The sequence below is a fragment of the Bacillus paramycoides genome (genome assembly GCF_001884235.1).
Lineage (GTDB): Bacteria > Bacillota > Bacilli > Bacillales > Bacillaceae_G > Bacillus_A > Bacillus_A paramycoides.
Genome location: NZ_MAOI01000134.1, coordinates 56,832 through 114,502, shown reverse-complemented (window position 1 = coordinate 114,502; position 57,671 = coordinate 56,832). Strand labels below are relative to the sequence as shown.

Sequence of the window (57,671 nt, the reverse complement as noted above, 5' to 3'; positions counted from 1 at the left end):
GCAAAATATAGGCATTTAGTTGTAGTCTATGTGAAATGCCTATAAAGTGTGAAGTGGTAGTAAAAAAACTCGGTATGCACCGAGTTTTTTATAATCCAATATAAGGAGATGGATCAACTGCATTTGTTTTACCGACATTCCATTCTCCAAGGTGAAGTTCGAAGTGTAAATGCTGTCCGTATGATTGACCGGTATTCCCCATAAATCCAAGTTGATCGCCTTGTTTTACAGTTTGTCCATTCGATACGGAACGGCTACTCATATGCGCATATACTGTCGTATATGTTTTTCCGTTTATACGGTGAGATAAGTACACAACGTTTCCGTAACTAGATGATAATTCTGAACGGATAACGACACCATCTGCAGCGGCAATAATTGGAACCGTTCCCGAAGCAGCGATGTCAATTCCTTTATGGTTATCTAAAGAACGTGCGCCAAATCCAGAAGTTTTCGATCCAGCCGCTGGTTTAATAAATCCACTGACATTTGTATCGTGTGGTGTTGGGGCAGCTTGAGCAGATGTAGTAGCTTGTTTCTGAGCTTCTTCAGCCTTACGTGCCTCTTCAGCCTTACGAGCTTCTTCTGCACGTTTTTCTTCTTCAATTGCTTTTTGAACAGCTTGACGCTGGTTTTCTAAAATACCTTTTGACTCTTCTAATCCTTCAATCTCGGAATCTACTTTTGCTACTTTCGTATGTAGATCGTTAATAAGAATTTGTTGCTGTTGTTGGTTATTTTGTAACTCTTGTTGTTTATGCTCTAATTTTTGCTCAGATTCTTTCAGTTGTTGCTCTTTTTTCTCAACAGCCTCTTTTTCTGTTGTCACAGCATTTTGATCAGTTGTTTGTTTTTTCACAATATCTGTATCGTTGTTTAAAATTAAACTTACGGAGTACATATTATCAATTAAATCAGCAATATTTGCAGAACTTGTTAATACTTCTGTAATGATATTTGTGCGAGGTTTTTCTTGCATAGATTGTAGTCGTTGTTTAATAACTTCCTGACGTGTATCTATGTTCGTTTGTAATTGCTCTATATGTTTCTTTTTTTCAATAATAACTTGCTGTGTTTTGCTAATTTCTTTTTTTGTATCGTTTAATTCAGCTTCGTTTTTATTAATAGAAGTAGTTAATTCATCGATTTTCTTTTGTAATTCCTGGATTTCTTTTTCTATTTGTTCTTTCTCAGCTGATTTATTTTGTAAGTCATTTTGTTTGCCTTCTAATTCAGATTGAATATTAGATAATTTATTTTCATTCGTTTCAGCGTATACGGGTGAAAGTAACGGGGAAACGAAAATCGTTCCAGCTGCTAAAACACTAAATGCTGCAAATTTCTTTTTCATTGTTGTCTTGCTCCTTTCCCTATGAATGTATATATCATAAGAAGAAGAAAGGTGTCTATCGTTGTAATCATAATGTAAAGAAAACTTTATAAAATTGCTAAGTTTTGTCGGAATTTAGTATTGTTTGTCGTGGTGCTTTAATATTTTTATGAATGCAAAAGATGAGGTGCGCTCTATTTTTTAGTGGGAAATAAAGGATATAATATTGGTTTTTTACATAGTGAAATATTATTTTAAAAGTCCATAAAACACTGGTGAGGAATCGTTCTCATGTGAGGTTTTCTGACATGGGTTTTGTTTTTGTCAAGAAAATTATTTGTATTCGTGCAAACTTATTTTGTTGTCAGATTTTAATTTTTGATTTATGATTTTTAACAGGGACAAAATGTAGTGAATTGTCGAATAATATGTAATACTCTTAATTTCTTAGTTTCATAGAACAAGAGAAGGGTAGAGTGAATGCATCAAAGAGGGGGTTGCGGCAAGTATGAAAAGGATAGGACTTGCATGGCAAATTTTAATAGGACTTGCGCTTGGTATTGCAGTTGGGGCGATTTTCTTTGGCAATCCGGCAGTGGTAGATTATTTAAAACCAATTGGTGATATTTTCATCCGATTAATTAAGATGATTGTTGTACCGATTGTTGTAGCAAGTATTGTTGTTGGGGTTGCTGGTGTTGGCGATGTTAAGAAGTTAGGCCGACTAGGCGGAAAAACACTTATTTACTTTGAAGTTATTACAACAATTGCAATTGCTGTTGGTCTATTAATAGCGAACATTTTCCAACCTGGAAAAGGCGTTGATATGGATAAATTGACGAAAACAGATATTTCCAAATATACAGCTACAACAGAACAAGTACAAAGTCATTCGTTTGCGGATACGTTTGTAAATATTGTTCCAACAAATATTATGAAATCATTAGCTGAAGGTGATATGCTTGCTATTATCTTCTTCTCAGTATTATTTGGTTTAGGTGTAGCAGCAATTGGTGAACGTGGTAAACCAGTTCTACAATTTTTCCAAGGTGTAGCAGACGCAATGTTTTACGTAACGAACCAAGTTATGAAGTTTGCACCATTTGGTGTATTCGCATTAATTGGTGTTACAGTTTCTACATTCGGTTTAGCTTCATTAATTCCATTAGGAAAATTACTAATTGTAGTATACGGAGCAATGATCTTCTTCGTTGTAGTTGTATTAGGACTTACAGCGAAAATATTCGGTATTAATATTTTCCAATTCTTTAAAATTTTAAAAGACGAGCTTATTCTTGCGTATTCTACTGCGAGCTCAGAAACGGTTTTACCTAAAATTATGGAAAAAATGGAGAAATTCGGTTGTCCGAAAGCAATTACATCTTTCGTTATTCCGACAGGTTATTCATTTAACTTAGATGGATCAACTTTATATCAAGCAATTGCGGCAATTTTCTTAGCGCAAATGTACGGTATTGATTTATCCATTACACAACAAATTACATTATTACTTGTACTAATGGTTACATCAAAAGGTATCGCGGGTGTACCAGGCGTATCATTCGTTGTATTATTAGCGACACTTGGTACAGTAGGTATTCCAGCTGAAGGTTTAGCATTTATTGCAGGTATTGACCGTATTCTAGATATGGCTCGTACAGCAGTTAACGTTGTAGGTAACTCTTTAGCAGCTGTAGTTATGTCTAAATGGGAAGGCCAATATGACGCTGAAAAAGGACAAGCTTATTTAAAAGAGATTTCTGAAAAGGGTCAAGCGGCTTAATTATGATTTATAAAGCTCTCACATAATATGTGAGAGCTTTTCTGTATATAGACGAGGTGAGGGAGTTATGAAACGCAAGTACGGTGATGGTTCTACGTGGAAGCGATTAATAGAGAAGACATACACAGTAAAACAAGTTGAAGCAGGTATATTAGGTATACTAGACATAAAAAAGGTGAGAGAGCCTAGTTATAAAGAATACAATAGTAAAGAACTTTGCATTGCAGGTGATGAGTATACATGGATGCAATATTTTATAAACGGGAAAAACTTTGCAATTACAGCTATGTTAGACGATCAAAAAAAATTAGTGCAGTATTATATCGACGTGACGAAAGAATATAAAATAGACGAGCGTGGTTTACCTTATTTTGATGATTTATATTTAGATGTAGTATTGTTACCGAACGGTGAGATTTATGTATTGGATGAAGACGAGTTAGAGGATGCCTATAGTATGGGTGATATTACTAAGGAAGAATATGAATTAGCTTGGCATATAACAAAATGGATTGTAGCAACGATAAAAAAGGGAGAATTTTATTGGATTTCAATAATAGATAAAGAGATTGAAAAGTTAAAATGATTGATGTATTCACGTTTTTGTATAATTACCAAAAAAATCTATACAAAAAATAATTGACTTTTGTTTTGTAAGCGAGTAAAGTTAGGAAAGAAATTATTATTAAAAAATAAATATGAAACCTTCTTATAAAGAGAGGCGGAGGGACTGGCCCTACGATGCCTCGGCAGCGGACTCGATTTTAGAGTGCTGTGCCAAATCCAGCAAGCATGTGCTTGAAAGATGAGAAGAGTGTTTCTTATAGATGTATAAGACCTCTTCTCGTTGGAAGAGGTCTTTTGTTGTTCATTAGAAAAGGTTGAAAACTAGGGAGAGATGATACTTTGAAAGAAACGAGAGGAAATGGTTTAGCATTATTACCACTTGGAATATTTTTGGCGCTATTTATTGGTTCTGGAATTATTACAGGTGATTTCTATAAATTGCCGATACTTGTAGCGATTTCAATTGCTGTAGGAATTGCTTTAGCGATGAATCGTAAAGAAAGCTTTAATGTGAAAGTGGAACGATTTGCAAAAGGTGCAGGAAATCCGGATATTATGATTATGGTATTAATCTTTGTACTTGCAGGGGCGTTTTCTGAAACAGCAAAAGGAATGGGCGGAGTTGATTCTACAGTTAACTTAGCGTTATCTATTTTACCACAAGGGTTTATCGTTGCTGGAATTTTTGTTATAGGGGCATTTATTTCATTAGCGATGGGAACTTCAATGGGAACTATTGCCGCATTAGCGCCAATTGCTGTAGGTATTAGTGGGCAAACTGATATCTCAATTGCACTAACGATGGCGACTGTTGTTGGTGGTGCGATGTTTGGTGATAATTTATCATTTATTTCTGATACAACAATTGCAGCTGTAAGGTCGCAAGGAACAGAAATGAAAGATAAGTTTAAAACGAACTTTTTAATTGTATTGCCAGCTGCAATCATTACAATTGTACTATTAGTAATGATTACTTTAGGAAGTGATACAGAAATTAAAGCTCATACATTTGATTGGGTGAAGATTTTACCATATGCAGGTGTACTTGTTACAGCATTACTTGGTTGGAATGTACTTATCGTGTTAACAGGCGGAACTGTACTATCTGGTGTTATCGGTCTCATAGATGGAAGTTATACGTTAGAGAGTTTCTTTAAAAGTGTAACGACTGGAATGGGCAGTATGATGGAATTAGTATTACTTGCAATTTTAATCGGTGGTATGGTTGAACTTATCCAGTATAATGGTGGTATTCAATATTTAATGAATCTTTTAACGCGTAATATTCGTTCGAAAAAAGGAGCAGAGTTTGGAATTGCTGGTTTAGTGAGTATGACGAATATGTGTACAGCAAATAATACAATCTCTATCATTTTTACAGGTCCGCTTGCGAAGAATATTGCGGATCAATATGAAATTGATCCACGTAAATCAGCGAGTGTATTAGATCTTTTCTCCTGCTGTGTACAAGGATTAATTCCGTACGGTGCTCAAATGTTAACAGCGGCAGGATTTGCTGCATTATCTCCAATTGAATTGTTACCTTATGCATTTTATCCAATATTAGTTGGAGTATGTGGCATCATTTCGATTTTAATTGGTTTCCCGCGTTTTTCGAAGGGTACGGAGAAAAAAGAGTATCATAAAACAGCGTAATCAACTATGAATTTTATTAGTAGCAACTGAAGCCGTTCAGAGAGCATTCTCTGAACGGCTTTTTATGTGTAATAAAGTGAAGTTTTAATTGGTGGTGGGGATTCAGCACCTATACCTACTGATTATTAGTCCTCATCAATCGGGCATTAACGGGATAAAAGTGTTTATCAACTTGTCTTATGTTGTTGAGAGGAATATCTATTTTACGAAAGGCTGAATTCAACTCGGTCTTAAGTCTGAGTCGAAAACAGTTCTTAAGCTCGTTATGGAAAAATGAAAAAATAGTTAAGATAAGAGTATCAAATCGAAGGGAGGCAAGCACAAGATGAAACAATTTCTAGCGTTTATCGCGGCCGGCATTTTGGCTTTAATTGCTCTTGGTAGTCTTGCTGGTATTGTAGGATTCGCAATCGGAGCAGGAGTTGTGTACTGGAGCTATAAATCATTTGTGCGAGCACAATCATTTTTTGGAAAGTTAGCTTGGGGTATTGTTGGTTTAATCGGCTTGTCCATCGCCCTTTCTCATTCCCCAGCATTAATCGGTATCGTAGCATTAGTAGTTTTATACTATGGATACCGTGAGTGGAAAAAAGAAAAAAATGTAGTTGTTGATTCTGCTCCAGAAAGTTCTAAACCATATAGCAACTTTGAAGATGAGTGGAACAAGTTAATGAAAAACTAATACAAAATAAATCAAATTATAAAGTAGAAGAGAGGAAGATTATAATGAAACAATCTTTATTCGGACGTGTACGCGATGCAATTTTAGCTGATTTTCATAATGTGCTAGATGAGAAAGAAAGAAAAAATCCAATTGCTATGTTAAACCAATATTTACGCGATAGTGAGCGTGAAATAACGAAAATTGAGAAGTTAATTCAGCGTCATAAAACATTAAAATCTAACTTTGCTCGTGAGCTTGAGCAAGCACGTTATTTCGTTAATAAAAGATCAAAGCAAGCTATCATCGCACAAGAAGCAGGAGAATTACAATTACATGAACGTGCACTAGAAGAAGTTGCTTATTATGAAGGGCAAGTAACTCGCTTAGAAGAAATGTATGCAGGTGTTGTAGAACAAATTGATGAATTAGAACGCCGTCTTGCTGACATGAAAAATAAATTAAAAGAAATGAACGCAAAACGTATGGAACTCATGGCACGTGAAAATATGGCACATGCGAACCGCCGTATGAATACTGCTATGCATAAAATGGATGAAAATAATCCGTTCTTACGATTTGAAGAAATTGAAGATCACATTCGTGACTTAGAGATTCGTATAAATGAAGAGCATGAGCGCGACACATTTGATATGAAAATTGCAAAACTTGAGCGTGAAATGAAAGAAAAAAGTGAAGTATCGTTAACGAAAGAAGTAACAAAATAATTGTAGTATATAATAAAACAGGCTTATGATATAGTGATAGGAGAAAAGGTGTTGGAAAGCAATGCCTTTTCTTCTATGTATATGTGACAAGGAGGGGGGGAGCTGAAATGAAGAAGCAATTTTCAAAAACACAATTAATGGGGATGCTCCTCATCATATTTGGATTCGGTCTATTTCTTGATATGGTACTTGGACATTTTGAACCAGGTGGTCTAATTTTTGCATTTATTATGATTATGTTTGGAAGACATTATCGAAAGAAGAATCGTTATGTAAGAGGGAATGTATTTTTATTTGTCGGCGGTATTGTATTTTTATTCTTCTTATTTTCATCAGCAGCATTCGTACTTGTTGTATTTGCTTGTTTAGCTTTAATTGGTTATCAACTGATTCAACAAGGACATCGGCAAAAAGCAATGAAAGTTGAAATTAAAGAAAAGGGATATATAGATGAAGAAAAACAAATATATCGTACAGAACCGTATATAAAAAATATGTTCGTAGGTAATGTACGAATGATGGATCATATTTATGAACTTGAGGATATTAACGTCCAATATGGTGCTTGTGATGTCGAGATTGATTTAACAACCGCGATGGTTCCAGAGGGAGAAACGGTAATTGTTATTCGGGGAGTCATTGGTAACATTCGTTTATATGTTCCGTATGACATTGAATTGTCTTTAAATCATTCTGTTATTGTTGGGCGAGTGCTCCTGCCAGGGCACGAAGAAACAGGATTTAACCGTACTGTTACGTTTAGAACGGAACAGTATAAAGAAGCTCCTCGCCGTATCAAAATTATTTCTTCGCTTGTCGTAGGCGATACGGAAGTGAGGAAAGTATAATGAAAAAACAAAAGAATATTTCGTGGATGTATATTCGTTATTCTATGTTGTCCTCTGTGAGTATCGCACTCATCTGTACAATTGTATATGTATGGAAAAGCGAGCAACAAGTTTATGATTTACTATGGAAAGAATCCATTGCTTCTGTTCCAATTGGCTTGTTTATTATGAGTACTAGTCTTCTTATCGGAGGAATTATAGGCTATGCAATCGGTTATTATATAGAGCAGCGTATACAAGGATTAAATACTTTTCTATTTGAGGTAGAGCGAGGGAATTTTCCGAGTGATGTTTCGTTTACTGCGGATGATGAATTTCATGAAGTGGAACGAAAAGTAATCGGTCTTGCTCGTCGATTAGAGGAGCAAGCTGGGCTATTTCAAAAAGTAACGAATGAACGAGCTCATTGGAATGAAGAGATGAGACAAGAAGCGATTTCCCAAGAAAGGCATCGATTGGCGAGGGAGCTACATGATTCTGTAAGTCAGCAGCTTTTTGCAATGTCGATGATGATGTCAGCCATTAATGAACAAGTAGCTGAAATTCCAGACACGACGAAAAAGCAGTTGCAACTTGTTGAGAATATGGTTGTAAATGCACAATCAGAAATGAGAGCATTGCTCCTTCATTTACGCCCAGTGCAGTTAGAAGGTAAGAAACTAACAGAGGGTATAGAAGAATTATTAACAGAACTGTCTAGAAAGCAGCATATGAAAATTGAATGGTTAATTGAACCGATTCAATTAAAAAAAGGTGTAGAAGATCATTTATTCCGTATTGTACAAGAGGCTCTGTCTAATACTTTACGGCATGCAAAGGCAAAGAAAACCGAAGTACGCCTACGCAAAATTGATCAATATGCGATTTTGAAAATTATTGATGATGGTGTTGGTTTTAAAGTTGGGGTTAATAAGGCAGGTTCATACGGTTTAAGATCAATGCAAGAACGAGTTCATGAAATTGGTGGTACATTAAAGGTTCTTAGTTTTCCAAATAAAGGTACGCAAATAGAAGTGAAAGTACCGATTATGATTGAGAGAGGGGGAGAATCATGATAAAAGTATTACTAGTTGATGATCATGAAATGGTTCGAATGGGTGTATCGGCATATTTATCAACGCAGCCAGATATTGAAGTAGTTGGAGAAGCTGAAAATGGAAGAAAAGGCTCAGAGTTAGCTTTGCAATTAAGACCGGATATTATTTTAATGGACCTTGTCATGGATGAGATGGACGGGGTTGAAGCAACGCGTGCAATTATTCAAGAATGGCCAGAAGCGAAAATTGTAGTTGTAACGAGTTTTTTAGATGATGAAAAGTTGTACCCTGTTATTGAGGCGGGAGCGACAAGTTATTTATTAAAAACATCAAGAGCGAGTGATATTGCAGACGCTGTACGAGCTACTTATGATGGGGAAACGGTATTAGAGCCGAAAGTTACTGGCAAAATGATGTCTCGTATGCGTCAAAAGAAAGAACAACCTTTGCATGAAGAGTTAACAGAAAGAGAGTTTGAAATTTTGTTATTAATTGCAGAGGGGAAAAGTAACCAAGAGATTGCAGATGAGTTGTTTATTGCCCTCAAAACAGTAAAGACACATGTGAGTAATATATTAAATAAGCTAAATGTAAGTGACCGTACACAGGCGGTTATTTATGCATTTAGACATCAATTGACGAAATAAGAAGGAGGCTTTGACTATATATGGTCAAAGCTTTTTGTTGACGGTTAATTATGTAAGCGTTATCATTAAGGTGTTAACAGTACATACAAAGGGGAGAGAGTGTATGTTAGTTCAAACGATATTTGGAATGGATAAAACGAAAAAATTAGGTAACTATGTGAATGCGTTGCAAGCACTTTGTGAACAATATGATATTGAAACAGATCGTATTGCAATTATCGAGGCGACGGAAGAATATTATTTATTTCTAGTAAAGCAAGAAGATTGCTATGATGTTGTAAAAGTAGAAACAGTGGATACGAATATTGATTACTATACGAAAGCTTGCAAAGTAAGTAGCTTTAATCATATTTCTTATCAAATGTAAAAAACTCCCGAAACGGGAGTTTTTTTATGATGCTTTCGATTCAGATGAATGATCCGTTAATGGTACTGCTTTTGCACCACTTAGCTTTGCGATAGCAAAACCGATAATAGCCCCAACTAATGCTGGTATTAACCAGCCGATACCTTCATTATATAATGGAATAAACTCGAAATAAGATGTGATAAATGAAACAGGAATATTCCCTTGTTTTAATCCATCAAATACGCTCACAACTGCGGCTCCAATTAAAGCACCTACATAAACAAATCGATATCCACCGAAATATTTATGAAGTAACGATAGTAACACGAGTACAATTGCAATTGGATATACAACAAGTAAAATAGGAACGGAGATTGCGATAATTTTTGTTAAGCCTAAGTTGGCAACTAATAATCCTAACGCGCAAATGATACTTGCTAATGTTTTGTATGAAAATTTTGTTAATAATGTTGAGAAATATTGACTGCATGCAGATACAAGTCCAACACATGTTGTTAAGCAAGCGAGTGAAACGATAAGAGATAGTAGGATCAGACCGTATGGACCGAATAATTGCTGTACGATAACAGTAAGTAGCTGTCCGCCATTTTTTGCGTATCCGAGAGAGATGCTTGTAGCACCGAGCCAGCCAAGTGCACCGTATACAAGTACGAGACCAGTAGCGGCAATAAGTCCCGCTTTTGCTGTTGCAATGGCAATTGACTTACGGTCATTCACACCTTTTGAGCGAATAGCATTTACAACGATAATTCCAAATGCAAGTGCTGAAATGGTATCCATCGTTAAGTATCCTTCCATAAAACCTTTGAAAATTGGAGAAGTTTGATACTCTTGCATTGCTGGTCCTGATTGCCCAAGTGGTGAAAATACACTTTTGACAAATAACAAGAAAATAGAGAATAGTAAAATAGGTGTTAATATATTTCCGATACGATCGACGAGCTTAGAAGGATTTAAACTAAGCCAAAATACGATAGCAAAGAAGATGACCGTGTATAAAAATAGTGCTAGGCTGCTAGAGCGAATAGTTTCTGGTAAGAAAGAACTAACTCCCATTTCATAAGCGACGTTAGCGACACGTGGAATTCCCATAGATGGACCGATTGCAATGTATACAACTACAGTAAAGAAAATTCCGAATAATGGGTGAACATGACTTGCAAGTTGTTGCATTCCATTTCCTGATAAAGAAATAGCGATAACAGTTAGTAACGGCAAACCGACCCCTGTTAGTAAAAAGCCAATCATTGCTGGCCAAAAGTTTTCACCAGCATTTTGTCCAAGCATAGGAGGGAAAATTAAATTTCCTGCCCCAAAAAATAAAGAAAATAGCATAAGACCTGTGAAAAAAATATGTTTTTTTGATACAGTGTTCATTGTTTTTCCTCCTTTTTGTAAATTCATTGTAAGAACACAAAAAACTCGTCCCTGAAGAAAGGGACGAGTTATATTTACCCGCGATACCACCCTAATTTATACATGTAGAAATATATCTATATGTATACGGCTTTGCAACGTACAACATGATACGTGTTCCTTGTAACGGGGGACGGCCGGTAAGAACTTACTTCAGCATTCGGTTCTACTTCTCGGAGATGATTTTCGGTTACGAACTGAGCATTGGCTTTCAGCAAAATGCCAACTCTCTGGGGAACAGCCCTATAACGTACTCGTTCTCGTCAATGAATTTTTATTCAAGTATTCTGACAGTATTTTCACATGTTTTTTTTAGAAAGTCAACATATTTTTTGGGAAATATATTTTCATGTAGAAATATAGCGGATAATATAAGGTTTAATGTTATTTGTAAAAATGGTGTAAAACATTATAGAGAATTGTAAAGTTTATGGAGAAAATCGATATTTATAGGAGTAAAGAAGGAATCATTTGAATTTGCAGAGAATAATACAACAATCCACTTGCTGGAAAGAACAAACCAAAAGAGGTGACTGAAATGTTTGCGATGGGAGTATTATTTGGCATTATTGCTATATGTGGTTTTATATGGTTATATTATTCGCGTTCGTTTAAACAAGCAGAAGTTTTACTCTTTCAAAAAGGTAGTTTGTTGACAAATCAGTCTAGATATTTAGTATGTCCGAAGTGTGGAAGTGCACAGGCCAGAAGTGGAGGATATCAAGAGTGTTGCAAAATTAGATTATGAAAGAAGGAAGCCTCACATTATTTTTGTGAGGCTTCCTTCCTTACAATTTCAAAGCACTCCAAATTGTCCAACGATCTCTTTCGATAATAGGAGAGCGGTTTTGTAATGCTGTTTGAATATGATGTAGAAGTCGAGAAAGTTCATTATCCGTTAATTCGTGCAGTATGGATCGACCTGTTCGAGGGGATAAATCTTGTAGTAATGCTTCTACAGAATCGTGAATTTTTCGTACTTCCCATTGTGTTTGAATGGGGAACGCTTGAAGAGAATGCTTTTGTAATAAGTGCTGAATAGTAGTGGTTTTTGGTCTTCTTTTCGCTTCTGTTTCAATGAGTTTTGGGAAGACGGAGAAAAAATATCCACGAATGTGTTCAGGGCTTCCTGGAATTATGCAATCTTCAATGGTTCGATCTTGTAGAATAAGCATACCGTCTTTTTTTAATATGCGAGAAGCTGCGCTTAAAAATGTAGGAATGTCTTGTAAATGATGGATCACTGCACGTGAAATGACAATATCGAATGTTTCATCAGGGAACGGGATATTATGTGCATCACCGTGAATAAATGAAATGTTTGGGAAGCTGCTACAATTCTCCTTTGCGGCTTGTAATATTTCTTTTGAAAAATCAAGTCCAATTACGTTTGTAGCCCCCATAAGTGCAAGTTCTTTTGTATAAATACCACCGCCACACCCTATATCAATTATTCGTTTGTTTTGTACATCTACAATATTGTTTATCGCTTCCCGCCATGAAACATGTGCGTTACGATTTGCATATGTGTACTTATTATTTGCATCATGAAAATTAATGGACATTGTAAAATCCTCCCTTCAGTGTATAGTATAGCTCATTTTATATCATGTCACGTTTTTGTTTCTTATATGAAGGTTATAAGGGTTTCTTATTAGAAAAGAGGGATCGATTTGAAAGGGAATTATCTAATGGTTTTATGTGTAATTTTACTCGCATCGTGTGGTCAAGCCGAGCAAAAGAAAGAAACAAAACAAGTAGAGGAGACAGTGAATGAAGTGAAAGAACCATTACAGGTAACTGTTATACAAAAAGGTAAAGAAGAAAAAAATTTAAAGAAAATGGATGCGGAGTTAGTGGTAGACATTATAACCAAAGCAGAAAAACAAGAAATAACAGGTAGCTTTGGCGAACCGGAATATGAAATACAAATTAGTAGAAATGGGAAAATAGAAACATATTATGCATGGTTAAGAGGAGAAGATCGCCGGGGATGGATTCAATATAAGAAAGATATGTACATGCTTACCGAAAAAGAAACGCAACAGCTTTTATCTTTATTCCCAAATGTTTCAGATCAAAAAGAAGATGATACGAAGATAGATAATTTAACGGAAGTGACCAAAAAAGATATGCAGATTACCGCATTCCATATTAAAGCAGATGAGCAGAAAATGAATTATAAGGTCCGGTATACAATTTCGCAATCACTATACAATAAGCTGGAGAAGGAACAAGAATATTATTTGCAATTAATCTTCCCGGAAAAAGTTCAAAAATTAGTTGGAGCAAAAGAGAGTAAAATCATTTCAGCTGAAAAAGTAAAAGAAGGATATAAGCAGTATGAAGTGAATATTACTGTTCCAATAAAAGAAGCTTCATTATCACAATTAAAATCATTAGAAACATATTATGATAATTATGATTTGCAAATATTAAATAGTAAAAAAGAAAAACTAGGGGTGTTTCAAAATATCATCCAAATTGTAAAAGATTATGGTGAAAAAATGAATTTACAAAGATAAGGTGAAACTGTAATCAGTGGGAGTCTCACTGTCTGTTTATGCGGGGTAAATTAGAAATTTTATTAGTTTGTAAATAATACAAGCAATATGGACTTTCCTAGGAAATGATAATAGAGGGGGCAAAGGCCCCCTCTATTATTTTGCTTTTGCAGATGGCTCATTCATTGATTTTCGGGTAATAAGAAAAGAAATCATAAGAGCGGAAAGAATAATAAGAGCTATAAATAAGTGATTTGGCAACCAATCTAATAATAATAAGTAGCTAACTGTATAAAAAATAAGAGTTGAAGCTAAGAAAGAAAGGGCACCTATTATGAGAGATTGTAATTTCATTTGTTTCTACCTCCTTTCACTTATATTTTCGGCTAAAAATGGATGATATAAACATTATTTCTAAGAAAAGAGAAAAATATGTCATAATAGAGAAAAGGATAGACTTTGATGAGAGTGTATGACTCATTAAGGTGATGTAAAGGAGAGGAATATGAAAAATAATAAAAAAGGATTATGGGGAATTATCGTCGCAATAGGGTTATTTTTACTATCAAAGTTAAAATGGATATTTGCGATTTTTAAGCTAGCAAAATTTTCAACCGTATTTAGTATGTTCTTATCACTTGGTGCATACGCAGTTATATATGGTTGGAAGTTTGGAGTAGCGCTCGTTTATTTGTTGTTTGTTCATGAGATGGGGCATTTATGGGCAGCGAGAAGAAAAGGAATCCCTACATCACCAGCGATCTTCATTCCATTTATGGGAGCTCTTATTGGGATGAAAGAGATGCCGAAAAATGCAAAAGATGAAGCTTATATTGCATATATGGGACCTCTTTTCGGATTGCTTTCATTTTTACCGGCCATTCCACTTTATATGGTAACGAAAGAGCCGTTTTGGGCGCTAATTATTTTACTTGGAAGTATGATTAATTTCTTTAACTTAATTCCAGTTTCCCCACTAGATGGCGGACGAATTATTTCAGTTGTAAGTACGAAAATTTGGGGAGCAGGGCTTGTTTTACTACTCGGCTATTCTATTTACTTCAAAAGTATTTTGGGGGGATTTATTTTTATTATCGGCTGTATGGAACTATATAGAGTAATAAAGAGAGATGAGCCGATTAAGGAATTAGGATATAAAATAGATGGAATGAAGGAATATGTTGCTAGGCTTGAAGAGGAACTAAAGGAAACTGGTGCGGTACATCGAACGATTTATATGATTCACCATGAGATGAATGTATTAAGACAAAGAGAGAAAGAATTAAAAATGGGAGAATTTCAAAAAATCGAAGTGTTAGAGTACCTTTTACCAAAGTTTGAGCCGCTTGATTATGTCCCATATGAAGATGAAAAAGATGAGTATACAATTCGTATAAGAGAAGCATTTGAAGTGTCGGAAAGAAAATTAAATGAATGGGAAATAGAAAAGAGACAACAAGAAAATTATTATAAAGTCGATACGAAAACGAAATGGACAGTATTTGCTTGTTATATCGGATTAATGGCTATACTTGGTTATACAGCTTATGAAGGGTATGTTGTTTTACAAGAGCACTTGCCAAGGAGAAGTGTGTAGAAAATAGTGTCGAAATGATAGGAAGAATTTATAAAGGAATATGCATTGTTCATATATTTTTCACAAAAACACCATGTTAATAGTGATTAAAATCACAATATGTATTATACAATTCAGTTAAACTAAAAACAGTTAAGGAGATAGAGGAGTGGGATACAATGTTAAGTGCAAAAACAATTGAAATCGTAAAGTCAACAGTACCATTATTACAAGAAAAAGGCGTTGAAATTACAACGAGATTTTATCAAATTTTATTCTCGGAACATCCGGAGTTATTAAATATTTTCAACCATACAAATCAGAAAAAGGGAAGACAACAACAAGCGTTGGCAAATGCTGTTTATGCAGCTGCGATGTACATTGATAATTTAGAAGCTATTATTCCAGTTGTAAAACAAATCGGTCATAAACATAGAAGTTTAGGCATTAAAGCGGAGCATTATCCGATTGTAGGTACATGCTTACTACAAGCGATTAAAGAGGTTGCAGGCGCGCCAGACGAAGTTTTAAATGCATGGGGAGAAGCATATGGTGTCATCGCTGACGCATTCATTAGCATTGAAGCTGAGATGTATGAAGAAGCTGCACATAAAGAAGGTGGATGGAAAGATTTCCGCAACTTTGTGATTGTTAAAAAAGTGAAGGAAAGCGATGTTATTACGTCATTTTATTTAAAACCTGAAGATGGAGGGAAAGTTTCTTCATTCATCCCAGGACAATATGTAACGATTCAAATAAATATTAAAGGTGAAACATATACACATAATCGTCAATATAGCTTGTCTGACGCTCCTGGAAAAGAATATTATCGTATTAGTGTAAAGAAAGAAAAAGGTGTAGATACACCAGACGGTAAAGTATCTAATTACTTACATGATCATGTAGGAGAAGGGGATATTTTACCAGTAAGTGCACCAGCGGGAGATTTCGTATTAAATATGGATTCAACTGTACCTGTTGTACTAATTAGTGGTGGAGTAGGTATTACACCGATGATGAGTATGTTAAATACGTTAATTGAACAAGACTCAAAACGTAAAGTATGTTTTGTTCATGCAGCGATAAATAGTAACACACATGCAATGAAAGAACACGTTAAGGCAGTAGACAATGAATACGAACAAGTTAAAGCATATACTTGCTATTCTGCACCAACTGAAAAAGATTTGGAAATGAAGAACTTTGATAAAGAAGGCTTCATTGAAGGTGAATGGTTACAAACTATTATTCCAACAACAGAAGCAGAATTTTATTTCTGTGGTCCAGTGCCATTCATGAAACATATTAATGCTGTATTAATCGAGTTAGGCGTTAAACCAGAGAACATTCATTATGAATTTTTCGGTCCAGCAGCAAGCTTACAATAGGTGAAATTTGAACAAACAAAAAACGAGGCGTTACTTTGCCTCGTTTTTTGTTTGTTCTCTTAATAATCGATTTACTGTTTCACGGCGTATTCCTATTAGTTGACCAATTTCAGTTTGCGTTAATATTTCATATATAGGAATGTCACCTAAATATAGTGTGAACCACTCTTGTAAACGATGAAGACGTTCTTTCGGAGAGACGGTTGTCAATTGATCAATACGTTGTTGCATCATTCTTAATTTTGATTGCAATTGCATAGCGATGTCAGCATAGGATTCAGGATTCGCCTGAAGTTTATCGTACCATTCACCACTAATAATAGGTTCAACTTCTGTTTTTATTAAAGCGATAGCTGTACCGTGATATTCCTTCGGTGAAATTAAAGAATGGTGAGGTATCGTTTCACCCGGAACGATAATGTTGAACAAAAATGGTGTTCCGTCTTCTTGTAGCCTTACCACTTTTAATAAACCTGTTTTTATAAAATATAAAGGACCGTCCTCGCCTTGACGGAATAGTACATCTCCTTTGTGTAAAATCAATGTTAGCCCCCCATTTAAACGTTTCTATATCTTCTATTTTAGCGTATATGTATAAAGACAATATGCTTTTTAAACAGCAATTTCATTGACGAAATGTATGCTATTACAGTAGTATACTATTTAGTGTGTAATAGTACTAGCAATGAATACGCTGTAGGGGGTTTAGTATATTGTTAGATGCGATGAAGATGACGGATATGAAAATTCCGGCGAATGCCATCATTCATGTAGAAGAGATGAAAGGTGGAGTCGTTTTATCCGTTGAAATAGACGGCCAAATTATTTATACGATGGCTTATGATGAAGAAACAGATAGTTATGCTGAACTATATGATCGAAACGATAAGAGGGCGTGCCAAGTACATGAAGACTTTATGGGATGGTCACTTCTTCACTAAAAAGGTGTCAATATGACATCTTTTTTTATTGAATCGATAGAATATACAAAGAAATGAAATATAAGGATAAAATTTGTAATAAATGATTTTGCATTGTTAGCACTTTGTAACTGTAAGAAAGCTGTTTTTTCGCTATCATAAAGATAACAGTCGCAGCTATAGGAGTGATCAACTTGAAGAAAGTACATATTTCAAATTTTATGCTATTAAGTGTTTGTGTAGTTTTATTTGTTCTCCTAGGAGCCTTTTTATATTCATGTGTATAAGAAAAAACGCATTCTAGAAAGAACGCGTTATAAAAGTGAGGTAATGATTAATCTAGTTCCAAGAATTATTAATGTGATACGTAATAAATTAATTACGGCATTACCGCTTAATTTTGTATTAATATAAGCCCCGATTTTTCCGCCAATCCATGCGCCAGGAATAAGAATTAATGCATACATCCAGCTGACATTTCCAAGAGAAATATGAGTTAAAGAACTTACAATTGCTGATAGAAATACGATAAACATTGAAGTGGCTACAGCAATGTGTGCTGGGAATGCAAAAAGGAGCATCATTGCTGGAACAAGCAAGGCGCCACCACCAATTCCGAATAAACCAGATATAAATCCAACTATAAAGGCAATAAAGATAGCGAGAAACGGTGGGAATTGATAGTGTACAGTATTTCCTTCGTTATCTGTAAAAGAACGCTTAATTACAGTCATATTTGATAAGGAAAGAGGTTTTAATTTGTCTCGTAGCATAAGAAGAATGGAGACGAATATAAGGAAAATCCCAAAGTATAAAGAAAATGTATCTTGGTTTAAAAATTTGTTCGCCCATGATCCGATAATACCACCAGGGCCACTCCCGATAAATAAAATAAGTCCACTTTTATAATCTACCCGTTTATGTTTCATATAAGTAAGGGTAGAAGACAGCCCTGTAAAAACGACTGTTACCATAGAAGTTCCCACTGCGAGTTGTGGTGATAAACTGTGTAATCCAATTAATAACGGAACGATAATAATTCCGCCCCCAAGTCCGACTAGGCTCCCGACTGTCCCCGCGATTAATCCGATGAAAAGTAACATGATGTATTCCAAAATTGCCAACTCCTCTATATAACTTATCCAACAATCATTATACACGCTTTTTAATAAGAAATAGGCTTGTTCACAAAAAAGTCGCCTTCCTAGAAAAATAAGGAAGACGACTTTTGATTAAAAGATTAAGTGTAATAAGTAGTAAAATAACGCAGCTAAAGAAGCTGAAATAGGAAGTGTAATCACCCAAGTAATTAACATGCGTTTTGCAGTTCCCCATTTTACACCTTTCACACGATGAGAAGCACCAACCCCTAAAATAGAAGAAGAGATAACGTGCGTCGTACTAACCGGTAAGTGAATGAATGTTGCACCGAAAATAACAAGTGATGATGATAAATCAGCAGCTACACCATTTACAGGACGAATTTTCATAATTTGTCCACCGACAGTTTTAATAATTTTCCATCCACCGACAGAAGTACCGAGCCCCATTGCAATTGCACAACATAACTGTACCCAGAACGGGATGTCGCTAGAAGTATGATAGTTATTGGCCATAAGAGCCATCGTAATGATTCCCATTGCTTTTTGTGCATCATTCGTACCGTGTGTATAAGCTTGTAATGCTGCAGTGAAGATCTGGAATATACGGAAGTTTTTGTTCGTTTTCGTTAAGTTAAAGTTTTTAAAGACCACTTTAAAAATACTGTATACGATATAACCAATAACAAAAGCGATAATCGGTGAAATGATTAAAGCTTCAAGAATTTTTATGAACCCTTTAAAGTTTAATGAGCTAAAACCAGCAGCAGCAATTGCAGCACCAGCGATTGCTCCAATGATTGCATGCGAAGAACTACTTGGAATACCGTAGTACCAAGTAATCAAATTCCAAGCTATTGCTGCAAGCAAAGCAGCTAAAATTACAAGGGAACCATTTGGCAAGGCAAATGGGTCAACGATATCTTTTGTAATAGTTTTTGCTACACCTGTAAATGTCATTGCACCTAAAAAGTTCATAATAGCTGCCATAATAATTGCATGTCTAGGCTTTAGAGCTTTCGTTGAAACAGCCGTTGCAATAGCGTTTGCTGTATCGTGAAATCCATTGATAAAGTCAAAAGCTAAAGCGCAAATGACTACTAAAACGGTCAGTATCAAGAGTGTATCCATGATCAAACTCCTTACGCGTTCTTCATAATAATTGTTTCTAATACGTTTGCAACGCTTTGACAGCTATCAGCCACTTCTTCAAGCTCTTCGTAAATCTCTTTAAATTGAATAATCTTAATCGGATCTTTTTCACGAGAGAATAAGTGCTTAATCGCATGACGGCGAATATCATCACATTGTGACTCGTAATCCTTAATTTTAATCGCATTTGTACGAATGTCGACTAATTTTTTGTTAGACAGAAGTTCAACAGAGTTTGCAATCTCAATCGCACATTGATTAATTGCTTCAACGAATTTAATCATGTATTCATCAGCTTCTGTAATAGAATACATTTCGAATAGACCAGCACTGTGATCTAATCCGTCTAATACATCATCCATACTCATTGCAAGCTGTAGGATGTCCTCACGTTCAATAGGAGTAATAAACGCTTTGTTTAGCTCCATAATGATTTCGTGAATAAATGAGTCACCTTTTGACTCATACTCTTTCATGCGCATAGAAAATTCTTTTAAATCGCTAGCATTTTTAATTTTATACTCCACGAAAAACTGCGCGCCTTCTTTTAAATTTTCGGAAACATTCATTAGCATTTCAGAAAATTTATCTTTTTTTGATTTAAAGACCATTATTGTTACCCCCACAAAAGTAATATATGTAAAATATATTGGCTAGTCAATTCTAACAAAAAACTGTCGTTTTTTAAAACATTTTATCGAAAAGTTTACAAAAACTTAACATAACTCACATTGTTGTATTAATAATATTAATACTTAATAATGAATATCTTACTTGTAGAATGTCCTTTTCTTGCAAAAAGTATGAATGTTAAAGAAAAGCTTTACACTATAGGAACGACTACGTTATTATAATAAATTTAAAAGGAGGTATATTCTTCCTTTTAAAAAGAAGAGTGTAAACAAATGAAGGAAGTGAACGAATGAAATTGAAGAACACTCACTTTAAAAAAATGCTTGAATGGTTCAACCAGAGGAAGAAACTGCGCAATTCATTAATTGTATTGGGGAGTTTACTCGTTACTCTATTTGTTGCTGTGAATATAATAATTTCCATTCAAGACATATCTGAATTAAAACAAGCTGTTCCACAACCGACTTTAATTTACGATGCCAATAATGAAGTTGCAACCAAATTAGCTTCTTCTAAAACAGAAGGAGTTAAAAGGAAAGATATTCCTGACATCATGGTTCAGGCAATTGTTGCAGTAGAGGATAAGGAATTTTTTAGTCATCATGGTATTTATTATAGTGGAATTATTAGTGCGGTTTTCAAAAATATTACAGCGGGTGAGGTTGTAGCGGGGGGAAGTACAATTACGCAACAACTTGCGAAAAATGTATTTTTAACGCAAGACCGTACATTCTCACGTAAAATTAAAGAATATTTTTTAACTAAAAAAATTGAACGTACTTATACGAAAGATGAAATTATTGAAATGTACATGAATCAAATTTATTTTGGCGAAGGTGCTTGGGGTATAAAAAGAGCAGCTAAATCTTATTTTGATAAAGAGGTAAAAGACTTAACAATATCAGAGGCTGCAACGATTGCGGGATTAATTAAAGCGCCGTCTGCGTATTCACCTTATAAAAACTTTAATAAATCAATTGAAAGACGTAATGTCGTATTAAGTTTAATGAAAGAGCAAGGGTATATTTCTGAAGAACAGTATAGTAAGGAGAAAGAAGCAGGTCTAGTATTAAAGCGTGGTGTAGATGATAAATATAAGGGGAAATATTCTCAATATGTAGACTATATTGTTAGAGAAGCGATGGACAAGTACGAATTGACACAAAATGAAATTTTAGCAGGTGGTTATCGTATTTATACAGAGCTTGACCCGAAAAAACAACAAGCTGTAGAAGATGTTGTGAATAATGATAACTATTTTAAAGATAGTGGATCAGACCAGCTTATGCAAACTGGAGTCGTCCTTATGAATCCAAAAACAGGCGGTGTTCCAGCTTTAGTTGGGGGCAGAGGTCCTTATCAATTTTTACAGTTTAATCATGCGACGCAATTAAAAAGGCAACCAGGATCAACATTAAAGCCTCTTGCTGTGTATTTACCAGCCTTAGAGGAAGGATATGAAGTGTACGATGTCTTAAAAGATGAACCGTTTAATATTAAAGAATATAAACCACAAAATAGTGATCATACTTTTCACGGTAATGTGACCATGTATGAAGCGGTAGCAAAATCGTATAACGTTTCAGCTGTTTGGCTGTTAGAGCAAATCGGATTAGATAAAGGATTAAAATCTTTAGAACGCTTTGGTATTCCATTAGAGCCTGAAGACCGTACGTATCCGATCGCTTTAGGAGGTATGCATATGGGGACTTCTCCATTTGTCATGGCTCAAGCGTATAGTACATTTGCAAACGATGGTGTCCAAATAGAAGCCCATGCGATTAGAGAGATACAAAATGCTGAAGGTGAAACAATTGGGAAATGGTATAAGAAAGAAACACGTGTGACGAGCGAGAAAATTGCTCAAAAGATGACATACTTATTAAAAGGTGTTGTCGAAAAAGGAACAGGTGAAAAAGCGAAAGTTAATAATATTGATACAGCCGGAAAAACAGGAACTACTCAGCTTGTAAATGGACCAAGTGCTGGTGCAAAGGATTCATGGTTTGTTGGATATACACCGGATTTAGTAGGCGCGATTTGGGTAGGGTATGATAAAACTGATAGTGAGCATTATGTGCCAGGGGGCAGCCAAATTACAACGACAATGTTCCGGGATATTATGAAAAAAGCGAACGGAAACCCTGCTCAAAAAGCATTTCAGTTATCGTTAATATCTGAGGCGGACTATACAAAACAATTAAAAACGATTGAGGAAGAAAAGCGAAGAAAAGAAGAGGAACAACAAAGAAAAGAACAGAAACAAGAGTGGATTGATAAAGTGAAAGAGTGGATTCCATCATTTTGGTAAAAGAAAGAGGCGAATAACGAGATTCGCCTCTTTTTTGTGGTAAAAGCCCGGTTGGTTAATCATCAGTGAGGATGGGGAAAATCCCTACTGATTAAAATTCCACTTTATTTGTTGAGCGCAACATTGGTACTGCCGAAGGATTGAGAATCATACGTGACGGTTATTATTCCTTTACTAATGGGTTCATATGGTAATTCTTCTTCGTAACTTCCAGTATTTTTATTATGGATAGAAAGTGTTATTTCATCAACGTCTTTATTTTTATATTGATCTTTAATCGTTTCGGCAATTTGAAGTAGGTGTTCATAACTAGAAGCCTCTGTAATAAGCATTCCTTTTATAACCTTTTTTTCATTCTGTGTGGAAGAGGAATAAGGAACGTTGTTTTGCTTTGTATACAGTAGTTCGTATGGAACTGTTTTGCTATCTGCTTTTGATATAGCTGAATATTTTAGAGTTGAAAAAAATCCTATGCATAAAATTATGCATATCATAAGAGCAATCCAAAAACGTGTCAGTGATATAACTCTCATTTTTATCCCTCTTTCATATCTTTGTCTTCATTATTTATCATACAAAATGAGGATTAAGCTAGAGTAAATTTGAGGTAAAGAAACGTAAAGAAAGAGCACTTATCCTCCCAAATAAGTGCTCCTTTTTATCAAAAGAGAGATTTAACTTACAATCAAAATAATACAGATTACTATAAATCAACTATGCTTGGTTTTTCAAAAATAAGGTTAAAAACTAAAAGTTAGTAAATTCGGAAGACAGAAAGTATAGCTGTTGTTTCCCCTGTGTTAGGAATAGAAATAGTATTTACTGTAGGCAGTAAGACTTCGATTGGTGAGGGCTAATAATCAATGGGGGATGAACACCCCCCATTGATTAAAGGTTCACTTTATCGAAACTTCAATTATCTCTTTTTGGCAATAATGGAATGGATATAGTAAAAGTTGTCCCACTTTGATCACTAGAAACTTTTAATGTGCCATTATGGTTTTGAATAATTTTCTTTGTTACTGATAATCCGAGTCCGGTTCCTGAATCCTTTGTAGAGAAGAATGGATCGAATATATATTCTTGAATAGCTGGAGGAATACCCGTTCCGTTATCTTTGAAAGTAATACGAACAAAATTATCTAAGCGATAACTAGTGATTTGAATAGAAAGAGGTTTTTCACCTTGAGCATCGACAGCATTTTGAAATAAGTTTAAAAAAACTTGTACGAGTTCATGACGATCAATATTGACGAGTACATCATCTAATTCGGCAGAAAAATTATAATCAATAGAAATGTTATGTAAAAAAACTTCACTAGCGAGTAGTTGTTGAATATAATCGCGTAAAAATGTATTGATGGGAAACGGCTCTCTAGTAAATTCACGCGTTTTTGAAATAGCTAAAAATTTTGTAATAATGCTATTTGCACGATCTAATTCAGGGATGAGTAGACTTTTAAACAAATCTTTATTGGATGGAGAAACGCTCTCTTGTAAAAATTGCAAGTATCCACGTACCGTTGTAAGGGGATTTCGTACTTCATGTGCAATCCCAGCTGCTATTCGTCCAGCTAAGGAAAACTTTTCGGCATCCCGTTCTGTATTCAAATAATGGAATACACTAATAACTCTGAAAATATCTCCATTATAATCGCGAATAATGCGGTTATTTACGATACCATAATTTTTGTCTAAAACTTCTTCATTATATATTTCAGTTCCCGTTTTTAACGTTTCAATAGCTTTAATTTTTTCTTCAGGCAAGTTTAATAATTGTTGAATTGGTTTTCCAATTATAGAATTTCGTACTACACCCAAATCATCTGCTGCAGCTTGGTTACATAATGTAATGTTACCTTTACTATCAATAAAAGTGACGTGATGCGAAAAAGCATCGAAAATATGAACAAAATGTTTTTCGAGTTGTTCAAATAAGAACAATGAATCGCAAGTAAGATGAAATTTAGGCTCTTTATCTTCTTTTTGTATGTGCTGAATAGAATGAGACGTTCTCGTTTTTTTTATTTGCAAACCAATATGTGGATTTTTATATGTGAAATGATGTGGTAATTGATTCACAAGCTCTTCATAAAACCGTACTTTATTTTCTAATTCTTTTATTCGATTTTCATGAAATAAAATAGTGTCGTCTTGAAGCATAAATAAATAACTCCTCAATTTAAAAATTCTTCCATCTAGTATATCATATTTTTATACGGATACTCTTAAAGAAAAAGCTACTTTATGAAATTGGTCGGATAGGGTTTTGGTGAAGTAAATAGAATGAGTTTAAGATGAAGTTGGGAAGGGAGGAATTCGTTTGCTTTATATTGGAGTGACGGGATGGGGAGATCACGATTCTTTATATATTAATCCTTATGAAAATAGAAATAAATTGCGAACTTATAGTGGGAATTTTCCAATCGTGGAAGTGGATAGCTCATTTTATGCGATACAACCTGCACGAAATTATACAAAATGGGCGATGGAAACGCCAAAAGATTTTTCTTTTATAGTAAAAGCTTATCAAGGGATGACAGGACATATGAAAGGTGAAATTCCTTTTTCTACGTTTGAAGAGATGTTTGATGTTTATAAACAATCGATTTTGCCGTTAAAAGATGCAAATAAATTAAAAATGATTTTATTCCAATATCCGCCATGGTTTGATTGTAAAAAGAAAAATGTAGATTTACTTCGATATACGAAAGAAAAAATGGAAGGCTTCCCGTGTGCAATAGAGTTTCGAAATCAAACATGGTTTTATCCGGAAATGAGAGATAAGACGTTACGGTTTTTAGAACGGGAAAAATGGATTCATACAATTTGTGACGAACCACAGGCGGGAATAGGATCAGTGCCACTCATATTAGAAGCAACGAACTCAGATATGGTATTAATACGTTTTCATGGCCGGAATGTTCATGGGTGGCTGGACAAAGGAGAAAATTGGAGAGCAGTTCGTTGTTTGTATCGCTACAATAATAATGAGTTGGAAGAATGGGTAGAACGATTAGAGCAATTGAAAAAAAAGGCTAAGGACATATACGTATTGTTTAACAATAATTCGGGTGGGGATGCGGCGGACAATGCGAAACAGTTGATGGAAATGATGAGTATTACATATGGTGAGCCAAAACCAGAGCAATTAAATTTATTTGAATAAATTCAAACAAGAAAAGCACTGTACAAACAGGGGGAATGTACAGTGCTTTTCTATATGAAAAAGAGGGGTAACAATGTTACTGAGCGTTTGGTTGATTCATCAATTGTTGGCTTCGTAATAAATGATAATGGTTATCATTATCATAGTCAATAGTTTTTCGAAAAATAAATAAAAAACTTTTAATATTTATTTTTTGAAAATAAAAAAGAACAGCGATTAATGCTGTTCTTTTCCATTGACGAATTGTTGTAAATCAAAAGGAGTTATCGCTTGGATAAATTCCTTTGAGATAAGTGTTTGAACAAGAGTGCTTTCAGAAATTGTAGCACCTGTTTTCTTTTGATAAGCTTTCTTTAATAAATCAAGTTTTTCAGCCGTTTCTTTCGGTAATTCAATTGTTAATGTGTTCATAATTTCTCCCCCTTACTATTAGAGTACCACTACAGTATAGGAGAGACAAGAAAAGAGAGTATGAAACATAAAAAAGGTTACCAAATCTATAAATGGTAACCTTTTTTATGTATAAGAGTTATTAAGCAATACCGATATACTTTAAAGTTTTTGATGGAGTACTGTGATCAAAGAAGTGTTGTAAAAATGCAATATCAACACCTGATTTGTATGCACAATAGCCCCAAGTTTTTCGAAGTGTATGTGAGCTAATCCCTTCTAATCCAACTTCTTTTGCAGCTTTGTTTAAAATGTACCATGCATGTTGTCTCGTAATAGACTTTGTTCCTTTTTGAGACTTTAATAATGGTTCATTGCGTTTCCAAGTTTTACGTTCTTTCATGTAGTCTTCGATTGCGTGCTGTAAGTCTTCATTTACAGCAAACCATTTATGTTTTTTTACTTTTTCATTGTAAAATAAAATGGAATGGCGAACATTTTCATTTTCATCGATTACATCACTGACTTTTAATTGTAAGATTTCACTTACTTTTAAGCCAGAATTTACAGCTAATACGAATAATAAGCCATCACGTTTCGAAGATTGTAAAAGTATATTTTTGATAGTTTCTAATTGTTTTTCGTTTTGAATAGGTTGTCCTGCTTGTTTCATTTCACGCACTCTCCTCTTTTATGTGTGTAAAGGAAAGGATTAACTTGTTTCTTACTATAAAGGGAGAGTGTGAATTTCATGTGAACTCCTAGTGAAATTAAGACAAATTATTTGACTTCTTTTACTTTTTGTAAATTAAAATAAAATACAACGCTATTAGTAGTATTATACACACCGTATTCGGCGTGATGGAGATCTAAAATGTTTTTTACAATAGATAACCCAAGGCCGGTACCTCCAGTATGACGGCTACGAGAAGCGTCTAAACGGTAGAAGCGATCCCAAATCTTTTCAAGGCTTTCTTCTGGAATAGGATTACCTGTGTTTTCGATTTCAATTTTCACTTTATCTTCCGTTTCTACAACAGAGACGTGTATTTTTTCTCCATCTGGAGTATATCGAATTGCATTACTAAGTAAGTTCACAACTACCTGCTCAATACGACTACGATTCGCTTTAACAAATAGAGAAGCGTCGGCATGGACGTCCACTTGCAAATGTTTCTCCTCCATGCTAAATGATAATTTTGCATAGACTTGTTGAATTAATTCGCCGATCGAGAACGTCGACATGTCTAGTTTGTACGTACCTGATTCTAGTTTTGCTAATTCTAACATTTCTACAATAAGCCTATTCATATTTTCTGTTTCTTCCAAAATAACATCTGTGTAATATGTCGTATCTTTACTTACGCCATCTTTAATACCTTCAGCGAAGCTACGAATAACACTGAGTGGTGTTTTTAATTCATGAGACACACCAGAAATGAATTCTTTTCTCGTTTTTTCCAATTGGCGTTCGCGTTCAATATCTTGTTGTAATTTTGTATTTGCAACATTTAATCGATCAATTCGGTCTTTTAAGTTTACAGAAAGTGTATTAATACTACTTGATAATCCACCAATTTCGTCGTCTGCTGCAACAGGTAATTTCTCGCTAAAATCAAAGTTAGCCATTTTTTTTGTGACACGATTTATCTTAATTAATGGTTTAACAATGATTTTTGAGTAGTAAAAGGATAACAAAATAATAACGAGAAATACGATAATTAAGGCATAGACGTAATAATCTTTTAAAACAAGCATTGCTTCATTAACGGGTTGTAAAGAGGCGATTGCAAAAGCGTACTCTTTAATTTCTTTATCTTCTATAATTGGTTTTACGAAGACACTATTTTGTATATTCTCCCCACTATCTAATATATACGTGTTTAATTGATTTGAATTAGTAGTGCCTTGTCTAATAGTCCATGCAAAATATTGAACAGCTTGTAATGTTTCAAAATCATTTGCAAGACGAACCTCAGCTTTGGAAGGAAGATGTAATTTAGAAATCACGCCAGTAAACTGGACATTATACGTAGGTTTAGACCTGTTTGTAAGTTTATTTTGAGATGGATTACCACTAATTGATTGGAAATCTGCATTAAAGTTTGAGTTTTGCCATTTATTGTAATTAACTACCAGCTGTAGTGGTGTGATTGTATTACCTCGTAGGATACCACTTACTTCAATCAGTTGATTTTCTCTTAAGCCCAAATTTTCGAATTTGTTATATTCTTCAGGTGTTAAAATATTATTGAGCGGGATGGAATAGGTTCTATTATCTTGCGTATTAATAAAATCAATGTAGTAATTTTTTTCACTTTTTATAATTCCATCAGAATCTAAAAATTGGATGTCAGCATTTGTTTTATCATGGAATTCTTGTTTTAGCTTTCTAATTTCTTCAAAAGTTTTGCCGCTTTTTTCATAATTATCTACGAACTTTTCAAAAGCGGTTTGAACCGTTTTTACTTTTTTATTGATATAAAACTTCTCTAAAAATAGAGATTGTCCAAGGAAAAAAAGGAGAAATATGATTGTAAATAATGTTGATGTTAATAAAAATAGTTTAAAAACGATGCTTCTGTTTTTCACTGTTTCACCTCGTATGAAAATACTGTAATATAAATGATTTCTTAATTATAACAAACGTTACAAAAAAGTAGAGGGGGAAATCTGTCTCTTTCTAAAGTAGTTTTTTATAGAAAGTCACATAAAGTAGGAGGTATAGTGACTATCGAAGTTTTCCTAACATAAAAAAGAACTCGCCAGACGTATGACAAGTTCTTTAATATACTATTGCTGAATTGCTGCATCTAAAGCGATTTCAATCATTTCGTTAAATGTAGTTTGACGCTCTTCAGATGTTGTTTCTTCACCAGTGAAGATATGGTCGCTTACTGTTAATACAGATAATGCATTTACACCATATTTAGCTGCTAATGTGTAAAGAGCAGTCGTTTCCATCTCTACTGCTAATACACCGTATTCTCCCAACTTTTTAACCATCTCCATGCTTTCACGGTAAAATACGTCTGCTGTTAAAACGTTACCAACACGAACGTGTAAGCCTTTTTCTGTTCCAGCATCATAAGCTTTTTTTAAAAGATCGAAGTTTGCAGCTGGTGCAAAATCAAATCCTGGGAATGTTAAGCGGTTCATATTAGAATCTGTACAAGCTGTCATTGCGATAATAACGTCACGTACTTTCACATCTTTTTGAATTGCACCACAAGTTCCAACGCGGATTAAATTTTTTACTCCGTAGCTTTGGATTAATTCGTTTACATAAATAGAAATAGAAGGAACACCCATACCTGTACCTTGAACAGATACACGCTTTCCTTTATAAGTTCCAGTGAAACCTAACATGCCACGCACGTTGTTATAGCAAGTAACGTCCTCTAAAAATGTTTCAGCGATATATTTTGCACGTAATGGATCACCAGGTAATAGAATAGATTCAGCAATTTCGCCTTGTTTTGCTTCAATATGTACACTCATGAAAAGTCCTCCTTATTATGTATTGATAGAAATCAATATCATTTGCATTATACACTACGAATCCTGTCAATTAAAATCTTTTTATTATTTGTAATATGTACAAAATAGAAGGATTTCATAAATCATAATCTAGAATATATAATAAGAAGTTTTGTATGGAAAGAGACTTTAAAAATGGTAGGTGATGTTTTGAAAAATCTTGTCATTGGGCTTATCGCATTAGTACTTATTGTGGCAGGAGGATTTTACATAAAAAAATATCAAGAAACAGTAGAAACGACAGGAGATGTTCAGGAAGTAAAATGGGATGTGGAAAATAAAAAGGGAAATGAAAAAGTCGACATTTCGTTTCAATTGCTAAATAAAAAGAATAATGAAGTTCGTGGTGTGAATGATCAAATTCGAGCAGTTATTGTGGATGAACAGTTGAAAAATATACAACAAATGAAGCCTACCTTTGCTGGGAATGGATCATATAAGCTATCTTCAGAAGTAGCGAAAGGTGAAGGGTACACAATATTTTTGTATGAAGACGAAAATAAGTCTATGGAATCATTTTCTAAGCAAGATTTTGGAGAAGGAAAAAAGGATAAGAGTAAGGACAACAATAAAAAGAAACTTCCAATCGATACTGTACTTACAAAAAAAATAGGAGAGTACCAAGTTTCTCTCTTATTTGGTGCATTGCATCCGAATGAGGCAGTAACATTAACATTTCAGTTTCAAGCAAAAAAAGGAGAAAAGCTAAAATTAAATTCAGGAAGGGGAGAAGTCGACTCTCTATATATCGTTGATGAAACGAGGGAACATTTTTTATATGCCATTCCTGTTGATACGGATGAGCAATTACAATATCGTATTACATTTCCAGAAGAAGGAACATATAAAATGTGGGGAAATTTCTATATAAATGGTAAGAAGTATGAAAAGGAGTTTACTGTACAAGTTCAAAAAAGAAAAAACAGCTAAGTATTTAGCTGTTTTTTCTTTTTCCTATTAATTTTGTTACAGAGAGCATAGTAATTGGTAAAGAATGATTCTTTCGAAATGCTAAATATTTTCCGCTCCATGCTGGCTTATATTTTTCTTTAAAATGTCGTAATCCACTGAAACTATACGTATAACGGACATTATTAAAGATTGCTGCGGCAACTCGTTCAGACCAGAATGATTGCGTTGATAAACCAACATTTGAGAGTGGTGCCATACCGATATTAAAGGAATGGTATTCATTTTCTTTTGCCCAGTGGAATAAGTGGATGAAGATTGCATCCATAATACCACTAGGAGCATCTGGATAATAACGCATTAAATCAACAGATAATATTCCGCTTTGATATACTGGCATAAAGGTTGTAAAGGCAACAATTTTCCCTTCTGCGTCAGATAATGTGGCAATAGGAGCACGACTAATATACTCACGATCGAAGTACCCAAGTGAAAAACCTTTCTCTTTTTTTCCGTCGAGCCAAGCATCAGACACTTTTTTTAATTCTTCGTATAATTCGTCTGAGAATGGTGGCTGATGAATAGAGAATGTATAACCTTCTCGTTCAAAACGGTTGAAAGTAGCTCGCATACCCGCACGTTTTTTTCCGGTTATAGTAAACGTATTTAAATCAACGACAGCTTCTTCACCAAGTTTAAAGAAGTTATAACCGAAATCGTGATACAAACTCATCCATTTACTTTCGATTTGATAGAATACGCAAATATATCCAAATCGATCTGCTTCAGCTAAAAACTCTTGCAACACAGTACGGTAGGAGGATGAATCACCAATTGGATCGCCTAGTACAACAAGACGTTTTCCAGTGATTGAAAAGAGAAGAAGTGCTTTCCCGTCACTACTAAAGAAGAACTGCTTATCTCCTAAAAAACCTAAATGACTAAGTACATTTCCACCATGTTCATCTAAAAAGTTTTGTAACCTTTTATCATTAGCCGGTTGCCCGGGAAATTCACTACGGTAACGATTGGCAATTAGTGAGCCTATAAGTAAAAAGGTGGGAACGAAGAATGCAGCTGCTAATGCGCTTCGTTGAACTTGTGTAATATTCCGAACGACAAAATCAGGTTTGAACGCTTCTTTTGCACCTGCAAATAAAATACCTAGGTTTTTATATAAATATAACGTTAGCAATAAGAATAGAAAAACTTTTACGATATCAGAAAGAGAGACTTCCATTCTCTCGCGTACAAATCTTTTGCGAAGCATATATAATACAGCAAGTACGATTAATAAAATAAAGGTTTCTTCAATATCAATTCCTTTTAGGGTATTAAAGATTGCTGCTCCAATTAAAGAAACAATCGTCATATAATAAGAACGCTTTGTTCCATAATATATTCCTCGCGAAAGAATAAGGAGGAGAATACCAAATGTTAATGACAAGCTAAAAGAAAATTGAATAAGATGCTTTGGAGCTAAAATATGTAAGGCGTGAGCTCGATTTATGCTTGTTGGTAGAATAGTTGATAAAATAACCATTAAGCCAGCAAATGCTGTTAAAGCGGCGGATGCCCATGAACCTAATTTCCCTAAAAAATCACGTTGTAAAGTCCAAATCACACCAGTTGTTTCTAAAGCAGGTGCAATAAATGGTTTATCTTCAATCTTTTTAATGGCTGCTCCTGTCATTTCAAAGGCTGCAAAAATGAGACCAAGGCAGAATGGTAATATGTAATAGACAAGGCGATACAACAACATAGCAGGTAGTAATACGCCTGTATCAATGCCATATTGTCCTAGTCCAGTTAAGAAGACAAGATCGAACGATCCAAGGCCACCAGGCACAAGACTTACGACACCGGCTAAAGCCGCAATTACATAAACACCTAAAAACTTTTGAAAGTCGATATCAATTCCAAACAATATTAATATGACATACATAACGATGCCAGCAGATACCCACTCGACTAATGAAACTAATGAATATAAAACAGTTGGATTTTTCTCTTCTTCTTCATCCTCTTGTCCTTCTGTCTGTTTTGTTTTTCTATTTTTAATTTTAGAAAACCCAATATATATAGGAACGAAAAGAGCAAAGAAGATAAGAACAGGCCATAACCACGGTTTTTCGTGCAGAATAAACCTTGTATCTAATATTCCGATGAGACCGAGGAATGAAAGAATAGCTAATCCGTTAATAAATGCAGTTGTCATCCATGCAATGCTTTTAATAAGTTTCCCATTCTCTTTTATATGCGGACGATATAGCATTGTACGTACACCAGCTCCAACAAGACCGCCAAAACCGATAAATCCATTTAAAGTGTTAGCAATCCATGAGATGCGGAAAATCTTTTGTACAGGTATATCTGCTTTTAGGTAACGAAGCATAACAAAGTCATAAAAGAACATTGTTGATACGGCAAATGCACCGAGTGTAATTGCTAAAAAGACTCCTCCAGTTGGAATGTTTTTAATTGTTTGGATCGCTTCTAAAAAAGAAATACCTGCTAATTCTTTTTTAGCCTGAAAGAATACAATTGTTAAGACAACAAATGGGAAGACGATTTTCCCAATCTGTAAGAAACGTTTCCATGAAAACGACATAAATACAACTCTCCTTGTGTAAGAAAACTGAGACAATAATATTATTATGACAAACTTCAAGAAAAATAAAAAGGTAATTTCCTGTATATGAAAGCTATTTTTTATATAGGTTATATTTAAAAGAATATTCCGTTTGTCAGAAAATTGAGTTAGAATAAAGTGGAACTTTAATCAGTGTTGGTTTTGTTCATCCCCTACTGATTATTAGTCCACACCAATCGGGCTTTTACGGGCAGTTGGACTCCCACCTAACTTCCTCGTAGTAGCCGAATTTTGAGGTAGGAGTCTTACTGCTCAAATAGCGGGATAAAGCAAAAGAAGGAAAAGAGGGAAAGTAGATGATTATAATAGGTTATGCAGGATATGAATTAGAGAAAGCAAAACCTAATACATCAGAAGATTTTTTTAATAGATCTGAAGTGACATATATACTAAATGATCAAGAAAAAACCTTTTCTGTCTTATATGTTCGATATTTTGAAGAAGTTTTACAAGAAATTACTCCGTTTGAAGGAAATCCAGTTTATAAAGTAGAAGAACAAGACGTATATTTACGAGATATTGTAGCCATCGCTTGTTTAGTGAAAAATAAAGAGCTTCGTGTACAAAAGCGTTTGTATCTCAATGAGGTAACAGACTTTCAAAGATATTTTGACGAGGAAACAGTGGGGAAAGTACAAGAAATATTGGCTGAATTACATAAAAATAAAAGAGTAGAAATAGCGTAAAATGGCAAAGGAGAGAGAAGAAATGTCTAATTCGATGGTTGAAAATCAAACAGAACAAGTTTCTATATTTTTAGAAGATGTAATTTCCTTGATAACTAATTATGTGAACTATCATACGTTACCTTCTTTAGTGGAGGAGACACCAGCGGGAAACGAACGATATTATAAAGGATTATTAGCATCAATAAGAAGACTTCTTGTTTTTTGTGAAGAAGGGCTTGATGCATGTTTTGTTTTGTTGAATAGCCAGCCATTTCGAAAGACCGCAGCTGAAAAAGTTTTGTATAAGATTTATCATCAAGTAATTGCAGAGTTTTTTTCACCAAAGAATGATCATTGGTATGAAAATAGTCGTTCTGCTTATACAGGGAAAAATTCTATTGTTTTTCAGCAAACACCCCCTGCATCCATAGAACAAGTGATGAAGGACTTAGAAGGCAAGTTTCAGGCGATGCGTGAAGAACTAGAATATTATGAGACAGATTACCAAACGAAGATGTTACACAAATACTAATTAAGGTCAAGGAAAAGGAGCTAAAGTCACTTAGCTTCTTTTCTTTTTGTCCAGTTATATAAGGGGTTTTAATTGAATATAGTTAAAGTGGATAGCATCAAGGAGGTGTGACATGAGTCAGCAAGGTGTATTTACAGATTACTTTCATGAAGTAGAAAGCTGGTGTGAAAGTGTTCTTCACGTATTAGATAGCCGCGCAATGGAAGTGTATGATGTCCATATGCTTGCTTATAAAATTCAAACGTTATTAGAACGTATGAAAGAGCACGAATACGATACAGATGCCGAATTTATGTATGAAATAAGTGATGATGTAGAACATATTCAGCACCACTTACAGGAAGTGTTTATGCAGGAAGAGGAGGAATATGAATTATATGAAAGAGGGGATAGTGAACGGGCTGTTCCGATTGGTGGGCATACACTCCCGCCATTACCTTATCCGTATAATGCGTTGGAACCGTATATTTCACGAGAAATTATGATGTTACACCATGACAAACATCATCGTAGTTATGTGGAAGGTTTAAATAAAGCGGAGAAGATGATGGAAGAAGCGAGAAAAACAAATAAATTTGATCTAATAAAGCATTGGGAAAGAGAAGCTGCTTTTCATGGATCAGGTCATTATTTACACACAATATTTTGGGGCAATATGAAAAAAGATGGTGGTGGAAGCCCAAGAGGTGCTCTTTCACAACAGATTGAGCAAGACTTTGGAAGCTTTTTACGTTTTCAAAAACATTTTACAGAAGCAGCTTCTAAAGTGGAAGGTTCAGGGTGGGCAATTCTTGTATGGGTACCCCGCTCAGGAAGGTTAGAAATTTTACAGAGCACGCTTCATCAATTATTTACACAATGGGATACGATACCACTCCTTGTACTTGATGTTTGGGAACATGCGTATTATTTACAATATCAAAATCGAAAAGATGAATATATTAAAAACTGGTGGAATGTTGTAAATTGGTCCGATGTAGAAAAGAGATTTGAAAGTGCAAAACAAATTGAATGGACACCGTATTAGACGCATATCTCATGCGTCTTTTTTATTGGAATTGGAAGGGAGATTTCGTTCATATTTTAAAAGGCCAAGCATACACTTGTACAAAAAGTGCCAAAAGGACGTGGGGGGAAATATGAGACGAATTTGTATAATCATTACGCTAATTATAATGTACGCAAGCGTCGTGCCGATTCCTACATATGCAGAGATGAACAGTAGTGTCAGTGCTCGTAACGCAGTATTAATGGAACAGCATTCTGGCCGTGTACTGTATGGAAAATTAGAACATGAGCCACAAAAAATTGCTAGTATAACAAAAATCATGACAGCATTGTTAGCTGCTGAATCAGGAAAAATGAAAGAATTGGTATCGGTTAGTAATGAAGCGGTACGGGTAGAAGGGTCGGCCATTTATTTAAAACCTGGACAAAAAGTAAAGTTAGAAGATTTAGTTTACGGATTAATGCTCAGATCTGGTAATGATGCAGCGCAAGTAATTGCTGAAAATGTTGGAGGGAGTATAGACGGGTTCGTATATTTAATGAATGAAAAGGCGAAAGAAATCGGAATGAAAGATACTCACTTCTCAAACCCACATGGCTTGGATGGGGATGGATCGCATTATTCGTCAGCGTATGATATGGCATTATTAACGAAATATGCCATGGGGAACGAGACTTTTAAGAAAATCTTTGGAACAAAAACATATAAATCAGATTCTTGGGATTATCCGTGGAAAAATAAACATAAACTCGTGACATCTTATTATGAATTTGCAACAGGGGGGAAAACAGGTTTTACAAAAAAAGCGGGGCGGACGCTTGTCACGACAGCTTCAAAAGATGGGCTGGATTTAATTGTGGTAACTTTGAGTGCTTCTAGCGATTGGAACGATCATATGAACCTGTTTGATAAAGGCTTTGAACGCTATAAGCAAACAAAAGTTTTAGGGCAAGGAGCACTTGCCGAAATAAATGAAAAGAAGTATGCCAATCATGTTTACACGAAAAATAGTTTTTCCGTACCTTTAACTGAAGAGGAAAGGAAGAATGTGTTATTAAAAGTTGAACTTGATAAAAGTGTAAAACCTTCGGATGGAGTGAAAATTGGGAAAACGGAAATTTTTGTTGGTAATGAGAAAGTTGGAGAACGTAATTTGTTTTATAGTAAGCGGAAGTTAGTAGCTACGACGGGAATGTATTGGAATAATGTAAAAGAAATCTTTTCTTACATGATAGGTGTTGGTACAGATGGTTAATCTCGTTTGGGTAGCGATGGCAGTTATAGGGATTGTATATGCCATGATAAATGGAACGATGGAAGAGGTGAATAAAGCCGTTTTTGAAGGGTCAAAAGATGCGGTTACGATATGTATTGGACTTATTAGTGTTTTAGTATTTTGGCTCGGTTTAATGAAAATTGCAGAAGAAGCGGGATTGTTAAAAAAGTTAGTTTCACTTTTTATGCCGATAGTCAAAAGATTGTTTCCAGAAATACCGAAGGATCATCCGTCAATGGGATTCATTTTATCAAATATGATGGCAAACTTTTTTGGATTAGGAAATGCAGCAACACCTCTGGGCATTAAAGCAATGGAGCAACTCAAAGAGTTAAACGGTGGGAAGGATTCTGCAAGTCGTTCTATGGTGACGTTCCTAGCCTTAAATACATCAGCAATTACATTAATTCCGACCACTGTAATTTCAATTCGAATGACTTATGAATCAGCAAACCCTACAGAAATCGTTGGCGTAACATTCATTGCACAAGTGTTATCGATGATCGGGGCAATTTGGATTGACCGCTATTTTTACCGGAGAAGGAGTAGAAAGGGGCGGAAAAAATGAGCATTGTAAATACAATTTCATTATGGGTAATCCCTTGTGTAATCGGTTTTATCCTTTTATATGGTACGATAAAAAAAGTTCCAACGTATGAATCGTTCGTTGAGGGAGGAAAAGAAGGGATTCAAATTGCAGTTTCAATTTTGCCGTTTATGGTTGGAATGCTTGTATCTATTTCTATTTTCCGGGCATCAGGTGCTTTAGATGCAATGATATCGGTAATGAAGCCGATGTTAGATTTTATTCATGTACCAGCAGAAATCGTCCCACTGGCACTTATACGTCCGATTTCGGGCTCTGCTGGTTTAAGTATAACGACCGATTTGATCGCTACATATGGACCAGACTCGTTTATTGGGAGATTAGCTTCTACGATGCAAGGTAGCACAGATACGACTTTTTATATTTTAACGGTATACTTTGGGGCTGTTGGTATTAGAAAAATGGGAGATGCACTAAAAGTAGGACTGTTTGCAGATTTAATCGGGATTATTTGCTCAATTGTGTTTGTTTCTTTATTGTTTCATTAATGGTATTCATTTTTTACGCTACTTCGCTTATAATACGTATACGACCACTATTAAGGTGTAGCTTAATAGTGGTTTTTTTATGCGGTATTTTTGACAAAATGATGAACTTTTATTGTGAGCAATATGAAAAAGTGTAAACAATAATAAAGGGTGAAAACGTGTATTGGCCTTTATACGTTTATTATCATCGCTATGTTGTTAAGGCAAGGCGAAGCAAATGGCGTAAAGCTTAGGTGGTTGCCAAGTCTTTCTAATGAAGGTAAGATAAATTTGAGGTGAAAAAAAGAAATGGAACGATTACAAAAAGTGATTGCGCAAGCAGGTATTGCATCGAGAAGGAAGGCTGAGGAATTAATTCAGCAAGGAAAAGTGAAAGTTAACGGAAAAATAGTGAAGGAGTTAGGAACAAAAGTAACTCCTCAAGATAAAGTAGAAGTAAATAACATCCCTCTTGAAAAAGAAGAACCTGTTTATTTTTTACTATATAAACCAACTGGTGTAATTTCAAGTGTATCAGATGATAAAGGAAGAAATGTTGTAACAGACTTTTTCCCTGAAATTAGACAACGTTTATTCCCAATCGGACGCTTAGATTATGATACGTCTGGCGTATTATTGATGACAAACGATGGGGACTTTGCAAATGTATTAATGCATCCGAGATATAAAGTTGAAAAAACGTATGTTGCGAAAGTTAAAGGGCCATTAACAGGTGAGAAAATTCGCATGTTAGAACGAGGTGTTGCGCTGGAAGACGGGAAAACAGCACCAGCACAAGTGAAAATTATTTCTTGGGACAAGCGTAAAGAGATGGCGATTGTACAATTAACGATTCATGAAGGACGTAACCGTCAAGTACGTCGTATGTTTGAAGCGTTAGATTGTAAAGTCATGAAATTAAAACGTGAACGTTATGCCTTTTTAGAAGTAGGTAGTTTGCGACCTGGTGATGCAAGAGAATTGACACCGCATGAGGTGAAGCAATTACGTGCATTGGCGACTACAAAACCACGATAAGCTATAGATTGAAACTTTCACCAGTGGAATGCTCCGCTGGTGATTTATTCAATAAAACATTTGTAACAAAAGAATACATATATTCATCGAAGAGAGGAGAGAGAATATGAAAAAAAATCGCCTATTATTTCGTGTTATCATTCTGCTCATTTTAAGCGGTGCTGTAGGATTTACACTGTATCAAGGTTTTTTTGCTGATAAAGAGAAAATGCAAATTGGGAAAGAAGCGCCTAACTTTGTCGTGACTGATTTAGAAGGAAAGAAAATTGAACTGAAAGATTTAAAGGGAAAAGGTGTATTTTTAAATTTTTGGGGAACTTGGTGTAAGCCTTGTGAAAAAGAAATGCCGTACATGAATGAGTTATACCCAAAGTATAAAGAAAAAGGCGTTGAAATTATCGCGTTAGATGCAGATGAAACGGATATCGCAGTGAAAAATTTTGTGAACCAATATGGTTTGAAATTCCCGGTTGCAATTGATAAAGGGCAAAAAATCATAGGTACATATGGAGTGGGACCATTACCAACAACCTTTTTAATTGATAAAGAAGGCAAGGTTGTTGAGCAAATTATAGGTGAGCAAACGAAGGAACAACTGGAAGCCTATTTGAAGAAAATTACTCCATAATAAAGAAAGCCTTTACATAAGAGGTGCTTGGTGTATAGCGCCTTCGTTTTAAAAATTCTGAGTATTGCGGTAACTTGAAGGTAGAATATACAATAGTACATATAGATACTGGGGTGGTGAGAGTGTTGAAAGAAATTAAGTGTGAATGTGGACATGTTAATCCGATAGGAACCGTTTTTTGTGAAGCTTGTGGGAAACCATTTGAAAGCAATGAAAATGTGAATTTATTGGATATGAGATATGAGGGGAGTGCCCGGAGATCTCTCACACATACGAAAACGATAATCGATAAAATTTGGAGTTTTTTCTCTTCTGTAAAAGTAGGGGTATGGTTAATCGTAATAACTTTAGCTGCATCGGCAATAGGAACTATTTTTCCGCAAGAAATGTACATAACTCCAGGAATCGCACCGGCTGAATATTATGAGAAAGAGTACGGATTTTTAGGGCAATTATACTATCAATTAGGGTTTAATAATTTATATGGATCATGGTGGTACATGATTTTAATTGCTTCCATTGGCATTTCACTCGTTATATGTAGCTTAGACCGTGTAATTCCTCTTTATAAAGCATTAAAAAAACAAGGGGTGAAAAGACACCCAAGCTTTTTAAAGAGACAGAGAGTGTACGGGACTGGTTCGCCACAAGAGGGTGACTTAGAACGAGTTCAAATTAATTTAAAGAAAAGAAATTATAATGTGAAAGTGGAAGACGGGAACGTTTTAGCGGAAAAGGGACGTTTTTCTCGCTGGGGTCCATATGTAAATCATATCGGTCTTATTATTTTTCTATTTGGTGCAATGCTACGTTTTTTACCGAGTATGTATGTAGACGAAGCACTTTGGTTACGCGATGGTGAAACGAAAGAAATACCAGGAACTGATGGTCAATACTATTTGAAAAACGAAAAGTTTATAAAGGAAGTTTATGATAAGAGTAAGGACAAAGAAGTTTTTGATGATGCGATTGATCGTATTGGTGATAAAATGATTGCGAAAAACTTCCAAACGAATGCCGTATTATATAAAGCAGTAGGAGAAACTATAGCAGGTCAAAAACCAAAATTAGAAAAGGTAAAAGAAGCTGAAATTCGGGTGAATGAGCCACTGAAGTTTGATCAATTTGCTGTTTATCAAGTGGATTATAAGGAAAGTGAATTTAAAAGTATGTCCTTCCATTTGCAAAATAAAGCAAATAATCAAAAGTGGGGACCGATTAAAGTGAATTTAGCGAATCCTACAGAAAAATATGATCTAGGAAACGGGTATTCTCTAGAACTATTAAGCTATTTTCCTGATTTTTATTTTGATGAGAATGGAAAGCCGAATACGAAGACAAAATTACCAAACAATCCTGCATTCGTCTTTAAAATGTTTACCCCGGAAACACCAGATGGTGAAGTGAGCTTTGTTGGTATTCGGCAAAATATAGAACCGGATGGAAACAATAAATATAAAATGTCATTTGCAGGTGTGGAAATGCAAAATGCAACAGCACTTACTGTAAGAAAAGATTTAACGCTTTGGATTCTTGGTATTGGTGGATTTATATTTATGGTTGGTGTGATTCAAGGTATGTATTGGAACCATCGCCGTATTTGGATACAACGCGTCAATGATGAGTGGTGGGTTGCAGGTCATACAAATAAAAATTGGTTCGGTTTAAAGAAAGATATTGAAAGAGTTTTAGAAGGAACAGCGATTCCGCAACCGCATGATAAAATAACCGATAAAAAAATTAGTTAAGGTGGGGAAACGATATGGTGCAAATAAGTAGTAATTTTCTGTTTGCCGCTTTCATCTTATATTTAATTGCAACTCTATTTTTTGGCGGAGCAATCAAAGAAAAAGGTCATAGGTGGGCAAATGTAGGTATAACTATAACAATATTAGGGTTTATTGCACAAACAGTATATTTTGTTACAAGGTGGATTGCATCAGGGCATGCGCCAGTTAGTAACTTTTTTGAGTTTGGTACATTTTTCGGTATGATGCTTGTCGGAGCATTTATTGTGATGTATTTTATGTACCGCGTAAGTATAATCGGACTATTTGCATTACCGGTTGCGCTTTTATTAATTGCCTATGCAAGTATGTTCCCGAGGGAGATATCCCCGCTTATTCCATCTTTAAAAAGTAATTGGTTACATATTCACGTGACGACTGCAGCAGCAGGACAAGCGATCTTAGCAATTAGTTTTATTACGGGCGTAATGTATTTATTGAAAAATGTAGATCAATCAACGAGAAGTAAACGTACATTTTGGTTAGAAACGGTAGTTTTCACACTTGTTTGTACTGTTGGATTTATTGCAGTAACAACAGTGTTCTCTAGTATGAAATACGAAGCGAAGTTTCAATGGATTGATAAAAATGAACAACAAGTTGAGATGAAGTATAACCTTCCAGCTTTAGTGGGACCACATGAAGGGAAGTTAATGACAGAAAATAAGTTAGAGCCAACAGTGGAGGTTCCAGCGTTTGTAAATGCGAAAAAATTAAATACTGTTATTTGGTCAGTAATAGTCGGAACACTACTTTATATTGTATTAAGACTTGTTTTGCGCAAACGAGTATCAGCAGCACTGCAGCCGTTAGTAAAGAATACGAATAGTGATTTGTTAGATGAAATTGGGTATCGATCTATTGCAATTGGATTCCCGGTGTTTACATTAGGGGCATTAATCTTTGCAATGATCTGGGCTCAAATAGCGTGGACGCGCTTTTGGGGCTGGGATCCAAAAGAAGTTTGGGCGCTTATTACTTGGCTCTTTTATGCTGCGGTATTACATTTACGTTTATCTAAAGGGTGGCATGGAGAGAAATCCGCTTGGCTTGCAGTAATTGGTTTTGCAATCATTATGTTTAACTTTATTGTAGTAAACTTAATTATCGCGGGTTTACATTCATATGCATAGAGAAATAAAATAGGAGAGTGCATGTCACTTTCCTATTTTATTTTTGTCAACTTTTCTTCTTTTTTGAGAAAAACATGACAAAGTAGCGGTTGATTTTGTAAAATGATGTCGAGGACCAAATATACTGTTCAAAAAAAATACATAGTTTTGGAAAAAAAATGAACAAAATTTATTATTCTTGTGAAGTATAATATGGAAAGTGGAACGTTTAAAGATATGCTTTGTTAAACGAGAATAGGTGCAGCATCATATTGTAGAAGGGTAGGTGTAAACCGTTGCGTTAAAATACGTAACGGGTAGAAATGGAAAATGAATCAAGAATTTTAATTGTAGACGATGAGGATCGTATTCGTCGTTTATTGAAAATGTATTTAGAAAGAGAACAATACACAATTGAAGAAGCAGATAATGGTGATACAGCTTTAGAAATGGCGTTACAAAATGATTATGATCTAATCCTATTAGACATTATGATGCCTGGCAAAGATGGTATTGAAGTGTGTAAAGGAATTCGTGAGAAGAAAGCAACGCCAATTATTATGCTGACAGCAAAAGGTGAGGAAGTAAATAGGGTACAAGGATTTGAAGTTGGAACAGATGATTATATTGTAAAGCCATTTAGCCCGCGTGAAGTAGTGCTTCGTGTGAAAGCGGTATTACGTCGTGCTGTACCGACAACATTCTTTACACAAGATACAACGACGAAAGATGTTACTGTGTTCCCACATTTAACAATTGATAACGATGCACACCGTGTTACAGCAGATGGTAATGAAGTGAACTTAACACCGAAAGAATATGAATTACTATTATTCTTAGCGAAAGCCCCTGATAAGGTATTCGATCGTGAGCAATTGCTAAAAGAAGTATGGCAATATGAATTCTTCGGAGATTTACGTACAGTTGATACACATGTAAAGCGTTTACGTGAGAAGTTAAGTAAAAAATCACCAGATGCAGCGAAGATGATTGTTACGGTTTGGGGCGTAGGTTACAAGTTTGAGGTTGTGAACGACTGATGCTTTGGAGAAGTGTAGTAGGGAAGTTATGGATGACCATATTACTTCTCGTTTCGTTTGTTCTTGGATTTGTTGCTATTTTACTTTCGCAGTTTTTTAGAACGTATTATGTTGATATGAGTGAAGCTAGGCTTCAGAAAGTTGCAACAAGTGTCACAGAGTTAATTGAAGAAGGTGCCGATGTAAAAACGATTGAAAATATCGCTTACAAATTTTCTGATCCACTTTCAAGGATTATTATTGTAGAAGATGGTAAGGAAATTTCTTCTTCGCCGAAACAAGAAGGATTAGTTACTCTTACAATAGATGATTTGAAAAATGATAAAGAATTAGCAGCTGTTTTTACAGATAAAAAGGAAATTAAGAATAACATTAGAAAAGCTTCTAATAGTAGGAAGAATAAAAACACTGAAAATGATATTATGATCGTCGGGAAACCAGTGCAGTCAAAAAATCAAAGTGCTGTGTTTGTATATGAATCTTTACAGGTTCCAATACAAGGGATGGAGAGAACAACTGATTTTATTTTCTTATCAGCTGGGATTGCGATTATTTTAACAACTTTCTTTGCATTTTTCTTATCTACTCGAATTACAGCACCGCTCCGTAAAATGCGTGAGGTTGCTTTTGAGGTGGCGCGCGGGAAATTTGATACGAAAGCTCCTATGGTGTCTCAGGACGAAATTGGTGAGCTTGCAACTGCTTTAAATCAAATGGGGAAGCAGTTGAAGTTTAATATGAATGCATTGCAACAAGAAAAAGAGCAGTTAACTAGCATTTTGAGTAGTATGGCTGATGGTGTTATTACGTTAAATCAAGAAGGTGAAGTCGTTGTTATCAACCCACCGGCAGAACATTTCTTACAAGTTTGGCAAGAAGAAAAAGAATTAGAATTGAGTAAAAGATTGCCTTCTGAATTTGTTGAATTATTCCATCTTGTTGTAGAAAGCGAACAACAGCAAGTTGTTGAAATTAATTTGCAAAAAGGTAACTACGTAGTTCTTATGACACCACTTTACAACCAAACGAAAATTCGTGGAGCTGTAGCAGTACTGCGAGATATGACGGAAGAACGTCGTCTGGAGAAAATGCGTCAAGACTTTATTGCGAATGTTTCACATGAACTTCGTACACCGATGGTAATGCTTCAAGGGTATAGTGAAGCAATTTTAGATGATATTGTGCAAACGAAAGAAGAAATTAATGAGTTTGTCCAAATTATTTATGATGAATCTGTTCGTTTAGGTAAACTTGTAAATGAGTTATTAGATTTAGCTCGTATGGAAAGTGGTCATGTAGAGTTACATATAGGTGAAGTAGATATTCATCCATTTGTCGAAAAAATTGGCCGTAAATTCCAAGGGATTGCAAAGGATAAAGAAGTCCAATTAACAGTTGATTTCCAAAGTCCAATTGAACAATACCCGTTTGATGCAGACCGTATGGAACAAGTGTTGACGAATTTAATTGATAATGCAATCCGTCATACGAATGCAGGTGGGCATGTTGCACTTGTAATTGATACGAAAAATAATGGCCTTACTTTCGAAGTGCAAGATTCAGGTGCTGGTATTCCAGAAGAAGATATTCCATTCTTGTTCGATCGATTCTATAAAGCTGATAAAGCGAGAACGCGCGGGAAAAAGGTTGGAACTGGATTAGGGCTTGCGATTGCTAAAAATATTGTTCAAGGCCATGATGGTAAAATTTCTGTATCGAGTGTTGTTGGAGAAGGAACTACATTCTCTGTATATTTACCGAATCGTTTAATTTAGATATACATGTTCTTTAAGGATGATGATTAATAAAAGTTCTACTGTTTTTTATTTTTTTGTAAGTTCAATTAAATAAAGAATAGTAGAGCTTTTTCTATATTGATTAGAACGGAAAATAATAAGAGGGGTGTCGTAATGAAATGAAACTATATACAAAAACAGGAGATCAAGGAAAAACAAGTGTAATAGGTGGTCGAGTGGATAAAGATCATATACGTGTAGAAGCCTATGGCACAATTGATGAGGCGAATTCTCATATCGGATATGCGATGACTAAGTTGCAAGAAGAACGCTTTCGTGACATTTATAATGAACTTGAAAATATTCAACATGAACTATTTGATTGTGGAGGAGATTTAGCGGTAGTTGAGCAAAAAATTCCTTATAAAGTAACGGTAGAAATGGTCGAGTATTTAGAAAGAAGGATTGATTCGTATATAGAAGAAGCACCGACGTTAGAGCGTTTTATTTTACCAGGCGGTAGCGAGGCTTCGGCTACTATCCATATTGCACGTACAGTTATAAGAAGGGCGGAACGCTGCATCGTGTCATTGCAAAAAGAAGGAGAAATAAATGAAATTGTCCTTAAGTATGTAAATAGGTTATCTGACTATTTCTTTGCGATTGCTAGAGTAATAAATGCTCGTTTACAAGTGAAAGATGTGGAATATAACCGCAGTGCAATTGTTTTTCGTGATAAAGAAGAAAAGGAAGTGGAGTAATTCACTTTCTTTTTTGTATACTTTTTTCTGTAATATACCACAATAGAGAAGGTATGATGGTTATTAGAAAACGGAGGATGTATATGAAAGCGTTAAAATGTAGCGTGATGCTATTGAGTATATTATTTTTATCTCAATTACATGTTTACGCTGAAGAAAATCAGTGGATATGGCCTGTTGAGGGGCAGATAAGTGATTATTTTGGGACAAGGCATGGGAAGCACTATGGTATTGATATAGCTGCGCCTATTGGAACACCTGTTGCGGCTATTCAAAATGGTAAGGTGACGAGGTCTTATTTTTCAAGTAGTTATGGGAATGTTGTGTTTATTAAACATGGAGAATACGAGGCTGTTTATGCGCATTTAAATAAGAGATATGTAGTTCAAGGGGATAATATTTCAAAAGGAGAGCTAATTGGAGAGGTCGGTAATACAGGAGAATCGCGAGGCGCGCATTTACATTTAGAAGTGCATCAAGGAAGATGGACGATGGAGAAAAGGAACGCGATGAATCCGTTGCTTGTTTTAAATGAACAAAAAAATCAAGTCGTGTCATCATCATTATATGTCGTACAAAAAGGTGATACTTTAGTCAGCATTGCTCGGAAATTTAGTATGACAGTTGATGAAATTAAAGTGAGAAATGGATTGCAACAAGAGCGAATCTATCCGAATCAACAATTATACGTTGATTAAAAAAAGAGCTAGTCAAACTAGCTCTTTTTTTACCAAAAAATAAAGACACATATAAATCCAGAAATAGCTAAGTAGCTATATAAGTAAAAGACTTTTGTTCTTGTTTTTTCTTTTGTCCGAAACAGTACAATAGTTGGTTCGATTAAACCGATTGTAAGACAAAGTAAGCCAAGAAGCATAAAGCCAATTGAAATAGAATACAGGGCGATTTGTGGTGCTTGAAATGGGATCATCCATTTTAATAAAAATGCAATAAGTGCAGTGTAACAAATGCTGCCAATGTATTTATTCAATGGTGTATTAGAACGGAAACCAGGAAGTTTTTTGAAAAAAGAACGGGAAACAACTTCTGTTTGTAAAGATGTATGTTCCTCAATTATTTTTTGAGCTTCTTTTCCTTTTTGGAAAAGGGATAAAATCCAATTTCGCTCACCTTGGAAAATAAATTGAGAAGTTGTCAAATAGTGATCAACTTTCACTTTATTCCAACTTTTCCATGGATGACGCTCACACAATTTTAATTTACTTTCTGTTTTTTTATCATACTGATAAATACTTATGCCATCTTGATCAAAAGTAGCGTAGTATGTCTCACTTGAGAATGTGCCTAAATCAATTGGACAGTAGAAAAGCAATTCCTTTTTTAAGTAAAAGTATTCTTTTCTTAAGTTTTTTTTCATTGCTTCTCGAATAGAGTGTCTTTTCTCTTTCTTCATGACATTTCCTCCATAATTCAGAAAATGTTCTTATCTTAACAATTCAACATCTTATCACTTTTAACTATATATGACTAGGGGATTCATAAGAGAAATACCGAATTATAAAAAATATGGGTTGTATTGTAAAATATTTTTCAGTCCATTACATATACTTAAAGTAGATAACTTATTTATAATAAGTTACACTTTTTTAGTTCACAATACGATCATGTTGTTGTATAATGAAGGAGAAAATAGAATATCGGTCTATCTTCGGGGCAGGGTGAAAATCCCGACCGGCGGTGATGAACAGTTAATGATGTCGTTCTAAGCCCGCGAGCCGTTAAGGCAGGATTTGGTGTGATTCCAAAGCCGACAGTATAGTCTGGATGGGAGAAGATGGAGGTTCAAGCGTTCAAAAAAGATAAGTATTTGAACGTCTGTTTGATGTGCCTTAAAATTCTCCCTTTGTGTAAATCACAAGGGGTTTTTTCGTTCTATGAAAAAATAGGCATAGCAGAACCTTTCCACTTTCCATGAGAAGATCGATGGAAAAGGAGAGAGAAAGATGAAACAAAAAAACAGTGTAGTGCAGATGGTGAGTGTGGCGATGCTAAGTAGTATTGCATATTTACTGATGATGTTGGACTTCCCATTCCCAGGGCTTCCGCCATTTTTAAAAATTGATTTTAGTGATGTACCAGCTCTAATTGCAGCGATTATTTTTGGTCCGATTGCAGGAGTAATTGTAGAAGCCATTAAAAATGTTTTATACTATGGAATTCAAGGGAGTTTAACGGGAGTGCCAGTTGGAGAAATAGCGAACTTTATAGCGGGATGTTTATTTATAGGTCCGGCAGCATTCTTATTCCGAAAGTATCGTTCAGTAAAAAGTTTAACTACAGGATTAATGTTAGGAACAATTACTATGACGGTTATTATGAGTGTGTTAAACTACTTCATTATTTTACCAGCGTACACTTGGTTTTTAAATTCACCAGCTATGTCTAGTGATGTTATGCGGCAAACTATTATAACGGCTATATTACCGTTTAATATAATTAAAGGAATTGTTGTGACGATTGTATTTGTAGCGTTATTTTCACGCCTGAAAGTATGGGTATTTGCAAAGATGAAAAACGCTTGAAAATATTAAGCCATCGGCAGTATTACTGCTGATGGTTTTTTGTTAAGGGAAATGAAAGAGTGAACAAAAAATCCCCCTCATATTTAGGAGGGGGATCTTTTGAAGTTAATAAAAGACTATTCGAATTTTAAAGCGTCGCCATCAAATGATTCGTCAGCAACTTTAATTGAGTCAGTTGGACAGCCTTCGAATGCATCCATCATATCTTCAACTAATACATCTGGAATTTCAACGATACCTTGGTTATCATCTAATGTTACAAATGCAATACCTTCATCATCATAGTCATAAATGTCTGGTGCAGCAGCTCCGCAAGCACCGCATGCAATACAAGTATCTTTATCAACGATTGTATATTTTGCCATCTTTTTTCCCTCCTGATAATATGTATGTGAAAAGTTCGCCATAAAAATTATAACCTTATTGTAAAACGGTTTTTAAAACTTTTCAACATAAAATTATAATGATAATGCTTATCAATTAGAGTGTCAACTTATTTTTGAATTATTTCATAAGATTTTCAAAATACTTAAATGTTACTACGTTTGATACAATAGAATATATACAAGTATAGAGCGCGAATATGATAAGTTTAATTAGTAACGGTAAACGTGTAATCATACTGAAAAAGAAATTAAGTTAATATTGAAGGGTGGAAGCGGTAATGCAGCTACAATACACTTTATTATATTGTTTAAAACAATTGAATGGTGAAAGAACCGTTTCTTCTATTTATTATTTATTAAAAGGAAAGCGATCTTCGCAAACATTACAAGATGGTAATATGTTCCGAATTTCTTTTTTGTTTGGGATATATAAATCATTAGATAGAGCTGATTATGATCGAGAAGTTTCAAAGTTGTTACAAGCGGAGTTGGTTCAAGCTATACATGAAAATACATACGTGTTAACGACTACTGGTAAAATACAATTAAACAAATGGGAAGATGTATTTGCTTTTCCGACGTATTTACATGGTTTACACTATGGTGAATTAGGTGCAACGTTTTGGAAGAGATTATCATTAATTGTCCAAACTATTTCGAATTTACAACAGGCGAATACGAAATTTATTCCAATTCAACAAGATACAGAAATAATGATGTGGGTGAAACGTTTTCTCACTGGAATTCCATATGTGAGGAGTGAATTGGCTAAAAGATTGTGGAAGGAAATACATGGTCTTTTAGAAAAAAGTAATCCAGTAGAGGCGACAATTGTAACATATCGTTTAACTGGCTATGAACGTATTGGTTGTACTGTACAACAATTAGCGGAAATTACGAAACAAGATGTATTTCGAGTGCATTTTTTATTTTGGGGTACAATTCACTTCTTTATTCAAGAAGTTCGCAATAAAGAAAATGAGTTTCCATTATTAGCTGAAATTATATCTTATCCAAATGAGAGAGCTGATTTGTTTAGCTTGTCGACGAAAAGAACATACAATCTTTGGAGACAAGGGCGTTCTTTAGAAGAAATAGCAACAATTAGGAATTTGAAGGTTGCAACAATAGAAGATCATTTTGTAGAAATTGCTTTACGAGAAAAAGAATTTTCTATTGAGATGTTTATGGGAAAAGACAAAATAGAAAAAGTAACAAAAGTAATTGAAGCATTACAAACACGTAAATTGCGTGTGTTGAAGCAAGCGGTTGGGGAGGAAATCTCTTATTTTGAAGTCCGTCTTGTATTGGCACGGATGGAGGGTATAAATGAAGCTTGAGGAATATTTATATAAGTGGTTTGGATATTCTGAATTTCGTCCGGGACAAAAGGAAGTTATTACGGACCTATTGGAAGGAAAAGATGTTATAGCAATGCTTCCGACTGGAAGGGGGAAGTCCATGTGCTATCAGCTTCCGGGGCTTATGCAAGAGGGAACGGTGCTTGTTGTATCACCATTATTATCTTTAATGGAAGACCAAGTTATGCAATTAAAGCATGTTGTGAAAAATCGAGTTATTGCATTTAATAGTTTTCGGACGTTAAGTGAAAAAAGAGAGGCTATGAAAAAGCTAGCTTTTTATAAATTTATTTTTGTATCACCAGAGATGTTGCAGTCGGAATTGTTAATAAGAGAATTGAAGGGAGTTCATATTTCATTGTTTGTCGTAGATGAGGCTCATTGTATTTCACAATGGGGCTATGATTTTCGGACGGATTATAAAAAGTTAGATCAAGTAATTGAGAGTATCGGATCTCCAGCGGTACTAGCATTAACGGCGACCGCGACAAAGGATGTACTACGAGATATAGCGGAGAGTTTAAGTCTAAAAAATGTCGCTGAGCATGTATACTCAATTGATCGTCCAAATATTGCGATGGAAGTACAATTTGTGGAGACGATAGAAGAAAAAAAAGAGGCGCTTTTTGAGCATGTAATGTACTTACAAGGACCGGGTATTGTTTATTGTTCAAGTAGGGCATGGACAGAGCGTTTAACTGAGTATTTAAGAGGAAAAGGGGTTACAGGTGTAGCTTTTTATCATGGTGGTATGGAACACGAAGAGCGTATGTTAATTCAACAACAGTTTATGAATGATCAATTGCAGCTTGTAATATGTACAAGTGCTTTTGGGATGGGAGTAAATAAGTCGAATACGAGATATATTATTCATTTTCATTATCCGACAAATGTAGCTTCCTATTTACAAGAAATCGGAAGAGCTGGAAGAGATGGCGACCCGAGTATAGCCATTTTATTATGTAGCCCAATGGATCATGATTTGCCAATTTCAATCATTGAAGATGAATTGCCAAGTAAGTCGCAAATACAATTTTTATTTTCGTTACTACAAGAAAGAATGTTTCAAATGAAAGCATTACCAATAGAAGATGTTGAAGGAATTTGTTATGATGCAGCAGGATTTAGTGAACAATATTGGCGTTTCATCCGCTATCATCTTGAACATCTTGGAATCATACAACAGCGAAATCTTATGCTAGAGAGCTTGTCAGATGAAATAATGTACAGATTAATAGCGGAAGTGGAAGTGAGATTGCGTAATAAATATAGTCAGCTAGAAAATATGAAGTCATGGATACAAGTTCAAGGGTGTAGACGTGAATATTTATTACAACAATTCGGTTATAGAAAAGACCAAGAGTTAAAAAACTGTTGTGATTACTGTGGTATTACAAAAACGGATTATAAAAAAAGACGAGCGCAACAATCAATTTTCGACTATAATTGGGAAACAGAGTTACAAAAGCTTTTCGGCCTAGAAAAGATGGAGGAATTATGAACATTCAAAGGCATAATGTTGAAGATATGAGTCCGAGGGAAATAAGACTGAATCTCTACATAACACAATTAATTATTATTGGTATCGGTTGTTTACTAGCATATATATTATTTCAAGATAAGAAAGAAGTTTATAGTTTGTGGAAATGGGAACCTGTTTCCATACTTGTAATAGGTGGTTTGTTAGCGATTGGTATTGTGTTATTAGATTATATTGCAATGAGAGTGTTTCCAGAGTCTTGGTTTGATGACGGTGGTATTAACGATAGAATGTTTCAAGGAATTTCTGTCATGCATTTACTCGTCATTACGTTTATTATTGGTTTTGCTGAAGAATTTTTATTTAGAGGTGTAATGCAGACTCATTTTGGAATTGTAATAGCGAGTTTAATTTTTGCTGTGTTACATATTCGATATATAACGAAGCCTTTTTTGTTTTGTTTTGTCTGCTTTATTAGTTTTGTTTTTGGTTATGTATTTGAGTGGACAGGAAATTTGTTTATAACAATCTTTGCACACTTTCTTGTTGATTTTATAATGGGGCTTCAATTAAGAAAATAAATGGAAGGTGGTGGTGAACAACATGAGAAAACGAATTCCTGATTTTGAAGAGGAATTAGAAGTTGAGCGAGTGGAAGAAGATGAAGGTTTACCGCCGCGTAGTGAAATTCGTAGAAATAAAGAAAAAAAACCAAAATTTAAAATGAATCACATTTTCGTCCGAGTGTTAACATTTCTATTCATATTGTTACCTATTGGTATTCTATGGTATACAGATAAATATATACAGGTGAAAAGTGATAGTAATAATGCTGGAAAAAGTGCGTTTGAAGTGATTTTCTTTGATTCAGCTAAGACTGAATCAAAGAAGCAGTCTGAGAAAGTAGTCACTCATACTGTGAAAGAGGGAGAAACGTTAGAAAGTATAGCGAAGCAATATTTTTCAGATGAAACTGGGATTGAAGTGATTAAAAAATATAATAATTTACAAGAAGATGAAGTGAAAGTAGGGCAAGAATTAAAAATTCCTATTAAAGATAAGTCCACGAAACAAGAGAGCTAGTAAAATAAGTGATTCATAGCTGGATATAAAAATTATGGACTATACTTTACGAGGAGGGGGAGTAAAAAATATATGTCATGGATTATATTATTAGGTACTCTCATATGCATTGGTTTTGTATGTCTTCTTGGAATGTATAAAGAAGCGATGCGTAATACGGTGTTGGAACATACTCTAGTATTCGAAGAATTTCCGGAAAGTTTTCAAAAAGTTAATGTTTTTTTTATTTCGGATATTCATAGAAGGATCATTTCTAACTCGCTAATTGAACAAGTAAAAGGAAAAGTAGATTTCGTAATTATTGGCGGCGATTTAGCGGAAAAGGGCGTACCTTTATCGCAAATCTCTTTAAATATTCAAAAACTAAGAGAAGTAGCTCCTGTATATTTTGTGTGGGGAAATAATGATTATGAAATTGAATATCACGAATTAGATGCTTTATTGTTAGAAAATAACGTGAAGGTTTTAGATAATACACGAGTTGTATTTGAATCTGAATCAGGTGAGAAGATTTGCTTACTCGGTGTAGATGACGTTGGATTAGAACGGGATCGTTTAGATTTAGCGTTGGCAGATTGCAAAGAAGAGGGTTTGCGCATTTTAATTAGTCACAACCCTGATATAATAAAAAAAATGTCTGGGAAAGAACGAATTTCGCTCGTGCTAAGTGGGCATACACATGGAGGACAGATTCGATTGTTCCCATTTAAAAAGCATTTAAAGGGGGGCGTATATAAGCATTCAAATACGACTCTCTTTGTTAGTAATGGGTATGGAACAACTTTGTTCCCTCTTCGTTTTCGGGCACCTTCCCAAACACATATCATTACGCTGTGCAGGGGGAAATAATGCCAACTTTAAATGGAAAATATAATATAAAAGCTGTTTCAAATATACTCGGAATTCAGCCGAGTACACTTCGTGCATGGGAAAGACGCTATCATATTATTGCTCCAAAGCGGAATCATGCGGGGCATCGTCTATATACAGAAGAGCATATCAAAATTTTGAAATGGTTAATGGACAAAGTTTCTGAGGGTATGATGATTGGACAAGCAGTTCAGTTATTAGAAGGGAATCGGTTGCAGAATAACGTTCAAAAAGAAAATCGTTACGATAAAGAAGTTGTTTTAGTGGACGATATACTACAAGCTTTGTTAAAATTTGATGAAATTACAACTTCTGCATTATTAAACGAAGCTTTTAGTATATATTCAGCAGAAAAAGTCATTACAAGCATCATCCTTCAAGTGACAAACAAATTGTTAGTTTTAAAAAATAATAATGAGATTACAATGTCACAATTCAAATATGTAGTATCATTCTTGCAAACACGTCTAGGTATGGTTTATCATAATGCGTCACTACATCCTTCCGCACACAAAGGTTTCGTTTTAGAAAATAATATATTAAAAGGATTTATTTTCGCGACGTATTTACGTTTAAAAGGATATCAAGCGATGTATATTGGGACAAGTTTAGATGAAGAAGGTATTATACTAGCCATTGAACAATTACGACCTAAATATTTGTTTATATCTTTTGATGATGAACGAGAACTTGAGAAGGCAGTGAGATTCATTGATTTGTTGCAGGAAAAAAATAAAAACCTTTCTGTTGGTTTTATAGGGAGAAAAGGTGTTGAAGGTCAATTAAATCTTCAAAATGTCCTAATTGGTAATACAAAAGAAGAATGGGATGGATGGTTAAAATTGTCAGAATAGTTGTTCGGAAAGAACCATCTATTTTCTATTTCATATAATAAAAATTAGATTCAATGGTTACGTAGGGAGGGTATGAGATGAGGCTGGAACGTTTAAATTACAATAAGATAAAAATTTTCCTAACATTTGATGATTTATCTGAACGAGGATTAACGAAAGAAGATTTGTGGAGAAACGCACCGAAAGTACAGCAGCTATTCCGTGATATGATGCAAGAAGCGAATAAAGAATTAGGATTTGAAGCGGATGGTCCGATTGCTGTTGAAGTATTTTCTCTACAAGCGCAAGGGATGGTTGTAATTGTAACAAAAGAAAATCACGAAATGGACACAGAAGATGAGTTCCGTGACGAGTTTATTGAAATGCAAGTGACTCTTGATGAAAGTGAGCATATACTTTACGAGTTTGCTACATTGGATGATGTAATCAATTTGTCAAATCGCTTATATAACCTTGATGTAACTAGCGGAAAGCTGTATACGTGGGATGGGCGTTTTTATCTTTGGATAGAAGAAGAAGATCAATTTCAATTGCTGAAAGCAGATTTTATAGCTATTTTAGCGGAATACGGAAATTCATCTACAGCAACCATTTACCGCATCATGGAATATGGTAAGGAGTTAATGGATTCTCAAGCGGTTGAACAAATATACAATTACTTTGTGAAAAAACAAAACCTCAGCTAATGTAAAGTAGCTTGAGGTTTTATTTTTATCCTGAAAAGAATAGGGAAATCTAAAGTTTTGAAAACTGAGGGGACAAGAAGAATAGCTGATCTATTTGCAAATACCTAATTAATTTTTCTTGGTTAAATATTTATTTTATCGCACTATATTTTGATGAAATTAAAAAATATTTAAATATTTAAGTATTTTACTTCTCTAAAAGCAATAAAAGGACTATAATAATAGTGAAAACGCTTGCAACGTAAAATAGTTTGTATATATTTGTTAGCGTTTTCTATTGCATTCCAAATTTAACGGTGTATACTAGGCAATGAAGGTTTACTAAACAAGTGAAATTACAGGGGGTTTACTTACTATGGTAGCCGAAAAGGGAACTCAAACGAAAACACAACAACAAAGGGAACAACATTTTGAATTGTTGAATTCAACACAAATTGTTATTAATGAAGCATTAGAAAAATTGGGTTATCCAAACGAAGTATATGAATTATTGAAAGAACCAGTTCGTATGATGACGGTGAAGATTCCAGTTCGTATGGATGACGGGACTGTTAAAATATTTACAGGATATCGTGCACAACATAATGATGCTGTTGGTCCAACGAAAGGTGGAATTCGCTTCCATCCAAATGTAACAGAAAATGAAGTGAAAGCACTTTCAATCTGGATGAGTTTAAAATGTGGTATTGTTGATTTACCATATGGTGGAGGTAAAGGTGGAATTATCTGTGACCCACGTGAAATGTCATTCCGTGAGTTAGAAAGATTAAGCCGTGGTTATGTACGAGCAATTAGCCAAATCGTTGGTCCAACAAAAGATATTCCAGCTCCAGACGTATTTACAAACTCACAAATTATGGCATGGATGATGGATGAGTATAGCCGAATTGATGAATTTAATTCACCAGGATTTATTACAGGTAAACCACTTGTATTAGGTGGATCACACGGACGTGAAACAGCGACAGCGAAAGGTGTAACAATTTGTATTCGTGAAGCTGCGAAAAAACGTGACATTGATATTAAAGGTGCACGCGTTGTTGTTCAAGGATTCGGTAATGCGGGTAGTTTCTTAGCTAAATTTATGCATGATGCAGGCGCGAAAGTAATTGCAATTTCAGATGCTTACGGTGCACTACATGATCCGAACGGATTAGATATTGACTACTTGTTAGATCGTCGCGATAGCTTCGGTACCGTAACAAAACTATTTAATAATACAATTTCAAACAAAGAACTGTTAGAACTTGATTGCGACATTTTAGTGCCAGCTGCAATTGAGAACCAAATTACAGAAGAAAATGCTGATAAGATTAAAGCGAAAATTGTAGTTGAAGCTGCAAATGGTCCAACTACATTAGAAGCAACAAAAATCTTAACAGATCGTGGTATTTTACTTGTTCCAGACGTATTAGCAAGTGCTGGTGGCGTTACAGTATCTTACTTTGAGTGGGTACAAAATAACCAAGGTTACTACTGGACTGAGGAAGAAGTAGAACAACGTTTAGAAAAAGTAATGGTAAGATCATTCGATTCAATTTATGAAACATCACAAGTTCGTAAAGTTAACATGCGCTTAGCTGCGTACATGGTTGGTGTTCGTAAAATGGCTGAGGCTAGTCGCTTCAGAGGCTGGGTATAATATATAATGTTTTGAGAAAACGTGATTTCCTTTCGAGGGAATCGCGTTTTTTGTTGAAGTTACTAGTTAGAGGTGTTGAATAGGAACAATGAAATAATGGATCAAGTAGGTTAATTAGAAGAAAGAGTAAAACAATTAGAAAGGGAGCTAGGAAGAACTAAAAATGCTCAGAGAACTAGTGTCATTCGGATTATTGGAGAGGGTCTATTACATTTTGTTTTTGGAGTGTTTGCTGTAGGGCCGATTATCGCTGTAGAATTTGGAATTATTACGTAGATTGGTGAAAAATAGAATAAAAATAAAAAAGAACGCTTGTTCTGTACGAACAAACGTGCTATACTTTCCTTAGATAAACAAAACGGAAATGATTTTAAGGAGAGATAAATGATGAAAATGACAGTAGACCAAAGATTTATGATGCCAGCAGATGTTGTAGAACGAGTGGAAGTTTTACGAAATAAACATAGTAAGCGTGGTACATTATTACAATCAGTAAATAAGTTTTTCGGTTTAGATACGAAAGAAGATTGTATTTGGTTTTACGGTTTTTATGGAGTAGCTGTAAGTATTTTATTATTTATGGTGTTCACATCAAATATTTTCGATATTCTCTTCGCGTAAGAAATATGCTATATGGACATTGCCACCGAATACATATATAAGGAAGAAAGGTAATTTTTTAGAGCGGAGTTGATAGCGATGGCGATGTTCCCTATAGAGCGCAACTATATTGGATACGGAAGTTCACGACCAGGAATTCCTCTTTCAAAGGTAAGATTTATTGTTAGTCATGATACCGGGAATCCTGGTAGCAATG

Annotated in this window: 59 protein-coding genes, 2 pseudogenes, 2 riboswitches and 1 other annotated feature (1 of these 64 only partly in view); of the genes and pseudogenes, 43 read left to right on the top strand and 18 right to left on the bottom strand. The window is 34.9% G+C overall.

From position 1 onward, the window contains the following. Positions 1–88: 88 nt before the first annotated feature. On the bottom strand, positions 89–1,351 hold the full coding sequence (locus tag BAU28_RS27960; protein WP_071721219.1) for a murein hydrolase activator EnvC family protein: 1,263 nt from the start codon (positions 1,349–1,351) through the stop codon (positions 89–91). 487 nt (positions 1,352–1,838) lie between these two features. On the opposite strand from BAU28_RS27960, the gene gltP reads away from it, so the two are divergent. The 9 genes from gltP to BAU28_RS27915 all read left to right on the top strand — a co-directional run bounded on the left by gltP (position 1,839) and on the right by BAU28_RS27915 (position 9,624). Further along, positions 1,839–3,113, top strand: coding sequence for a glutamate/aspartate:proton symporter GltP (gene gltP / locus BAU28_RS27955; RefSeq protein ID WP_071721217.1), 1,275 nt, complete (start codon positions 1,839–1,841; stop codon positions 3,111–3,113). A gap of 67 nt (positions 3,114–3,180) precedes the next feature. Next, on the top strand, positions 3,181–3,699 hold the full coding sequence (locus tag BAU28_RS27950; RefSeq protein ID WP_071721215.1) for a ribonuclease FAU-1 family protein: 519 nt from the start codon (positions 3,181–3,183) through the stop codon (positions 3,697–3,699). A 120-nt stretch (positions 3,700–3,819) separates the two neighbouring features. Continuing rightward, a riboswitch (SAM riboswitch) is annotated at positions 3,820–3,925 on the top strand. 94 nt (positions 3,926–4,019) lie between these two features. Further along, a complete protein-coding gene (locus tag BAU28_RS27945) occupies positions 4,020–5,336 on the top strand; it encodes a Na+/H+ antiporter NhaC family protein (RefSeq protein WP_071721213.1) in 1,317 nt (438 codons plus the stop codon). 325 nt (positions 5,337–5,661) lie between these two features. Beyond that, the gene (locus tag BAU28_RS27940; RefSeq protein ID WP_071721211.1) at positions 5,662–6,018 is read left to right on the top strand and encodes a lmo0954 family membrane protein; all 357 of its coding nucleotides are present in this window, start codon (positions 5,662–5,664) and stop codon (positions 6,016–6,018) included. A gap of 44 nt (positions 6,019–6,062) precedes the next feature. Continuing rightward, a complete protein-coding gene (locus tag BAU28_RS27935) occupies positions 6,063–6,725 on the top strand; it encodes a PspA/IM30 family protein (protein ID WP_071721209.1) in 663 nt (220 codons plus the stop codon). A gap of 107 nt (positions 6,726–6,832) precedes the next feature. Further along, a complete protein-coding gene (gene liaF, locus BAU28_RS27930) occupies positions 6,833–7,573 on the top strand; it encodes a cell wall-active antibiotics response protein LiaF (protein WP_071721207.1) in 741 nt (246 codons plus the stop codon). Next, the gene (locus tag BAU28_RS27925; RefSeq protein ID WP_071721204.1) at positions 7,573–8,628 is read left to right on the top strand and encodes a sensor histidine kinase; all 1,056 of its coding nucleotides are present in this window, start codon (positions 7,573–7,575) and stop codon (positions 8,626–8,628) included. Before liaF ends, BAU28_RS27925 begins: the two co-directional genes overlap by 1 nt. After that, entirely contained in the window at positions 8,625–9,257 is a 633-nt protein-coding gene (locus BAU28_RS27920) for a response regulator (RefSeq protein ID WP_025147280.1), read from the top strand. The genes BAU28_RS27925 and BAU28_RS27920 overlap by 4 nt, the downstream gene beginning before the upstream one ends. 10 nt (positions 9,258–9,267) lie before the next feature. Continuing rightward, a complete protein-coding gene (locus BAU28_RS27915; protein ID WP_116500498.1) occupies positions 9,268–9,624 on the top strand; it encodes a DUF3992 domain-containing protein in 357 nt (118 codons plus the stop codon). A gap of 24 nt (positions 9,625–9,648) precedes the next feature. Here the strand turns inward: BAU28_RS27915 and brnQ3 are convergent, their stop codons facing one another. Continuing rightward, positions 9,649–11,004 (bottom strand): branched-chain amino acid transport system II carrier protein BrnQ3, encoded by a 1,356-nt coding sequence (brnQ3, locus tag BAU28_RS27910; protein ID WP_071721200.1) that lies wholly within the window; start codon positions 11,002–11,004, stop codon positions 9,649–9,651. Positions 11,005–11,060: 56 nt separating this feature from the next. Further along, positions 11,061–11,319: a binding site (T-box leader), on the bottom strand. Between the two features lie 262 nt (positions 11,320–11,581). On the opposite strand from brnQ3, the gene BAU28_RS27905 reads away from it, so the two are divergent. Beyond that, a complete protein-coding gene (locus BAU28_RS27905) occupies positions 11,582–11,791 on the top strand; it encodes a hypothetical protein (RefSeq protein WP_002171093.1) in 210 nt (69 codons plus the stop codon). A 40-nt stretch (positions 11,792–11,831) separates the two neighbouring features. On the opposite strand, the gene BAU28_RS27900 is transcribed toward BAU28_RS27905, so the two are convergent. Continuing rightward, complete coding sequence (locus BAU28_RS27900) at positions 11,832–12,608, bottom strand: class I SAM-dependent methyltransferase (protein WP_071721199.1); 777 nt, start codon at positions 12,606–12,608, stop codon at positions 11,832–11,834. A gap of 108 nt (positions 12,609–12,716) precedes the next feature. Here BAU28_RS27900 and BAU28_RS27895 point away from each other — a divergent pair, with 108 nt between their 5' ends. After that, complete coding sequence (locus tag BAU28_RS27895; protein ID WP_071721197.1) at positions 12,717–13,568, top strand: YhfM domain-containing protein; 852 nt, start codon at positions 12,717–12,719, stop codon at positions 13,566–13,568. A gap of 135 nt (positions 13,569–13,703) precedes the next feature. Here the strand turns inward: BAU28_RS27895 and BAU28_RS27890 are convergent, their stop codons facing one another. Next, positions 13,704–13,901 carry a hypothetical protein gene (locus BAU28_RS27890; protein WP_002171096.1) on the bottom strand — a complete coding sequence of 66 codons (198 nt, stop codon included), beginning with the start codon at positions 13,899–13,901 and terminating at the stop codon, positions 13,704–13,706. Positions 13,902–14,052: 151 nt separating this feature from the next. Between BAU28_RS27890 and BAU28_RS27885 the strand changes: the two genes are divergently transcribed. Continuing rightward, on the top strand, positions 14,053–15,144 hold the full coding sequence (locus tag BAU28_RS27885; protein WP_071721195.1) for a site-2 protease family protein: 1,092 nt from the start codon (positions 14,053–14,055) through the stop codon (positions 15,142–15,144). 158 nt (positions 15,145–15,302) lie between these two features. Then, a complete protein-coding gene (gene hmpA / locus BAU28_RS27880) occupies positions 15,303–16,511 on the top strand; it encodes an NO-inducible flavohemoprotein (RefSeq protein ID WP_071721194.1) in 1,209 nt (402 codons plus the stop codon). Between the two features lie 30 nt (positions 16,512–16,541). Here hmpA and BAU28_RS27875 read toward each other — a convergent pair whose 3' ends face one another. Next, positions 16,542–17,054 (bottom strand): Crp/Fnr family transcriptional regulator, encoded by a 513-nt coding sequence (locus BAU28_RS27875; protein WP_002171099.1) that lies wholly within the window; start codon positions 17,052–17,054, stop codon positions 16,542–16,544. Between the two features lie 170 nt (positions 17,055–17,224). Between BAU28_RS27875 and BAU28_RS27870 the strand changes: the two genes are divergently transcribed. Continuing rightward, entirely contained in the window at positions 17,225–17,452 is a 228-nt protein-coding gene (locus BAU28_RS27870; protein WP_002171100.1) for a hypothetical protein, read from the top strand. Between the two features lie 293 nt (positions 17,453–17,745). On the opposite strand, the gene BAU28_RS27865 is transcribed toward BAU28_RS27870, so the two are convergent. From BAU28_RS27865 to BAU28_RS27855, 3 genes are all read right to left on the bottom strand, one after another. Next, positions 17,746–18,546, bottom strand: a complete 801-nt coding sequence (locus BAU28_RS27865; RefSeq protein ID WP_071721192.1) for a sulfite exporter TauE/SafE family protein — start codon at positions 18,544–18,546, stop codon at positions 17,746–17,748. A 117-nt stretch (positions 18,547–18,663) separates the two neighbouring features. Further along, positions 18,664–19,662: an inorganic phosphate transporter gene (locus BAU28_RS27860; RefSeq protein ID WP_048370490.1), complete on the bottom strand. Its 999-nt coding sequence runs from the start codon at positions 19,660–19,662 to the stop codon at positions 18,664–18,666. Between the two features lie 11 nt (positions 19,663–19,673). Then, a complete protein-coding gene (locus tag BAU28_RS27855; RefSeq protein ID WP_025147269.1) occupies positions 19,674–20,294 on the bottom strand; it encodes a DUF47 domain-containing protein in 621 nt (206 codons plus the stop codon). A gap of 311 nt (positions 20,295–20,605) precedes the next feature. On the opposite strand from BAU28_RS27855, the gene BAU28_RS27850 reads away from it, so the two are divergent. Continuing rightward, positions 20,606–22,627, top strand: a complete 2,022-nt coding sequence (locus BAU28_RS27850) for a transglycosylase domain-containing protein (RefSeq protein WP_071721190.1) — start codon at positions 20,606–20,608, stop codon at positions 22,625–22,627. A gap of 104 nt (positions 22,628–22,731) precedes the next feature. Here the strand turns inward: BAU28_RS27850 and BAU28_RS27845 are convergent, their stop codons facing one another. The 3 genes and pseudogenes from BAU28_RS27845 to BAU28_RS27840 form a co-directional block, all read right to left on the bottom strand. Continuing rightward, positions 22,732–23,160 carry a hypothetical protein gene (locus BAU28_RS27845; protein WP_025147267.1) on the bottom strand — a complete coding sequence of 143 codons (429 nt, stop codon included), beginning with the start codon at positions 23,158–23,160 and terminating at the stop codon, positions 22,732–22,734. A gap of 221 nt (positions 23,161–23,381) precedes the next feature. Continuing rightward, a pseudogene (locus BAU28_RS31640) lies at positions 23,382–23,456 on the bottom strand (transcriptional regulator); the annotation flags it as partial. Between the two features lie 83 nt (positions 23,457–23,539). Next, the gene (locus BAU28_RS27840; protein WP_071721188.1) at positions 23,540–24,790 is read right to left on the bottom strand and encodes an ATP-binding protein; all 1,251 of its coding nucleotides are present in this window, start codon (positions 24,788–24,790) and stop codon (positions 23,540–23,542) included. 160 nt (positions 24,791–24,950) lie between these two features. Here BAU28_RS27840 and BAU28_RS27835 point away from each other — a divergent pair, with 160 nt between their 5' ends. Beyond that, complete coding sequence (locus tag BAU28_RS27835) at positions 24,951–25,796, top strand: DUF72 domain-containing protein (RefSeq protein ID WP_071721186.1); 846 nt, start codon at positions 24,951–24,953, stop codon at positions 25,794–25,796. 216 nt (positions 25,797–26,012) lie between these two features. On the opposite strand, the gene BAU28_RS27830 is transcribed toward BAU28_RS27835, so the two are convergent. From BAU28_RS27830 to deoD, 4 genes are all read right to left on the bottom strand, one after another. Beyond that, positions 26,013–26,207, bottom strand: coding sequence for a DUF3924 domain-containing protein (locus BAU28_RS27830; RefSeq protein WP_002171109.1), 195 nt, complete (start codon positions 26,205–26,207; stop codon positions 26,013–26,015). Positions 26,208–26,328: 121 nt separating this feature from the next. Next, positions 26,329–26,859, bottom strand: a complete 531-nt coding sequence (locus tag BAU28_RS27825) for a tyrosine-type recombinase/integrase (RefSeq protein ID WP_000806236.1) — start codon at positions 26,857–26,859, stop codon at positions 26,329–26,331. Positions 26,860–26,966: 107 nt separating this feature from the next. Further along, positions 26,967–28,778 (bottom strand): sensor histidine kinase, encoded by a 1,812-nt coding sequence (locus BAU28_RS27820; protein WP_071721184.1) that lies wholly within the window; start codon positions 28,776–28,778, stop codon positions 26,967–26,969. 201 nt (positions 28,779–28,979) lie between these two features. Continuing rightward, on the bottom strand, positions 28,980–29,687 hold the full coding sequence (gene deoD, locus BAU28_RS27815; protein WP_002171111.1) for a purine-nucleoside phosphorylase: 708 nt from the start codon (positions 29,685–29,687) through the stop codon (positions 28,980–28,982). Positions 29,688–29,861: 174 nt separating this feature from the next. On the opposite strand from deoD, the gene BAU28_RS27810 reads away from it, so the two are divergent. After that, on the top strand, positions 29,862–30,656 hold the full coding sequence (locus BAU28_RS27810) for a hypothetical protein (RefSeq protein ID WP_048370479.1): 795 nt from the start codon (positions 29,862–29,864) through the stop codon (positions 30,654–30,656). Positions 30,657–30,660: 4 nt separating this feature from the next. Here the strand turns inward: BAU28_RS27810 and mprF are convergent, their stop codons facing one another. Continuing rightward, positions 30,661–33,246: a bifunctional lysylphosphatidylglycerol flippase/synthetase MprF gene (mprF, locus tag BAU28_RS27805; protein ID WP_071721182.1), complete on the bottom strand. Its 2,586-nt coding sequence runs from the start codon at positions 33,244–33,246 to the stop codon at positions 30,661–30,663. Positions 33,247–33,584: 338 nt separating this feature from the next. Here mprF and BAU28_RS27800 point away from each other — a divergent pair, with 338 nt between their 5' ends. From BAU28_RS27800 to BAU28_RS27735, 14 genes are all read left to right on the top strand, one after another. Beyond that, positions 33,585–33,974 (top strand): hypothetical protein, encoded by a 390-nt coding sequence (locus BAU28_RS27800; RefSeq protein WP_025147261.1) that lies wholly within the window; start codon positions 33,585–33,587, stop codon positions 33,972–33,974. A 22-nt stretch (positions 33,975–33,996) separates the two neighbouring features. After that, positions 33,997–34,488 (top strand): YpuI family protein, encoded by a 492-nt coding sequence (locus BAU28_RS27795; protein ID WP_002171115.1) that lies wholly within the window; start codon positions 33,997–33,999, stop codon positions 34,486–34,488. Positions 34,489–34,600: 112 nt separating this feature from the next. After that, positions 34,601–35,515 carry a superoxide dismutase gene (locus tag BAU28_RS27790; RefSeq protein WP_002171116.1) on the top strand — a complete coding sequence of 305 codons (915 nt, stop codon included), beginning with the start codon at positions 34,601–34,603 and terminating at the stop codon, positions 35,513–35,515. A 112-nt stretch (positions 35,516–35,627) separates the two neighbouring features. Further along, complete coding sequence (locus BAU28_RS27785; RefSeq protein ID WP_071721181.1) at positions 35,628–36,752, top strand: D-alanyl-D-alanine carboxypeptidase family protein; 1,125 nt, start codon at positions 35,628–35,630, stop codon at positions 36,750–36,752. Further along, positions 36,745–37,341, top strand: a complete 597-nt coding sequence (gene spmA / locus BAU28_RS27780) for a spore maturation protein SpmA (RefSeq protein WP_002117584.1) — start codon at positions 36,745–36,747, stop codon at positions 37,339–37,341. The genes BAU28_RS27785 and spmA overlap by 8 nt, the downstream gene beginning before the upstream one ends. After that, complete coding sequence (gene spmB, locus BAU28_RS27775; RefSeq protein WP_002171118.1) at positions 37,338–37,868, top strand: spore maturation protein SpmB; 531 nt, start codon at positions 37,338–37,340, stop codon at positions 37,866–37,868. Before spmA ends, spmB begins: the two co-directional genes overlap by 4 nt. A 288-nt stretch (positions 37,869–38,156) precedes the next feature. Next, positions 38,157–38,885: a 23S rRNA pseudouridine(2605) synthase RluB gene (gene rluB, locus BAU28_RS27770; RefSeq protein WP_002171119.1), complete on the top strand. Its 729-nt coding sequence runs from the start codon at positions 38,157–38,159 to the stop codon at positions 38,883–38,885. Positions 38,886–38,991: 106 nt separating this feature from the next. After that, positions 38,992–39,513, top strand: a complete 522-nt coding sequence (resA, locus tag BAU28_RS27765; protein ID WP_002171120.1) for a thiol-disulfide oxidoreductase ResA — start codon at positions 38,992–38,994, stop codon at positions 39,511–39,513. A gap of 122 nt (positions 39,514–39,635) precedes the next feature. Next, on the top strand, positions 39,636–41,261 hold the full coding sequence (resB, locus tag BAU28_RS27760; RefSeq protein WP_025147257.1) for a cytochrome c biogenesis protein ResB: 1,626 nt from the start codon (positions 39,636–39,638) through the stop codon (positions 41,259–41,261). A gap of 14 nt (positions 41,262–41,275) precedes the next feature. Next, positions 41,276–42,433: a cytochrome c biogenesis protein ResC gene (gene resC / locus BAU28_RS27755; protein ID WP_071721179.1), complete on the top strand. Its 1,158-nt coding sequence runs from the start codon at positions 41,276–41,278 to the stop codon at positions 42,431–42,433. 302 nt (positions 42,434–42,735) lie between these two features. Next, positions 42,736–43,452, top strand: a complete 717-nt coding sequence (gene resD, locus BAU28_RS27750; protein ID WP_002171123.1) for a DNA-binding response regulator ResD — start codon at positions 42,736–42,738, stop codon at positions 43,450–43,452. Continuing rightward, positions 43,452–45,227: a sensor histidine kinase ResE gene (gene resE / locus BAU28_RS27745; RefSeq protein ID WP_083595007.1), complete on the top strand. Its 1,776-nt coding sequence runs from the start codon at positions 43,452–43,454 to the stop codon at positions 45,225–45,227. Before resD ends, resE begins: the two co-directional genes overlap by 1 nt. Before the next feature lie 140 nt (positions 45,228–45,367). After that, positions 45,368–45,949: a cob(I)yrinic acid a,c-diamide adenosyltransferase gene (locus BAU28_RS27740; RefSeq protein WP_025147254.1), complete on the top strand. Its 582-nt coding sequence runs from the start codon at positions 45,368–45,370 to the stop codon at positions 45,947–45,949. A gap of 83 nt (positions 45,950–46,032) precedes the next feature. Beyond that, complete coding sequence (locus BAU28_RS27735) at positions 46,033–46,647, top strand: peptidoglycan DD-metalloendopeptidase family protein (protein WP_071721177.1); 615 nt, start codon at positions 46,033–46,035, stop codon at positions 46,645–46,647. Positions 46,648–46,676: 29 nt separating this feature from the next. On the opposite strand, the gene BAU28_RS27730 is transcribed toward BAU28_RS27735, so the two are convergent. Beyond that, positions 46,677–47,363: a hypothetical protein gene (locus BAU28_RS27730; protein ID WP_002171127.1), complete on the bottom strand. Its 687-nt coding sequence runs from the start codon at positions 47,361–47,363 to the stop codon at positions 46,677–46,679. Positions 47,364–47,610: 247 nt separating this feature from the next. Continuing rightward, a riboswitch (FMN riboswitch) is annotated at positions 47,611–47,750 on the top strand. A gap of 163 nt (positions 47,751–47,913) precedes the next feature. On the opposite strand from BAU28_RS27730, the gene BAU28_RS27725 reads away from it, so the two are divergent. Then, complete coding sequence (locus tag BAU28_RS27725) at positions 47,914–48,492, top strand: ECF transporter S component (RefSeq protein WP_002171128.1); 579 nt, start codon at positions 47,914–47,916, stop codon at positions 48,490–48,492. A gap of 116 nt (positions 48,493–48,608) precedes the next feature. Here the strand turns inward: BAU28_RS27725 and BAU28_RS27720 are convergent, their stop codons facing one another. Continuing rightward, positions 48,609–48,857 carry a ferredoxin gene (locus BAU28_RS27720; protein ID WP_002171129.1) on the bottom strand — a complete coding sequence of 83 codons (249 nt, stop codon included), beginning with the start codon at positions 48,855–48,857 and terminating at the stop codon, positions 48,609–48,611. Positions 48,858–49,156: 299 nt separating this feature from the next. Here BAU28_RS27720 and BAU28_RS27715 point away from each other — a divergent pair, with 299 nt between their 5' ends. The 11 genes and pseudogenes from BAU28_RS27715 to BAU28_RS27665 form a co-directional block, all read left to right on the top strand. Next, positions 49,157–50,218, top strand: coding sequence for a YpbB family protein (locus tag BAU28_RS27715; protein ID WP_002171130.1), 1,062 nt, complete (start codon positions 49,157–49,159; stop codon positions 50,216–50,218). Then, positions 50,208–51,740 carry a RecQ family ATP-dependent DNA helicase gene (locus BAU28_RS27710; RefSeq protein WP_071721175.1) on the top strand — a complete coding sequence of 511 codons (1,533 nt, stop codon included), beginning with the start codon at positions 50,208–50,210 and terminating at the stop codon, positions 51,738–51,740. The genes BAU28_RS27715 and BAU28_RS27710 overlap by 11 nt, the downstream gene beginning before the upstream one ends. Then, a complete protein-coding gene (locus BAU28_RS27705) occupies positions 51,737–52,300 on the top strand; it encodes a CPBP family intramembrane glutamic endopeptidase (RefSeq protein ID WP_002171132.1) in 564 nt (187 codons plus the stop codon). The genes BAU28_RS27710 and BAU28_RS27705 overlap by 4 nt, the downstream gene beginning before the upstream one ends. Positions 52,301–52,322: 22 nt before the next feature. Then, complete coding sequence (locus BAU28_RS27700) at positions 52,323–52,802, top strand: LysM peptidoglycan-binding domain-containing protein (protein ID WP_048370456.1); 480 nt, start codon at positions 52,323–52,325, stop codon at positions 52,800–52,802. A 72-nt stretch (positions 52,803–52,874) separates the two neighbouring features. Further along, entirely contained in the window at positions 52,875–53,651 is a 777-nt protein-coding gene (locus BAU28_RS27695) for a metallophosphoesterase (RefSeq protein WP_002171134.1), read from the top strand. Further along, positions 53,651–54,526, top strand: coding sequence for a MerR family transcriptional regulator (locus BAU28_RS27690; RefSeq protein ID WP_071721173.1), 876 nt, complete (start codon positions 53,651–53,653; stop codon positions 54,524–54,526). The genes BAU28_RS27695 and BAU28_RS27690 overlap by 1 nt, the downstream gene beginning before the upstream one ends. Before the next feature lie 77 nt (positions 54,527–54,603). Further along, the gene (locus BAU28_RS27685; RefSeq protein WP_071721171.1) at positions 54,604–55,212 is read left to right on the top strand and encodes a genetic competence negative regulator; all 609 of its coding nucleotides are present in this window, start codon (positions 54,604–54,606) and stop codon (positions 55,210–55,212) included. A gap of 355 nt (positions 55,213–55,567) precedes the next feature. After that, positions 55,568–56,854 carry an NAD-specific glutamate dehydrogenase gene (gudB, locus tag BAU28_RS27680; protein WP_002171137.1) on the top strand — a complete coding sequence of 429 codons (1,287 nt, stop codon included), beginning with the start codon at positions 55,568–55,570 and terminating at the stop codon, positions 56,852–56,854. 96 nt (positions 56,855–56,950) lie between these two features. Beyond that, positions 56,951–57,130, top strand: a pseudogene (locus BAU28_RS31200) (hypothetical protein). A gap of 108 nt (positions 57,131–57,238) precedes the next feature. Beyond that, a complete protein-coding gene (locus tag BAU28_RS27670; RefSeq protein WP_048370450.1) occupies positions 57,239–57,475 on the top strand; it encodes a DUF3961 domain-containing protein in 237 nt (78 codons plus the stop codon). Between the two features lie 78 nt (positions 57,476–57,553). Continuing rightward, positions 57,554–57,671, top strand: the beginning of a protein-coding gene (locus BAU28_RS27665; RefSeq protein WP_048370448.1) for a peptidoglycan recognition protein family protein. It continues 413 nt past the right edge of the window; 118 of the gene's 531 nt are visible here — the first part of the coding sequence; its start codon is at positions 57,554–57,556; its stop codon lies beyond the right edge, outside the window.

What these genes read in the sequence shown, in the direction of transcription:
- BAU28_RS27960 (WP_071721219.1), bottom strand. Translation starts at nt 1,351, where the DNA reads ATGAAAAAGAAATTTGCAGCATTTAGTGTTTTAGCAGCTGGAACGATT.
- gltP (WP_071721217.1), top strand. Translation starts at nt 1,839, where the DNA reads ATGAAAAGGATAGGACTTGCATGGCAAATTTTAATAGGACTTGCGCTT.
- BAU28_RS27950 (WP_071721215.1), top strand. Translation starts at nt 3,181, where the DNA reads ATGAAACGCAAGTACGGTGATGGTTCTACGTGGAAGCGATTAATAGAG.
- BAU28_RS27940 (WP_071721211.1), top strand. Translation starts at nt 5,662, where the DNA reads ATGAAACAATTTCTAGCGTTTATCGCGGCCGGCATTTTGGCTTTAATT.
- BAU28_RS27935 (WP_071721209.1), top strand. Translation starts at nt 6,063, where the DNA reads ATGAAACAATCTTTATTCGGACGTGTACGCGATGCAATTTTAGCTGAT.
- liaF (WP_071721207.1), top strand. Translation starts at nt 6,833, where the DNA reads ATGAAGAAGCAATTTTCAAAAACACAATTAATGGGGATGCTCCTCATC.
- BAU28_RS27925 (WP_071721204.1), top strand. Translation starts at nt 7,573, where the DNA reads ATGAAAAAACAAAAGAATATTTCGTGGATGTATATTCGTTATTCTATG.
- BAU28_RS27920 (WP_025147280.1), top strand. Translation starts at nt 8,625, where the DNA reads ATGATAAAAGTATTACTAGTTGATGATCATGAAATGGTTCGAATGGGT.
- brnQ3 (WP_071721200.1), bottom strand. Translation starts at nt 11,004, where the DNA reads ATGAACACTGTATCAAAAAAACATATTTTTTTCACAGGTCTTATGCTA.
- BAU28_RS27905 (WP_002171093.1), top strand. Translation starts at nt 11,582, where the DNA reads ATGTTTGCGATGGGAGTATTATTTGGCATTATTGCTATATGTGGTTTT.
- BAU28_RS27900 (WP_071721199.1), bottom strand. Translation starts at nt 12,608, where the DNA reads ATGTCCATTAATTTTCATGATGCAAATAATAAGTACACATATGCAAAT.
- BAU28_RS27890 (WP_002171096.1), bottom strand. Translation starts at nt 13,901, where the DNA reads ATGAAATTACAATCTCTCATAATAGGTGCCCTTTCTTTCTTAGCTTCA.
- BAU28_RS27885 (WP_071721195.1), top strand. Translation starts at nt 14,053, where the DNA reads ATGAAAAATAATAAAAAAGGATTATGGGGAATTATCGTCGCAATAGGG.
- hmpA (WP_071721194.1), top strand. Translation starts at nt 15,303, where the DNA reads ATGTTAAGTGCAAAAACAATTGAAATCGTAAAGTCAACAGTACCATTA.
- BAU28_RS27860 (WP_048370490.1), bottom strand. Translation starts at nt 19,662, where the DNA reads ATGGATACACTCTTGATACTGACCGTTTTAGTAGTCATTTGCGCTTTA.
- BAU28_RS27855 (WP_025147269.1), bottom strand. Translation starts at nt 20,294, where the DNA reads ATGGTCTTTAAATCAAAAAAAGATAAATTTTCTGAAATGCTAATGAAT.
- BAU28_RS27850 (WP_071721190.1), top strand. Translation starts at nt 20,606, where the DNA reads ATGAAATTGAAGAACACTCACTTTAAAAAAATGCTTGAATGGTTCAAC.
- BAU28_RS27845 (WP_025147267.1), bottom strand. Translation starts at nt 23,160, where the DNA reads ATGAGAGTTATATCACTGACACGTTTTTGGATTGCTCTTATGATATGC.
- BAU28_RS27840 (WP_071721188.1), bottom strand. Translation starts at nt 24,790, where the DNA reads ATGCTTCAAGACGACACTATTTTATTTCATGAAAATCGAATAAAAGAA.
- BAU28_RS27830 (WP_002171109.1), bottom strand. Translation starts at nt 26,207, where the DNA reads ATGAACACATTAACAATTGAATTACCGAAAGAAACGGCTGAAAAACTT.
- BAU28_RS27825 (WP_000806236.1), bottom strand. Translation starts at nt 26,859, where the DNA reads ATGAAACAAGCAGGACAACCTATTCAAAACGAAAAACAATTAGAAACT.
- deoD (WP_002171111.1), bottom strand. Translation starts at nt 29,687, where the DNA reads ATGAGTGTACATATTGAAGCAAAACAAGGCGAAATTGCTGAATCTATT.
- BAU28_RS27810 (WP_048370479.1), top strand. Translation starts at nt 29,862, where the DNA reads ATGGTAGGTGATGTTTTGAAAAATCTTGTCATTGGGCTTATCGCATTA.
- mprF (WP_071721182.1), bottom strand. Translation starts at nt 33,246, where the DNA reads ATGTCGTTTTCATGGAAACGTTTCTTACAGATTGGGAAAATCGTCTTC.
- BAU28_RS27800 (WP_025147261.1), top strand. Translation starts at nt 33,585, where the DNA reads ATGATTATAATAGGTTATGCAGGATATGAATTAGAGAAAGCAAAACCT.
- BAU28_RS27795 (WP_002171115.1), top strand. Translation starts at nt 33,997, where the DNA reads ATGTCTAATTCGATGGTTGAAAATCAAACAGAACAAGTTTCTATATTT.
- BAU28_RS27790 (WP_002171116.1), top strand. Translation starts at nt 34,601, where the DNA reads ATGAGTCAGCAAGGTGTATTTACAGATTACTTTCATGAAGTAGAAAGC.
- BAU28_RS27785 (WP_071721181.1), top strand. Translation starts at nt 35,628, where the DNA reads ATGAGACGAATTTGTATAATCATTACGCTAATTATAATGTACGCAAGC.
- spmA (WP_002117584.1), top strand. Translation starts at nt 36,745, where the DNA reads ATGGTTAATCTCGTTTGGGTAGCGATGGCAGTTATAGGGATTGTATAT.
- spmB (WP_002171118.1), top strand. Translation starts at nt 37,338, where the DNA reads ATGAGCATTGTAAATACAATTTCATTATGGGTAATCCCTTGTGTAATC.
- rluB (WP_002171119.1), top strand. Translation starts at nt 38,157, where the DNA reads ATGGAACGATTACAAAAAGTGATTGCGCAAGCAGGTATTGCATCGAGA.
- resA (WP_002171120.1), top strand. Translation starts at nt 38,992, where the DNA reads ATGAAAAAAAATCGCCTATTATTTCGTGTTATCATTCTGCTCATTTTA.
- resC (WP_071721179.1), top strand. Translation starts at nt 41,276, where the DNA reads ATGGTGCAAATAAGTAGTAATTTTCTGTTTGCCGCTTTCATCTTATAT.
- resD (WP_002171123.1), top strand. Translation starts at nt 42,736, where the DNA reads ATGGAAAATGAATCAAGAATTTTAATTGTAGACGATGAGGATCGTATT.
- resE (WP_083595007.1), top strand. Translation starts at nt 43,452, where the DNA reads ATGCTTTGGAGAAGTGTAGTAGGGAAGTTATGGATGACCATATTACTT.
- BAU28_RS27740 (WP_025147254.1), top strand. Translation starts at nt 45,368, where the DNA reads ATGAAACTATATACAAAAACAGGAGATCAAGGAAAAACAAGTGTAATA.
- BAU28_RS27735 (WP_071721177.1), top strand. Translation starts at nt 46,033, where the DNA reads ATGAAAGCGTTAAAATGTAGCGTGATGCTATTGAGTATATTATTTTTA.
- BAU28_RS27730 (WP_002171127.1), bottom strand. Translation starts at nt 47,363, where the DNA reads ATGAAGAAAGAGAAAAGACACTCTATTCGAGAAGCAATGAAAAAAAAC.
- BAU28_RS27725 (WP_002171128.1), top strand. Translation starts at nt 47,914, where the DNA reads ATGAAACAAAAAAACAGTGTAGTGCAGATGGTGAGTGTGGCGATGCTA.
- BAU28_RS27720 (WP_002171129.1), bottom strand. Translation starts at nt 48,857, where the DNA reads ATGGCAAAATATACAATCGTTGATAAAGATACTTGTATTGCATGCGGT.
- BAU28_RS27715 (WP_002171130.1), top strand. Translation starts at nt 49,157, where the DNA reads ATGCAGCTACAATACACTTTATTATATTGTTTAAAACAATTGAATGGT.
- BAU28_RS27710 (WP_071721175.1), top strand. Translation starts at nt 50,208, where the DNA reads ATGAAGCTTGAGGAATATTTATATAAGTGGTTTGGATATTCTGAATTT.
- BAU28_RS27705 (WP_002171132.1), top strand. Translation starts at nt 51,737, where the DNA reads ATGAACATTCAAAGGCATAATGTTGAAGATATGAGTCCGAGGGAAATA.
- BAU28_RS27700 (WP_048370456.1), top strand. Translation starts at nt 52,323, where the DNA reads ATGAGAAAACGAATTCCTGATTTTGAAGAGGAATTAGAAGTTGAGCGA.
- BAU28_RS27695 (WP_002171134.1), top strand. Translation starts at nt 52,875, where the DNA reads ATGTCATGGATTATATTATTAGGTACTCTCATATGCATTGGTTTTGTA.
- BAU28_RS27690 (WP_071721173.1), top strand. Translation starts at nt 53,651, where the DNA reads ATGCCAACTTTAAATGGAAAATATAATATAAAAGCTGTTTCAAATATA.
- BAU28_RS27685 (WP_071721171.1), top strand. Translation starts at nt 54,604, where the DNA reads ATGAGGCTGGAACGTTTAAATTACAATAAGATAAAAATTTTCCTAACA.
- gudB (WP_002171137.1), top strand. Translation starts at nt 55,568, where the DNA reads ATGGTAGCCGAAAAGGGAACTCAAACGAAAACACAACAACAAAGGGAA.
- BAU28_RS27670 (WP_048370450.1), top strand. Translation starts at nt 57,239, where the DNA reads ATGATGAAAATGACAGTAGACCAAAGATTTATGATGCCAGCAGATGTT.